Here is a 47,232-nt window from a genome sequence, read left to right as displayed (position 1 = left end):
CCCCCTGCCCTCTACGTTCGCGGACAGGCTCCTCCCTTCCCGGTTGGCGGATACCTTTTTGCCATCCCATCCCACCTCCCCCTGCCCCTCCTCCCTTCCCGTCATACGGGAAGGGAGGAGGGGATCAAAGCACCCCTTACTCATACAAAAGCAAGATGGGGAGGCAGGACGGGATGGTCCTGGGACCGTGGTAAAGTTATTCCCGCAATGGACTCCGCAACCATCTCCCGAATTCTTCCGCGCATTCTGCCCCGCGTGGAGAAGCCCGGCCGCTACACCGGCGGCGAACTGAACCAGGTTGTCAAGGATTGGAACGCCGTGCCGGTGCGGATCGCCCTGCTGTTCCCAGACATCTACGACATCGGCATGTCGAACCTCGGCCTGGCGGTGCTGTACGAGATCCTCAACGCGCGCCCCGACGCGCTGGCCGAACGGGCCTTTCTGCCGTGGCAGGATATGGAAGCGGCGATGCGCCGCGAAGGGATTCCGCTCTTCGCGCTCGAAAGCCGCCGGCCGCTGGCCGAATTCGACCTGGTGGGGATCACCCTCCCCTACGAATCGCTCTACACCAACGCCCTGCTGGCGCTGGACTTGGCGGGCATACCGCTGCGTGCGGCCGACCGCGGCGAGGATCATCCGCTGATCGTCGGCGGCGGGCATGCCGCATTCAACCCCGAACCGGTGGCGGAGTTCTTCGACGCCTTCGCCATCGGCGAAGGCGAGGAGCTGGCGCTCGACCTGGCGGATGTCCTGCGCCGGCGGAAGGAGGAAGGGGCCGGCCGGGGGGCGGCCCTGGAAAAGATCTCCCGGGTTTGGGGGATGTACGTTCCCGCGTTGTACGCTCCGGAATACCGCTCCGACGGAACCCTGATCCGTACGGCGCCGCAATCGGGGAAGGAGGATCTTCCCAATCCCGTCGTCAAACGGATCGTCCCGCGCCTGCCCCCCGCGCCGGTCCGGCCGATCGTCCCCTACCTGGAGACCGTTCACAACCGCTACGCGATCGAGATCATGCGCGGCTGCACGCGCGGCTGCCGCTTCTGCCAGGCCGGCCACGTCACCCGCCCGGTCCGCGAACGCTCCGCGGCCGACATCGTCGCCTCGATCGAAGCCGCGCTCGCCAACACCGGCTACGAGGAGGTGGCCCTGCTCTCGCTTTCCTCGTCGGACCATTCGCACATCACCGATCTGGTGCAGGCGCTCGGCGTGAAATTCGGCTCTTCGCGCCTGCGCATCTCGCTGCCTTCGCTGCGGATCGAGACCGTCTCGGTCGACCTGGTGGAGGCGCTGCGCTCCAGCCGCGGCGGCAACTTCACCCTTGCGCCCGAGGCGGCGACCGAATCGATGCGCGCCGTGCTCAACAAGCCGATATCCGCCCGCCAGTTGCTCGAGACGGTCGGCGAGATCTACCGCCGCAAGTGGACGACGGTCAAACTGTATTTTATGATCGGCCATCCGCGCGAGACGGCCGACGACGTGCGGGCGATCGCCGAGCTGGCCCGGGCCGTTCTGGCCGAGGGCCGGCGCCGCCTCGGGCGCCGGGCGGAAGTGCACGCCGGGGTGAGCACGCTCGTCCCCAAGCCGCACACCCCCTTCCAGTGGCTGGCGATGGACAGCCGGGAGCAGATCGCCGCCAAGCAGGACCTGCTGCGTCGCGAACTGCGCGGCCCGGGCATAAAGCTCGACCTCACCAAACCGGAGGTCACCCTGCTCGAAGCGCGGCTGTCACGCGGCGATCGGCGGATGGGCGAGGTGATCGCGCGGGCCTGGCGCGCCGGCGCGCGCTTCGACGCCTGGAGCGACCGCTTCCGACCCGTAGCGTGGGACGACGCCTTCCGGGAATCCGGAATCGACCCGGCGTTCTACACCCACCGCGAACGCGCGGCGGATGAGGTCTTCCCCTGGGACCATATCAGCGTCGGCATCCGAAAGGCATACCTGCGCCGGCAGTACGAAGACAGCCTGGCGGGGCGCACCCAGGGCGATTGCCGCCGGGAATGCTTCGGATGCGGGATCCTTTCCACCTTCCGCGAACTGCGCGAAGCGCTCCCCGCCGAGGAGCGGTTCTGTCCGATCGTGGATCGGCGATGACGCGGCTTCGCTACCGGATCCTCTTCGCCAAGACCGAAGCGATGCGCTGGACCGGCCATCTGGACCTGCAGCGCGCCTGGGAGCGGTTGCTGCGGCGCGCGGGCGTGCCCATCGCCTACTCCGAAGGCTTCCACCCGCATCCGAAGATCCAGATCGGCGCGGCGCTTCCGCTCGGCGTGACCGGGGAGAACGAACTCGTGGATATCGAGACCGACAGGGCGTGCGATCCGGATTCCAGCGCCGCGCGCCTCAACGGCCACGCGCCGCCGGGAATCCGGATTCTGCGAATCGAGGAGCGCGCGGAGGGATCGCCCGGACTGGAGAAGGTCATCCTGGCCGGCGAGTATGCCGCCGCGCCGCTGGAAGGCGCTTGGCCGGCGGATCTGCCGCGGCGGATCGCGGACCTCTTGGGAAGCTCCGAGCTTTCGCGCGAGCGGCGCGGGAAGAAGTACGACCTGCGGCCGCGGATCCTCTCACTTGGATTGGACGGGAACACGCTGCGGATGCGGCTGAGCCTTTTGCCGGAAGCGACGGGACGGCCGGACGAGGTGTTGGCGGCGCTGGGGGCGGATGACGTTGCAGCGGAGATCAAACGGGAAAGGCTGGTATTGCGCGAAACGACGCCCCTGCGAAATCCGCAAGTGGAATGATCGACTGCGGACCTCGGGCTGTGGCCTGTGTAATTCAGACCGTGGATCATAGTCAATCGGCCATCGGAAAATACAACCGGCCGGAAAGAAAAAATGACAGTCCGCCGAGGCGGGGAGGAGAGGCAATTGAGCAGACCCGGCTGGTTCCCGGGGCGCATCACCGGCCCGGCCCGCGCCGGAGCGGGCGGAGCAGCCAGCAACCAACGCGTTTTCGGCGCGCCCCGATGGAGCCGCTCAACATCTTCCGGCGGCCCGTCGAAGGGCGCCGGGGCCGGCCGCGGTCAGCACCCGTATCCCTTTGCGCGCCTACGGGGTTTATTCATATAATCCGCCTAGTGGCATGAAGGCCCTTCCGGCAAATTCGCCATACAACCCATCCGCTTTATTTAAAAGAAAGGACTCCCATGAAATCCTACGTTAAGTTCGGCCTCATCGCCGGGATCATCGGTTTTATCTTAACCCTTCCGCTCGCCGCCTTGGTGGGCATCTGCGCGCCGATGGTGGCCCTCGTGGCCGGCGCCGGCGCCGGATTCCTGGCCGTCTACACCGACAAAACCATCGTCCGCGCGGACGGGCCGAAATTCGGCGCGATGGCGGGCATCATCTCCGGCCTGTTCACCACGGCCGGGCAGATGATCGGCGGAATCGCCATCCTGCTCATCAACCAAGCCATGGGATCGCAAACACCTTTCGGAAGGGTCCCCGGTTTTTCGGCCGAGGCGGCCGAGCTTTTCGGGTATTACGCCGGCGGCTTGGGAGCGGGTTGTTGTTTCGGCGTCCTGGGACTGGCCCTCGGAGCCGGCGCCGGCGCGCTGGCCGGATTGCTGGCGGCGCCGAAGGCCGAACCCCCGCCTGCGCCCCTGCCGTAGCGGCGCCCGTTGATTTCAATTGCCGGATAGGACCACACGCCTGAAATTACCGTCGGCTGTGCTCGGATCCTGGATCGGCGCGGCCGCCGGCAGACTGTTCACGTTTTCGCTCCCGCTGACGGCTGGATCCGCGCCGGCGCGGCCATCCTCTGCGCCGGCGCGCGGGGTCCGGACGGCCTGCGGAATTTCGCCGTCGCCGATCCGGACGCCCTGTACGACTTGGCGTCGGACGCTTGGAGAATGTGGCATCAAACCACCCCGGCGAAACCTACGCCTCCGGGGAAAAGGGCGTGGTGATCCGCCACGCGCGCAGCCACGAGCCCGGGGCGGGTTGGACGGTCGATCCGCAACCGGCGTTTTCCCTGCCCGCCGATCCTTCGGCGCGGGACGCCGCATACAGCGAGACTCCCGGCGTGGTTTTCGATCCTGCGGCGCCGGCGGACCGGCGCTGCAAACTATATTACTCGGGCACCGGACGGATGCTTGATCTGGGTTTTCAGGATTACCAGATCGGGCTGGCCGTCTCCGCCGACGGGCGGTCGTTCACCCGGCTCGCGGAGTCCGAATCCCCCTACGGCCTGGCCGGATTGGTCCTGCGGGCCGAGGAGGCGCTGGCGGACCTTCCCGGATTCGCCGGCGGCATGGTCGCCGATCCGGAAGTGCAACTCGTCGGCGGGACGTACCACCTGTGGTTCTCCAGCTTCGCCTACGGCGCGGACCGGCGCAGCCCGGCCTTCGGCGTCGCGCACGCCGAATCTTCCGACGGCATCCACTAGATTCCCTCGCCGGGAAATCCCATCCCCGGCCTGCGCAACGCCGAGGGCGCCGGCGGCCAACAGCCGACGGCCGCGTGGAATCCGGCGCTTGAGCGGTTCGAAATATGGTTCACCGCGGATACGGACAAGGAACGCGCGGACATCCCCTCCGCGTTCAATCCGGCGCTCGGCGTTTGGATGGCGTGGTCCGCGGATGCGGTTTCCTGGACCGCGGATTTCAACGGACCGCGGGATGCGTACTGGAGGCCGGATTCACCAGACGAGGAATTCGGCCTCCTGACCGGGGCCGAGGCGGCGATCGCGCTAGGCGAGCGGCACCTTTTCTACACGGCCCGGAGCGGCCGCAACGTCCCGCAGGGCTTCCTCGTCCCGGTCCACGACAACCGCGGGTACGTTCCTGCGGTGCTGTGCCTGATGCATGCGGTGAAGAGCGCCGCCGAATGATCCCCGCGCGGGGCTGGCGGCCGGAAATGGTCGAATTCGGCCGCGCCCCCGCCGCCGATGAAACATACCCGATCCTAGCCTGTCTAAATAAAAACGAGCGTTACCCGACGCCGGTTCGGACGCCTCGCGCGGGACGCTCGCCTTGGAAAGGGACTTGGACGATGAAAAAAATGCCGATGCTGGCGGCTGCCGCGGCGGGCGCGCTGATGGTGCTCGCCGGTTGTTCCTCCTTCCCCGGCGGGACTCGCCTGGAATCCACGCGTTCCTGGAAATCGGATTTCACAAGCAAGACGGAAACAATCGAGGATACCCTCACCGTGGAACCGGGGATGGCCTTGCACACCCTGACCATCCGCAGCCTGGAGCTCAGCGCGGGCAGCTTACGTCTTTCGCTCGCCGCACCGGATGGGACGATCGTGTGGGAACAAACCTTCACCGCGCCCGCTTCCTTCCGCCACGAGGTGCGCCCGGAATACATGGAAGGGGAATGGCGCCTGCGGGGCGAATTGACCGGCGCGACCGGCAGGTACGATATCGCCTGGAGAGCGGCCAACACGCCCTAACCCCCTCCCGCAATCCGAGCATCTCCCCCGGCCTGCCTTTTCGATGCGGCCCGGCCGGCCATTATCCGCTGGCCGTCATTTCAATCGCCGGCCGGTTTCATCTGATAGAATCATCGGCATGCCCAACGATTCGGCTCAGGAAATCGTCGTCCGATTTTCCGCCCCCGTAAAAATCTCGGCGCTGCTCATCGCCGCCTCCTCCGCGGTCCTCTCCCTGCCCGTGGCGGTCCGGGCAATCCCCCAAGAAGCATTCGGGCCGTTGTTTGTTTTCCTTGCCTTCCCGGCCGGATTAGCCTACCTCGCCCTCGTCGTATTCGCCCGCCGTCTGCGCGTCACCGCCGACCGGATTGCGGCGGAAGGAGTCCCGAACCCGTTCTGGCCTTCCTTCGAATGCCGCTTCGCGGACATGACCGGGATTCAAAAAGAAGGCGGTTGGTCCTCGCTGGCGGTTTATAAATTCATGAAGACCAATCCCCTCCCGATTGCCAACCTGGAGTTATTGGATCGCGGCCCCGCCGAATTGCTGGAGGAGGTCCGCCAACGGGTCCCCGCGGAGAAGTTCATCGAGCCGGTTCCGTCCTCCCTGCGCAGCCGCTGGACGGTGCACCGCTGGAACGCCAGCGCCGCGATCCTGCTGGCGGCGGCCTGGATTTCCCTGCAATTGTTGGAAGCCGGTCCGCTAGTCTCCTTCGAACAGACCGGCTACGCCTTCCTGGATTCCCTGCTTCTGACCGCGGGGCTGATCCTGGGATTTGGGGATTTTCTGCTGCTGCAATTCATCAATCGGCATACGTAAAACCGCAGCGGGATCCGGGATTGCTCCGGTCTCCGCGGCCGGACACAGGCGGAGGGGAGCGGAGAATCATGAAACGACATCGATGTTTGCAGGTCGGGCTTCTTCTCGCGGCCGTCCCCGCCGCCGCGGCGGCGCTCGTCCTGCTTCTCTTGGGGCTGTACGCGGGAGCCGTGTACGCCCCGGACGCCGGCGAGATCAACGGCCGGCTGCTCTCGGGCGGCGAGCAGCGCAGATACATCCTGCATGTACCCGACACCTACGATCCCTCCGTCCCCGCTCCGCTGGTGATCAGCCTGCACGGCTTTGCCGAATGGCCCGCCCACCAGATGCAGATCAGCCGCTGGAACGATCTTTCGGACCGCGAGGGCTTCCTGGTGGTGTATCCCGCCGGTACCGGCTTCCCGCTCCGCTGGCGGATCCTGCGCGACCAAGCCGGAACGGAGGTCACGGCCGTCGACGTGGAGTTTATCTCCGCGCTGATCGACACGCTCTCGGCGGAATACAACCTCGATCCGGCGCGGATCTACGCCAACGGACTTTCCAACGGGGGAGGGATGTCGGAGGCGCTGGCATGCCTGCTTTCTGACAGGATCGCCGCGGTCGGCGGCGTCGCCGGCGCGTACGTGGTTCCGCCGGAGGAATGCCGTCCGGGGCGGGCCGTGCCGGTGATCGCCTTCCACGGCACGGCGGATCCGATCGTGCCCTTCGCCGGCGGGAAATCGGGCGGATCGCCTTACGCGTTTTCGCCGGTGGCGGACTGGGCGGCGGGCTGGGCGGCAAGGAACGGCTGCTTCGACGCGCCCGAATCCCTGCCGGCCGCCGGCGAGGTCAGCGGCATCCGCTACGGCGGGTGCCGCGGCGGGGCCGAAGTGATCTTCTACACCGTCGTCGGCGGCGGGCATACCTGGCCGGGCGGCGAGCCGCTGCCGGAATGGATCGCGGGGCGCACGACGCTGGACATCGACGCCACAGCCGTGATGTGGGAATTCTTCCTCCGCAATCCATTGACGACAGATTAATCCTTTCCAAAGCACGTTCCAAGCGCTGAATGGGGTACTGTCTGATCGCGCTTCCGCGTTCCGATCTACTGCTGATAGGTCTATTCGCCTACTCGCTGACCGCCCAGGAAATCTTCGGAAAGCTTTCGATCTTCGTATCTGCTCAGATTACCCCTCATCCGCCCTTCGGACACCTTGCCCGGAATTGCGCCGGGAACGGCTTCCCAGCCCCACAACAGCGGAAAAAAAATGTAATTATTCAAAGCCATCAATCTCGAGAGATGGGCTGGGAGAATGCCTCCCGTCACTGTCCCGCGCGGAGCGCGGGACAGTGACGGGAGGATGGGATGAGGGGAGAAAAATGGGGCGTGTTTTTCGGCGATTTTTCCAATCCTTACATCAGGCTGAGCAAATACAAACAGCCATTCTGAGGCTTTAATACAAGTCTTATTATTTATTAGACATTATGGGTATATATTATCCAATATACATGATGGATAGGTGAGCCTCTCTGTTCTGCCAATAAGCCACGACAGAAGCGCTCATCAAAGCCGAACCTTCCTTGCTAAAGGATGGCCGCTGTTCCACTAAAAGCCGGTAATGGATTCTATATGGTCGGTATGGTGGAACCGGAATTTAGAGGTTCTCGATGAAAAAACACAGCATCCCCCGCAGTGTTTTCATCCTGGCGCTTGGTTTGATCCTTGCCTGCGCCCCGCTGGATACGATCCGCGAAATCCTTGAATCGGGTTCGGTTCCGGTCATTGATCGCGGCGGCCTGGATCCCCTTCCTCCGCTGGAAGGCACCGAGTTGCCTTCCGGTCCGACATTGTACGTCGCCTTGTCGGGCAACGACGATAACGACTGCCTGACTGCGGCTGCGGCATGCCGGACGATCCCGGGCGCGATCGAAAAGGCGGAATGGCGGAGCGAGATCCGCATCTCCCCGGGGGCATACGACGGTTCCTTTACCATCCCCAAGGACCTCATTCTGGCCGGCCAACCCTCTTCCACCGCCAGGATTGTGAAACCGGCCTCCCCCTCACCCACAGCGCCGAACGTCATAGTCGCCGAGAACATCCGGGCCGAATTATTTAACCTTCAGATCGAAGGTCTGTCCGCGCCCTTGGAGCGGTCGACCGCCCACGGGCTTATGATAAATTCCGGCGGAACGGCACTGCTGGCGGGAGTTTCCATCCGTGGAAACCGGGGAACCGCCGTCTACAATCTGGGAACGCTGTATTTCAACGGCGGATCCGTGACCGGAAATGACACCGGCATCTTCAACTCCGGCACGGCGGACATCCGCGGAGTGGATATCCGCAACAATACCGGCGGCACGTTCGGGACCTACGGTTTTCTTAACCGGGGAGACGCCGCCCTTACGGATGTGGTTCTCCGCGACAACGCCGGAACCGGGGTTGAGCAGAGCGCAGGATCCCTGGTTCTGTCCGCAGGGTCCGTCGGGGGCAATCAGTGGGACGGTTTCCTGCTTGAAGCAGGGAACGCGGAAATCAACGGGACAGTCTTCGACGCCAACCATGAGACGGGCGTCGCAATCCGTAGCGGATCGGCGTCGTTGAACGCGGTCCGGATCGAGCGCAACGCGCGCGGATTGACGGTCGCCGGCGGCGATGTGGAGGCCGAGGATTCGTCGGTGCGGAATCACCCCAATCCGGGAATCGAGGTCTCCGCCGGGGGGCTTGCCCTGCGGGATGTGGAGGTCACGGGCAACCGCAACGGATTGGTCGTCCGCGGCAGCGGAAACGCCGCCGTCAACGGGGCCGTCTTCGAATCCAACGCCGGCGACGGCGTTTACCTGGAAGGCGGGCGGCTGACGATGAATAACAGCCGGGTGACAGGCAATCGGGCCGGCATGACAATCGACAGCGGCACGGCCACCGCCCAACGGGTCGCAGTTAACGGCAACACCTCCTACGGCGTACTCCTCCGGGAGGGGAGCCTGCGGCTGATGGACGCGCAGATCTTGGACAACGGCGATTTCGGATTCTGGCAGTACGGCGACCCGGCCGATTCCCTCCTGCCGGAGACGATTTTCGAACGGGTGGCGATCGCCCGAAACCGAAACGACGGAATCAACCTCCAGGAGGGAAGCCTGGAAGCGACCAACCTCACCGTCAGCAGCAACGCGGCCAACGGGATTACCGCCGCGTCCACGGCGGTTTCCCTGTCCTTCTCCACCGTGGTGTTCAATGAAGGCCAAGCGGGGATCTACGCCGGCGGAGGCGCGCGGATGACCTCCGCCAATAACATCGTCGTTTCCAACCGGTCCGTCCTGGGGGATTGCTACACCCATCCGACGGGGGAATTTAACCACCTCGGATTCGACCTTGCCTGCCGGCCCGACCTTGACAGCACAAGCCTCCGGCTGGGTCCGCTGACGGAGATCGGCGGAACGTTCGTGCATCCGCTGATGGCGGGAAGCCCGGCGATGGATGCGGCCGTAGGAGCCTGCCCGGCCGAAGATCAGCGCGGCGTCGCCCGGCCGGCGGGCGACGGATGCGACGTCGGCGCCTACGAATACGATCCGCTGGCGTCGGCCACTCCGTCCAGCGGAACCGCAACCGGAACATTGATCGTGACCGCCAACTGCCGCATCGGACCGGGAACGGCGTACGACATCTTCACCGTTCTGCAGGAGGGCTCGGTGGTTAACCTGGAAGGGCGGAACGATCGGATGCCAAGGTGGTGGTGGATCCTGGTTCCCGCCGGCGCTGCGCACTGCTGGCTTTCGGACGAAGTGCTGGCCGTCGAGGGCTCGGCGGCGGACCTGCCGGTGGTGGAAGCCCCGCCGCTGCCGGCGCCGGAACCATTCCAGCCGAACGCCTGATACGTCTTCATTGATCAGAATCAACCCCTGTGCACCGCTCCCCGCCGGTCAAACGCCCAACCCGGATGAGCCTGCCAACCGTAGCCGACCCCGGCAATCCTCCACATCCGGATTGATCCGGTGGATTCGGCGTGCGCCGGCCGGGCGGATGACGCGCTTTCGGCCGTGGCGCAAAGCCTCTTTCCGTTCACCGCATCCGTGGTCATGCGCCCGGGTGCCTGCCATCCCGGGGCCGCGCCGTAATGATCGGGAAAGATTTCCCATAGCCCTGCGAGAAAACCACCGCCCGCCTCCCCGTTGCGCACCCGCTTGCGGCGGCCATGCGTTTCGGAATCGCGGATACAATATTAAAAACCGCCGAAACCCTTGCGGGGCTTCCGCCATCGATTCGGCCGCCGGAATGGAAGCGCCGGGAAAGGCACCGCCGTGCAGATTGCGTTCGCCGGTTCGTTTTCGCAGGAAGAGTTCTTCGCCGCCGCCAAGTTCATCGAATCGCCGAAAACCGGAAGCCGGCCCGGGGCGCCCAGCCCCGCCTTTTTGTGGCTCGGATTCGGAATCGACTACCTGGCGCTTTTCCTGGCCTCCCTCGCCGGATACAAAATCCTTGGCGATTGGATCTACCTCGCCGTGGCGGCCATCGCGCTCCTGCCCGGATTGATCCTCACCCGCCAAGGCGTTCAATGGCTGAACCGCGCCCACGAAGCGTGGAATCAGAATCCCAGGGTGAAAAAACACCGTCGGGGAACGGCCTCCGAAGATTTTATCGAGACCGCCGTCGAGGGGGAAACGGTTCGTTCGGAGTGGTCCGGATACGGAGGCTTCGGGGAAAGCGGGGATTTGATTCTTCTGGTCCACGAATCCGGCCAGACGGTGCTTTTCCCAAAATCCCATTTCGCGTCCGAAGCGGATTGGTCGGAGTTCCGTTGCCTCGTGAAGCGGAAGCTTCCAGAGACGCACGCCCTCCCGCCGCGAAATCCCTGGAAAACGGCCAAGCAAATCCTGCCGGCCGCGGCGTTTCACCTTTTCCTCACCGGCTGTATGATCGGGTGGATCTTCCTGGACGCCTGATCCGGCCGCGCCCCGTTCCCGCGCGGCCGTCGATCGCGGCTGTCATTTCGGCGCACGGAGAAACCGCATGGAAATCGTTTCCTTGGACGTCCTCGGATACGACCGCCGGCCTGTGCCGGCCTCGATGATCGTCCACCCCGGGGAGACGGATCATCTAGGGATCATCCTCCCCGGATACCGGCACACGGTCGACATGCCGGACCTGCATTACGCCGGCCTGATCCTGCAGCAGCGCGGCGCGGACGTACTGCGGGTGGAGTACGCCTACCCGAAAACCGATTTCCGGCAGCGGCCGCAGGAGGAGCAGGCCAAATGGCTCGCCGCCGACGCGCGCGCCGCATGCGCCGCGGGGATGCGGCGACGCAAATATCAAAAGCTGACGGTGATCGGGAAATCCCTGGGGACTCTTGCGCTGGGACATTTGTTGGAGGATCCGGCCTTCGCGGCGGCCGCTTGCGTTTGGTCCACGCCGGTCCTGTCCAGCGAGTGGCTGTGCGCACAGATCCGCAAGTACCGCCCGCGGTCGCTGTTCATCATCGGCACCGCGGACGATTTCTACCAGCCGGCTGTGCTGGAGGATCTGGTCAACGCCACCCAGGGAGACACCCTGGTGCTGGAGAAGGTGCATCACGGATTGGAAATCACCGGAGACATCCCGGGGACGATGGAAGCATTAAGCAAGATCGTCGAGGCGATGCAAGGGTTCATAGAATGAGACGCCCCGCATGCTGGAACGAATCTGCCTGCAGCTGCCCGAAAGGCACCCGGATTTCCACGGGCGCCTGTTGAATTTTCTTGCTCCGCTCGGGAAGTCCGCTGAGCGCCGACTCGACCTACCGGCCTCCGATACTTCTTTCTTCCCGCTCCTTTCCATCGAATTCACCGCGCCCGCCGAAACCGTTCGGGCCGTTTTTTCGCTTTCGGGTGTCCGCCGGTCCGTTCCGATCGAAAACATCACCGGCGCCGAGAAAAAGAATCCCCGGCCCTACCGACACATTTCCGTGGAAGGGGTTTCCCAAAGATTATCCGAGCGCGGATGGAAAATCCTTCAAGCCGACCACATCGGCTTCAACCTGCCCTGGTTCGGACCGGATTTGCATCCCGGGATCCGGGAGTTGCGGGAGGCCCTTCGCGGGGAATGCCTGTATCACCGATACCCCAGCGGCGCACCATGGGATTTCATCCTTCCGGGGAATCCGGAGGAGACGGCCGGATGCGCGCCGATCGATTATTCCATCCTCCGCCGGCCGAAGTTCGAGCTGGTTTCCTTCGACGTCGCCTCCATCCCGCTCCTTCAAATCGACCTCTGCTTGAATGCCCCCTTCGGCGATTTCCGCCGACTCTTTCCGGAAGCCCTGTCGGATTCCGCGTTTTCCAATATTTGGCTTTACCTCAAGAAGCCGTACGGGGTCGATATCTGCCTGGTGATCAATGAGGAATTCTCCGGCGATTGGAGCCGGGTTTTCAAAGGATGCAGGCTGTGAGCGGGGGCTCGCCGCGTCCGGAGCGACACCAGCCCCGGCCATGGAGGTATCGCCCGCAAGGAAAGGAGCGACGGATGCCGATCGGACGGCGTGACCGCACCGTGGAAGGCGAAGCGACCGTGCCCGCTTCCATCGAGGAGGTTTGGCGCGCCTGGACGACGAAAGCGGGCGCGGAATCGTTTTTCGCCCCGCGCTGCGAAATCGACCTTCGTTCCGGGGGGAAATACGAGATGATTTTCGACCCGGAGGCCGCCCCCGGGAAACGGGGCTCCGAAGGGGCCGTCCTGCTCGCCGTGCAACCGCCGGCGATGCTGTCCTTCACCTGGAACGCGCCTCCCGAATTGCCGGAGATCCGCACGCAGCGGACGCACGTGACCGTCCGGCTGGAAAAGCTGGGGGCTTCCGAAACCCGCGTGACCCTGCGCCATGACGGCTGGGGCGAAGGCGACGGATGGGACGCCGCGTATGAACATTTCCAGCGGGCTTGGAAGCGGATCGTCCTCCCGCGCCTCCGGTACCGGTTCGAACACGGTCCGGTCGATTGGAGCAATCCGCCGAATCTTCCTCCGGCCCGCGGCGATTGATCCGGTCGGCGGAAAGCGGGGCGCCTGGCCCGCGGCGCGGCGGCGGAATCCGATCGGCCGATCGCTGATACAATCCTCCCGCGTCCGCCCCCGGGCGGGAAGGAGAATGCGGAATGAGAAAAGCCCTCGCAGTCTTGTTTCTCCTGGCGGTTTTCGCGGCGGCCTGCACGGCCCGGGATTCTTCCTCCGCCGGGTCGGGTTCGCAGCCCACCCGAACCAAGACACCGACCGTCACCCTCACCCCCACGCCCTCCCCGGCCGAGATCCTTGCCCAAGCCGGCGACGCGATGCTGGCGATGGACAGCGCCCGCTTCCTGCTGATCCGCGAGGGCGAGCCGGTCACACTCGATCCGGCTACCGGCATGACCTTCAGCGAAGCGGCCGGGGATTACCAAGCCCCGGACCGCGTGCGGGCGGACGTCAAAGTGATGCTGTTCGGCAACGTCCTGCAGATCGAGGTCTACTGGCTGCCGGAAGGAACCTACCTTTCGAATCCGCTGACCCGCCAGCTTGTCCCCGCCTCCGACGGTTTGGGCTTTGACGGGGCGTCAATCTTCCAGGCCGACGGCATGCCCGCGGTGCTGCGGACCGGGATCCAAAACCCACAGCGCGTCGGCACCGAGGACATCGAGGGAGTCGCGGCGATTCACATCCGCGGCGAGGCCGACGGCGCGGCCCTCGCCGCGCTGACGGCCGGCACCCTGCAAAGCGGAACGCTGTATCCGGTGGACGTGTGGGTGGACGCCGCGGCCTTCGTCCCGGCCCGCGTCCACGTCGCCGAGCCCGGCGGGAACGGCTGGCGGATCGATTTCTACGACATCGACGCGGAGATCGAAGTGCAACTGCCGTAAGTCCGCCCCTCATCCCGTCCTTCTCCCAGCTTACGCTGGGAGAAGGCGGCTGAATCCGTCCCATAATGCGGCGAGGCGAGGTCGGTTGAGGGAAAAGGCCACGCGCTCCCCGGCCCACCCATTGATCGGCCGGGGCGGGCTTTATGGAAATTGAATCTTCCACGCTTTTCTCAGCGATCTTTGTGTCTTTGCGGTAAAAGGATTCTTCGATTATGAAACGACCCGCATGGATCCTCGCCGCCGTGTGCCTGCCGGTGTTCCTTGGCGCGCTCGACCTGACGATCATCTCGGCCGTCCTGCCGGCGGTGGTGGCCGACCTCGAGGTGCCGCTGCAGACCGGCCTCGACGACGCCGCCTGGGCGGTGACCGGGTACCTGCTGGCCTACGCCGTCAGCATGACCTTCATGGGGCGCGTTTCGGATCTGTTGGGCCGGCGGCGCGTCTACCTGTTGTGCCTGATCGTCTTCTTCCTCGGCTCGTGGCTGGTTGCCGCGTCGCCTGGCGCGCCGGCGGAGTTGGCATACCGGATTGCGCGCGCGCTCGCCGGCGGGCGCCCCGACCGCAGCCTGATGGCTCTCTACGCGTTGATCTTTGGCCGCGTGGTGCAGGCCTTCGGCGCCGGCGCGATGGTGCCGGTGAGCATGGCGCTGGCGGCCGACCTCTTCCCTCCGCAGCGCCGCGCCCTGCCGCTCGGGGTGATCGGCGCGGTCGACACCGCCGGCTGGGTGCTGGGCCACCTCTACGGCGGGGTGATGGTGCAGTTTTTCGCCTGGCCGGTGCTGTTCTGGATCAACCTGCCGCTGATCGCGGTCCTCTTCGGATTGACCGTCTGGGCCTTCAAGGGGTTGCCCGCGGTCCGGGAGCGCGTCCCGATGGACTGGATCGGCGTGCTTTGGATCACGCTCACCCTCGCCGGATTGAACCTTGGCCTGGCCGCGGGGGACGCAAGCGCCGGCGCGGCGGCCGAGGCGGGCATCTCGCCCGTTCCGCTCGCGCTCGGCCTGCTGGCCTTCGCCGTTTTCATATGGCACGAACTGCGCGCGCCGCGGCCGCTGCTGGACCTGCGGTTGTTCCGCAACCGCAACGTCTCCGCCTCCGGCGCGCTCAACCTGCTGGTGGGATTCTGCCTGATGGCCGGGCTGGTCAGCGTGCCGCTGTTCATCAACCTGGCCGGCGCCGGCGGTGCCGGTCAGGGCGCGCTGGTCAGCGGCTACCTGCTTTCGGCGTTCACCATCCCGCTGGCGCTGGCCGCGATTCCCGGCGGCCTGCTGACCGCGCGGATCGGCTACCGGCTCACCACGCTGACCGGGATGTCGGCCGCCGCGCTCGGCTTCGGGCTGATGACGACCTGGCGGCCGGAGATGGCCGCCCAGGCGGTCGCGCTGTTCACCTCCGGCGCCATGCCGGATGCGGCCACTCTCGCCGGGACCCTGCACATGGCGGCCGGGCTCGCGCTGGCGGGAATCGGACTCGGTCTGACAATCGCGCCGGTCGGGACGGCGGTGATCAACGGCGCGGACGAATCCCAGCGCGGGATCGCCGCCGCGGCGGTGATCATCCTGCGGCTGATCGGGATGAGCCTGAGCGTCAGCCTGCTGACGACCTACGGCCTGCGGCGCACGGCGGAGATCAGCGCCGCGCTGCTGGAGGGCGTGCCGCTCACCGACCTGGCGCGGACCCTCGAAGCGGGCCTGCAGACGGTGACGCGGGTGACGGCCGAGATGGCCTGGATCGCGCTCTCGGTCGCCGCCGCGGGATTGATCCCGGCGCTGTTGCTGCGCCGAGGGGACGAATAAAACGACGGGGGGGGGGCGAACGCTCAGCAATCCGAATCACGGCTTCGCTTCACAAATTCCCGCACACGGTAAAAAATTTCCGCGCGCGCTTGCGTTCATTTCTTCGCCCTCTTCACCATGGTCCAGCGTTTCCTGGCCAACCCCGTGCCAGGCTCGGAATACTCTCAGTATGAATTTTTCCGGACCCACTATTTTCTTTTTCTCGGATTAACCATCGCCGTCGAGGCGCTTTGGTGCCGGATTGTGCTTCCCCTGCGCTTCCGCCAAGCTCTGCTGCTTTCCTTCACCGCGAACCTGGCATCCTACCTCGGCGGGGTGATCCTGTTCGGCTTCTGATCGGCGGCCGTTATCCCATCCTTCCCCTCCCTGCCCTCCCCCGCCTGATCACTCTATCGGCCATATGCCCTTCCTGCGGGAGGCCGCCGGGTAGCCATCCCATCCTTCCCCTCCCTACCCTCCCCCGCCTTCCCGTGATACGGGAAGGCGGGGGAGGAGATGGCCGTCATGGCTTTGTACAAAAGAAAAATAAGCGGAATAGACGGGGATATATAAAACAGTGCACCGTTGGGGCGCGCTCACCGCCGGCGGAGCGACGGCGCGGAACCGTTCCGAAAAATTGCGCTATACTCGAAGCGTCCTTTCCGCCCGGCCGGTCCGGCGGCCGGAGCGGCAAACGCCGCCCGTGCAATTCCCGGCCCGGCCCCCGTCTGTTCCTCGACTCGTTTGGGGAGGACGCTGATGAACAATCCATCGGACGGTATCGCTTCCAGGCTGCGGCGACGGCTCTACCCGCCGGCGGCGTATGCCCTGGCGGCCGCAGCCTGCCTGGGCTTCGCGCTGAGGTCATCCGCATCCGCGGATCCGCTTCCCGGCGGCGGGCGGTTCCCCATGGATGGCCGCTATCGCTACACCACCTTCGAGGCCAAAATGTCCGCCACCGCGGAGGCCAAAGCCTCGGCCACCGGCGCGGTCTTTGCCGCCGAAACCGCCGCCGCGTTATCCACCCAAACCGCGGAATTCGAAGCCACCCAGACCGCCAATGTGCCGGCCACCGCCACCGCCGGCGCCGAACAGACCGGCACTGCCGCCGCGGAATCCACCCGCAGGGCCGCCACCGCCGCCGCGCAGACGACCAAGACGGCGGCCGCCGGTGCGACCTCCACCGCCGCCGCGCAAGCCAACGCCACCGCCGGCTTCCGCGCCTCGGCCGCCGCCGCCGCGGAGGCCACCGCCTTCGCGATCCGGCAGGCGACCGAGTACGTCAGCCTGCCGGCGACCGCGACCGCCGGAGCGCAAGCGACCGTCGCCGCCGAGGAACAGGCCAGGCGGGACGCCGCCTGGCGGGATCTCCCGCGGATCTTCACCCTGAAATTTTTCGTCCTCCTGGCCTCGGCAATTCTGGTCGAACTGCTGATGGCGTTCTTTCTGGTTCGGGGCGTTTTCGACCGGATCGGCATCCGGTCCTCGAAAATCTTGCTCGCTGTGATCCCGGGCAACCTGGCCGCCGTCACCGCCGCCTGGTTCGGGATGTGGCTGTTGCAGACCGCCACTCCCCTCCCGTATGCCGTCGGCGTCCTGGCGGCGGAGACCTTTGAACTTTTTATCGAGGCGCTCTGGTTCCGGATCATCCTGCGCCTGCGGTTCCGCGAGGCGTTCCTGCTGTCGTTCAGCGCGAATCTGATGTCGTATGCCGCGGGGGTGGCATTGTTCGGATTCTAGAAAGAAAGCCGTTCGAGAAAGCCGCGCTCCCGATCGGCCATCCCATCCCTACCCTCACTACCCTCCCTCTCCTTCCCGTACAACGGAAAGGCGAGGGGGGAGTTTACTCCCAGGGAGAAGTACGTAGAAAAACATCAGGGAGGAGGCCGGGGTGGTTGAAAACCGATCAGGATAATCATTGCCGCAAGCGGACTTACTTTACCAAGCGATCCTTTCGGACAATCCGCCGGCAATAACTCTTTTGGGTCTTCTCCAAAACGTATGGGGCATCCCGAGGATAGGTGAATAATTCCCTCAGGCGAAAAAAGGGAAGAAACGCCGGGGGGCTTTTGGCCCGAGATAGCCGCTTGTCCTCCGGACTGCCCTCCTGGCGTAGAAATCCACCGATTTCGGCGTTTCACCCTTTTGCCGTACTCCGTCTGCGGAGTAGACAATATCAGCCACAAAGCGCACAAAGACAGCCCCAGGCAATCCTTTGTGCCCTTTGTGTTCTTTGTGGTGGCGCACCTATCCACCGGCGAAGAATCGGAGAACTCCTGCAAGAGGGTCATCTGGATCTATGTGGGCGGCAGGGAGGGTTCGGCGTCGCGGGAATGGGTGTCCGTCGAGCCGGCGATGCGGAGGCTGTCTTCGCGTCATGCCATAGAACATCGAAATACACCTCCCGGCGCGCGTCGGTCTTCTCCTTATGCCAAGGCGCTTTTCGTCCCCGGGAGGGGCAAAATCTGACATAAAGAATACGGCGAAGAACCACCTTTCTTATTGTCCGGGGTTTCCATCTTTTCCCGTACCCCTGATGGATGGAAAACAATTCCGCCCTCCGGATGGGTGAAAGCCCCGGATCGCAGTCACCGGCGCCGGAAAAAGAAACTGATAAAATCCTCCTTGGTAACATTCCGCTTCCGCCATGAAGTGCTGAAAAATGGTATATAGATGGCCGACAAGCATTATCTTGAGGACGCCTTCCGCGCGCCCGAAGAGATATTCAACCTAAGAACGGCCTGAGCGGAGAAAAGAATTCGTCAATTTTTGCATTAGGTCACCTTTTCATAAAAGGATAGCGTTCTCTATGGAATCTTTCCAAAGGGTCGACTTCACCCACCAAAGCGCCGCCGAATACGCAGGCATCGGCCTGGTCGGCACCTACTTGCTCGCCGCCCAGTGCGTGTGGCAAAAGCTGATGCCGCTCCGGATGGAGATCGGCACCCTGGTAGATTTCGGCTGCGGGGCGGGCAAATCCACCCGCGCCGCCTCCCGTTGCGTCCGCCCGCGGGGTACGGCCGTCGGCGTCGACATCTCGGCCGAGATGGTCGCCCAGGCGACAAAGGTCACGGCCGAATCGAAAGCCGCGCTGCCCGAAGTGGAGTTTGTCTATAAGCAGATCCAGTGCGAACACGGGCGCGAGGTCATCCCGCTCCCGGACGGCGCGGCCGACGCCGCGACGACGACGATGGTCCTGCAGGAGATGCAGACCGAGGAACAACTGCAGAACGCCGTCTCCGAGATCGGCCGGATCTCGAAAAAGGGCGGCTGGTTTGCCGCCGTATGCGACAACGACGCCATCGCCTGCGAGGAGTACACCGCTTTCACCTACGCCCCTTTTCCGGAAAACCGGACCCGGAGCGACAATTACGTCAAGAGCCGATCGACGGTCTCGAACATCGTCTGGGAGAAGGACCGCTTTTGGTCGCGCGAGATCCTCGCCCGCTGCATCGAACGGGCCGGCTTCCGGATCCGCTCGATCGACTATCCGCTGGCGGACCCGAAAACCCCGCCCTTCCCCGACGATCCCGCCATCCCGTGGAAGGACGAGCTGACTTTCTCCCCGCTGATGGTTTTCTGGAGCCGCAAGCTCGGATAAATAAAGATATGGAAGCAAAGATGCTATTTTTATGAATGGAGACCGCTGGAAGAAAATGGATCCTATTCGTTTCGGTTTCTACGCTGCGGAGTTCAATATAAGCACCATTCTCGTGTAAACAATTCGCATGTAAGGAGGAACCTCCATGGACGCACTGGAAGCCATCCGCAAACGCAGAACCATCCGCAAATACACCGGCGCGCCGATTCCCAAGCCGGACCTGGAGACGATCGTTGACGCGGGCCGCCTGGCGGCGACGGGCAGCAACAAACAGCCGTGGGATTTCGTCGTCGTCACGGACCGGGCGGCGGTCGCGGGCTTGAATACGGGAAAAGTCTGGATCGAACAGGCCGCGGCGGTGATCGCCGTGGTCATGGATCCGCAGCTCAGCCGCTGGTGGGTGGAGGACGGGGCGGCGGCCATCCAGAACATGCTCCTCGCCAGCACCGCGCTGGGGTACGGCGGCTGTTGGGTGGAAGGGGACATGCTCCCGCACGAGGAGGAATTCAAAGCCAAACTGGGGATCCCACCCGCGAAGCGGATCCTGGCGCTCGTGCCGATCGGGATCCCGGCCGAAACGCCGGTCAAGGAGAAGAAGCCGCTGGCGGAAGTGATCCATTGGGAAAAGTATTGACCACAAGGAGTCGGATGTGAAACGGATACTCTTCTCGGTCGGCATCAGCGCCGTTGAGGCGCTCGGGACCGTCACCCGGATGGTGGCGATTGCCGATGAGGTGCGCAAGCGTTCGCCGGAAACCGAAATCCTTTTCCGCGCGGCCGGAGTCGAGGCGGAGCACGTGTCCAAGCACGGCTACCGCTTCCGGCCGGGCTATAAACCGCCCATGTACGGCGTTCCCTTTTGGGTGTGGGGCATCCTGCAAACCCTGCAGGGCGAATGGAACGGCGAGGTGCCGCCGATCAAGGATATCGAAAGCGTCATCCGCATGAAGGGCATCTTCACCGGGTCGTACGTGGAAACCTCCTACCGCGAATGGGAGGAGCTCCTGCGAACCTTCCGACCGGACGTCGTCGTCAGCGACTTCGACTTCCTGGCGCCGGTGGCGGCGAGAGCCCACGGCATGCCGCTCTTCACCATCTTCAGTTCGACCGGCGATCCCTCCTACTACTGCGAACTCTTCTACGACAAACCCCGTCCGGACCGCCGCCTGCATCGCAGCTACAACCGCCTGCTGCGGCGCTTGAAGCTGCCGGAGGTCGCCAACGTCCTCGAGTTGTTCGGGGGATTCGATCATGCCCGGCGGCTGATTCCTTCCATCCCGGCCATGGAGGATGTGCCGGAAGACGCGCAAAACCGCTTCCTCGGCAGCCTGATCCCCGAGAAATTTTCGGGCCAATCCTGGGCCTGGGAGAAACGGCGGCCCTTGGTGTACGTGTACTTGAGCATCGGGCAGATATCCGCGCCGGCGGCCGAAAAAACCCTGGCGGCGGCGTTCGCCGAATCGGATTTCGACGTAGTCCTGGCGGGGGCCGGGCATCCGTATTTCGAAAAGCGGGGCGAATACCGGATCGGAAACGTGCGGTTCTTCCGGTTCCTCCCTTCCGATGAGGTCCTGAAACAGGCGGACATCGCCGTCCATCACGGCGGGCAGAACACGACCCTGCAATGCATCCAAGCCGGGGTTCCGGCGCTGATCTATCCGGGATTGCATTTCGAACGCTACTACAACGCCAAAAAGGCGTCCGCCATCGGCTGCGCCTACAACCTGAAGAACGAGGATTTCAATCCGAATTCGCTCCTGCGGCTGTGCCGGCAATTGCTGGAAAGGCGGCCGTTCCAAGCCAACCTCGAAACCTACGCCCGGGAGATCCGCCAACGGGGAGGGAGAAAAAAAGCCGCGGAAATCATATTGCAGGCGGCGTAAAGGTGGGATTATCATCGCCACACACGTCCTCCCGGGCGGGTGCGCCGGACCGGATTATTTACAGCGGACCGTCCGCCGCAAGTTGGAAAAGACCATTTCCCTAAGGAAGGAACCCCGATGAAGAAAAAAGGAGCGAAAACGCCCTCTCGCAGGGAATTCCTCAAAACTGCGCTCGCCACCGCGGGCGGTTTGGCGCTGACGCGCTGCGGCGGCCGGGAGCCGGCCACCCCGCTTCCGACCCGCCCGCCGCTCGACATCACTCCCAGCGCTTCGCCCGCGGTTCCGATCTATCCGGATCCGTCGCGCCCGATCGCCGAGCGGGTGGCCGACCTGGTCGACCGCATGACCGTCAACGAACTGATGATGCAAATGGGCACCGGAGCCCCGCCGATCGACCGGCTGGGCGTCGCCAAATACAACTGGTGGAGCGAAGCCGGGCATGGCATCGGCCGCGCCGGGCTTGCCACCGTGTTTCCGCAGGTGATCGGCATGGCCGCCACCTGGAACGCCGGCCTGATCCGCCGCACGGCCGAGATCATCTCCGACGAGGGCCGCGCCAAGCACCACGAATTCGTCCGCAACGGACAGTACATCCAGTACGGCGGCTTGAATTTCTACTGCCCCAACATCAACATCTTCCGCGATCCGCGTTGGGGTCGCGGCCAGGAAACCTACGGCGAGGACCCCTACCTGACCTCGCGCCTGGCGGTGAATTTTATCCGGGGGATGCAGGGCGACGATCCGAAATACCTCAAGACCGTCGCCACCCCCAAGCACTTCGCCGCCCACAGCGGGCCGGAGGAAGGCCGCTTCGGATTCGACGCCAAGGTCTCGCAACAGGACCTGCGGATGACGTACCTCCCCGCCTTCCAGGCCTGCGTCACGGAGGGCAAGGCGGCCTCGGTGATGAGCTCCTACAACAGCCTGAACGGGGAGCCCTGCAGCGCCAACCCGACCCTGCTGCAGGAGATCCTGCGCGAGGAGTGGGGCTTCGACGGATTCGTCGTCGCCGACTGCGGCGCGGTGGCTTTCCTGTTTTACTCCCACGGCGCGGCCGTTTCGCGGGAGGAAGCCGCCGCCCTGGCCGTCAGAAGCGGAGTGGACCTGGAGTGCGGATGCGTCCTTGGCATTCCATGCTTCTTCAACTACTTTAATCTGGCGGTCCAGCGCAACACCATCACCGTCGAGGACCTGCGCCGGGCGGTCCGGCGGCTCTTCACCGCGCGCTTTCGCCTGGGGATGTTCGATCCGCCGGAGCAGGTGCCCTACGCGCAGATCCCCTACAGCGTCGTGGATTCCGCCGAGCACCGCGAGGCGGCGCTCGAAATCGCCCGGCAGTCGCTCGTTCTCCTGAAGAACGAGGACGCCGCGCTGCCGCTGGACATGGACACCGTCTCCTCCATCGCCGTCATCGGCCCGAACGCCGACGACACCCGGGTCCTCAGCGGCAACTATCAGGGCACCCCCGCGGAGCCGGTGTCGGTCCTTGCGGGCATCCGCGCCCTGGCCCCCCAAGGGGTGGACGTCCGCTACGCGCTCGGCTGCAATATCAACGACGGAACGGATTCCGGAATCGACGTTGCGGTCCGGGCGGCAAAGGATTGCCAAGCGGCGGTGGTGGTGCTCGGACTCTCCCAGCTGATGGAAGGCGAAGCCGAACAGGCCGAGGGTCTGCCTCAGGGGCAGATCAGCCAGGGCGACCGCAAGACCCTGAACCTCCCGTCGATCCAGGAAAAACTTCTCAAGCGGGTTTTCGAAACCGGGACGCCCGTGATCCTGGTGCTGTTGAACGGCAGCGCGCTGGCCGTCACCTGGGCCGACGAGAACATCCCCGCCATCCTGGAAGCCTGGTACCCCGGCCAGGCCGGCGGCACCGCGGTGGCCGAGGCGCTCTTCGGCCTCACGAATCCGGGCGGACGCCTGCCGGTCACGTTCTACCGCTCCACCAAGGATCTGCCCCGCCTCGACGATTACAGCATGAAGAACCGCACCTACCGCTACTTCACCGGCCGGCCGCTTTACCCGTTCGGATACGGATTGAGCTACACGACCTTCGCGTACCGCAACCTGGACATCCGCCCGGCCGAGATCGCCCCGGGCGAATCCGTAGAGGTCGCGGTCGAAGTCGAGAATACCGGCGGCCGCGAGGGGGACGAAGTGGTCCAGGTCTATCTCAAAGACGAAGAAGCCTCGCAGACCGTGCCGCTGCTTCAGTTGCAGGGGTTTGCGCGGATCCGGCTGGCCCCCGGCGAAAAGCAAACCGTGACGTTCACGCTCAGCCGCGAGCAGATGCGGTTCGCGGACGAAAACGGCGATTGGATCCTCGAGCCCGGAAAATTCCGGGTGTGGGTCGGCGGCGGGCAACCCGAGTGGCGGGAGGGGATGCGGCCCGCGGCCGGTTTAGAAGGCGCCTTCACCGTCCGCGGGTAGGTGGATTCCCCTTCCGCAAACCCACGGCACCCCCTTCCGTAGATGAGTAATACCGGCCGCAAATCCGGCGGCCGCCGCGTTCACGCAGAGGAGTTCCATCTATGAGCATCCTGCGCGGTCTGTTCGGCCCCAGCAAAGACGAGATGTGGTCCCAACTCAGCCGGGAAATCGGCGCCGAGTACAACCCGGGCGGATTTTTCAAGGACAGCAAAGTCACCCTAACCCACCGCGATTGGCGGATCACGCTCGACACCTACACCGTCAGCACCGGAAAAACCCGCGTCACCTACACCCGCTTCCGCGCCCCGTTCGTCAATCCGGACGGGTTCCGCTTCAACATCTACCGCAAGAACATCTTCAGCGGGATCGCCAAACTGCTCGGCACCCAGGACATCGAAATCGGCGATTCGTATTTCGACGACGAGTTCATCATCCAATCCTCCTCGGAAGACCTTGTCTACCGCCTGCTCTCGAACCTCGAGATCCGCCAGATGATCCAAAAACAACCTTCGATCCACTTCGAGGTCAAAGACGACGAGGGCTGGTTCAAACAATCCTTCCCGGAGGGGGTGGACGAGCTGTATTTCCAGACCGTGGGCGTGATCACCGACAAACAGCGGCTGAAGGACCTGTTCGACCTGTTCGCCGCGGCGCTCGACCAGTTGTGCCGGATGGGCTCGGGGTACGAACGGGATCCGGGAGTGCGGCTGAGCTGAGCCACACCGGTCTGCGCTCCTCCCCCGCCCGGCCAAAGGCGGAAGGCGGAGGATTCAGACGGCGCCCCCGGAAAAACCAGGGTTGGTGTATGATCGGGGGAGGAGCCTCCGGGAGAAACGCATGCCTCGGATTTTTTTCCTGAAGCGCGGACGATAGTACTGGCGCGACCTGATCCTGTTCACGCTGTTCCTGCTCTTCCTCGTCTACCTGTTTGTCATCCCCGCGGTCGACGCGTACGCCGCTCTGCATCCGCAGCGCTTCCCCCTCGGCTCGGCCTCGCCGACGGATCTCGGGATGGGGTATGCGGACGCGGCCTTCGCCACGCAAGACGGCCTGACTCTCCGGGGCTGGTATATCCCTTCCGCCAACCGCGCGGCGGTGATCCTCGTTCACGCCTTTAACGGCAACCGCACCGGCACCCTCTACCACGCCCAACTCCTGGCCCGCCACGGGTACGGAGTCCTGCTCTATGATACGCGGGCGCAGGGGGAAAGCGAAGGCGGCCTGTACGCCTTCGGCTGGGATGCGCACCGCAACGTCTTGCCGCGCTCGATTACCTGCAGACCCGCCCCGACGTCGATCCGGAGCGGATCGGCGTCCTCGGCCTTTCGGCCGGGGCGCGGATCGCGCTGTATGCAGCGGCCGGCACCGGCCGGCTCTCGGCGGTGGTCGCCGAAGGATGCGGTTACCCGACCTTTGCGGATTGGTTCCAGGGCACCGATCCGACGGACAGGCTTTGGGCGCCGTCGATGTGGATGACGTACTTCTTCGCGCAAGCCGCCACCGGGATCTGGAATCCCGAACCGATGCGGGACGCGATGGCGCGGATTTCGCCCACGCCCGTGTTGCTGATCGCCGCCGGAAGGGACAAGCTTTTTAACCGGCAATATTTCGAGGCCGCACTCGAGCCGAAGGAAGCTTGGTTCCGCGAGGAAGACGGGCACATCGACGCGCTGTTCGCCCGCCCCGGGGAATACGAGGCGCGGGTGATCGGATTCTTGGACCGCTATCTCGCGCCGGATCCGGCGGAGGCACGGACCATTCAGCAGGGTGCTGTAAAAGCGGGGCCATCCAACGGGAGGACGGTGTTTCTCGAGGATGCCTTGCGGTCATTGGATCGTCATACCAAGCGAAGGCAGGGAGAACTCGGGATGACGATCCAAAGACGGCGTTTGGTGCCTTTTCCCCACCCCTCAAATTGCACTTAGGGAGATGGGAAAGTTGTGGTTATGAAAAATATTTACCATTTTTAATGAACCAATACAGGGTGTATCCGTTCAAGGCGACCACGCCGATCATCGTCGCGGCCGCGAGAACGGCGATGGCGACGGCGCCGGAATCGCCCCTATCGATTGCGGCGGTGATAAATCCAACCGCAGAGCAACTCATAGTCAGGCTGCCGGGCACATTCATTCCGTGAACGAGTATCGCCCAATACCGCGCCCATGGGCGCATTTCCAAGTATCCGCGGGTCAAGAAAGAATAGAAGGCGGCGAACCCCGCCGATCCCGCAATGATGAAAACCGTCATCGAGATATAGGAAGCTGGGCCATTGATCAGCTCGTAGATTAGGGCCGCGATTCCTCCGGCAACCCCCAGCAGGCTGAAGGCCACTCCCGATCCGTAGATCAGCAGGGCGTATACGGTCAAGCAACCCGGCCGGTCCGCGGAAAATGCGCCGGCCGCCTTTTCGTCGCCGGCAGCGGCGGCCATGGTCTTCACCGAAGCAAGGTCGACCCCGCATTCGCAGAACGAATTACTGCACTTGTTTTTTATTCCGCAAGACGGGCAAATTTTATAATATTCCATGGCATCCTCCCTGGTGTAGATTGTGTCATTGCCCGAAAAGAATGAAAATCAATCCCTTGCCGATACGGTGAATAGAAATATGTCATCACCCTCCTCTCTATCCCATTTTCAATTTCCATATCGATCCCGGCAGGATGATCCCGGAATTCCTCACACACACTCAACAACAATCCATTCACAAGGTAATGAGATGCCTTTTGCTGTCCGCACTCCCGTCTCATCGAATCCATACGCAACGAAGAAACGGTGTCTGGAATCGGCGGTCAAACGCCTTTCGCTGCGGATTGCACGCGCTTCGCCCACTGCGCCGCCCGTTCCGGTTCGCCTTCCGCCAGCGGCCCTTCGCTGGCGGTGACGATGAACCCTTCCGGCGCAAGAACCGGCGTTCCGCCCTTCTTCGCCAGCGCGTCGGCGATCGGCTTGGCGGCATATCCGAAGAGGCCCACCATGAACGTCAGGAACTTGTTGTCGAGCGCTTTAAGGTCCATCCGGGTGTCGAACGCGGCGACCCGGACGCCGTGCAGGCTGTTCTTGGGGAGCGATTTTATCCACTGCCTCAGGGCGGGCGTGGGACGGAAAGCCCGGGTCGGGGACCCGACGATCACCAGTTGCGCGCCGGCCAGCGCGTCCTTGCCGGCCTCGCCGGCCCGAACGACCGCGGCGGCCGGCGTGCAGGCCGCGCCCACCGACTGCGCCACTTTTTCCGTGTTGCCGAACACCGTATCGTAGACCACGACGGTTTTCATGGAAGAATCCTCCGAAAATATACATTGATGCATACGCAACCGGATTATAATCCGTTGCACCCCGGAGGACCGGCGCGCCGATGGCCTATCATTTTGCGCCCATGAACACCAAATACGCCCAAACCGTCGCCGGCTGGCATTACGACGGCGTCTATGCATTTTACGATTTCGCGCAGGGTCCCGAGGATCTGGCGGAATTGCTGGACCCCTGCAATTGGGAAAACCGATATTTCGCCGTCCTGAACGGGAACGGCCAGCTGACCGGCTTCTTCTGCTTCGACGTCCGCGGCGGGGCCGTGGAGCTGGGATTGGGGATGAGGCCGGAGGATACCGGCCAAAGGCTGGGGCGCGCCTTCGTGCAGGCGGGATTGGAATTCGCCCGCCGCCGCTTTCATCCGAAGCGTTTCCACCTGGAAGTGGCGGCCTTCAACCAAAGGGCGATCCGGCTTTACGAAAAGCTGGGCTTTCTAAAGGAAAAGACCCATCTTCAGCGAACCAACGGCGGCGAATTCGAATTCGTCCAAATGATTCGAAACGATACGACTCCGGAGATCCGGGACGGCAATTCGCATCGCGCTTCTGCGCCTACGCGCCCCCGCGCGAAGAATTGAATCTCTGCATTGCGGAGGCGCTGAGACGCGATGGCCCAAGGCAAAACATTGCAGCTTCACATCTCCGCACCTCGGTTTTTTTGCCGCCGTCCGTCAGCAAACGGAATACAATATTCTTTACATTGTCCGAACCCATAGGTTTCCCTCCGAATGCAGCCCTGGCAGAAATCCCTCGCCCATGATCCGATCCCGCCGCTGCACGCGCACGGGAACGAAGCCCTGCGGTTTTTCGTCCGGCGCGACCTTCTGGGAGAGGACGCCGGCCCCATCCAAGAATTGTGGCGGTTGCCGGACGCGGCGAAGATCCTCCGCAAGCAGCAAAGGGACGGCTCCTTTCCGGTTCCCGCCGCGCGGGTCAAGCATCCCGCCGTCAACTACCGCCTGGTCGAAACCTGGAGATATTTCCGAATCCTGGTGGAGATGTATGGGTTCACCCGCGAGGATCCGCAGGCCGAGCGCGCGGCGGAATTTTTGTTTTCCTGCCAGACCGCGGACGGCGACTTCCGCGGATTCCTGGCGGACCAATACGCCACGTATTACACCGGCGCCGTCCTTTCCCTGCTCGTCCAAGCGGGATACGGGAGCGATCCGCGCGCGGAAAAATGCTTCCGCTGGCTGCGCTCCATGCGGCAGGACGACGGCGGATGGACGATCCCGATTCTCACCCATCCCTTCAACGGCAAGCAGATGTACCGCCTAACCGGCAGCCACATGGACGTCGTCGAGCCCGACCGCACAAAACCCTTCTCCCACAACTGGACCGGCATGGTTCTGCGCGCGTTCGCCGTCCACCCGAAGTATCGTAGGACGCGGGAGGCGAAAGCCGCCGCGTCGCTGCTCGCGGACCGTTTCTTCCAGCCGGACGTCTACACCTCTTACCAGTCGGCGGAATACTGGATCCGCTTTGAATATCCCTTCTGGTGGAACAACCTCGTCGCGGCGCTGGATTCCGTCTCGCGCATCGGCTTGCCCGCCGACGATCCGCGGATCGCCAAGGCGTTGGATTGGCTCGTCCGTCATCAGGAAAGGGACGGACTGTGGCGGGTGACGTACGCCAAACCGCACGCGCGTGTGAAAGAGACCGCCAAGGTCCGCGGCGCCCGATGCTGGATCAGCCTGGCCGTTTGCCGCGTGCTTCGAAGGTATTACCAATAGACGAATGCGTTTTTCTATGCGCCTTTTGTGCCCCATGCGGCCATTTTGGCCACAAGAGGAACAAAAGAAAAAATACATTTGCTCAGCATGATGCAAGGATTGAAAAAAGTCGAAAAATCATCCAATTATTCCCCCCTCATCCCATCCTTCTCCCAGCCCATCCCTTAAGCTGGAGGGCTTTCAACAAATGCATATCTTCATCCGCAGATGTAGGGCTGGGAGAAGGCGCCCGAGGGGCGGATAAGGGGGGCTGAGCAGATACGAAAAAATAAAATTTTTCGTATCCGCTCAGCCCCCCCTTATCCGCCCATATCATTATTGATCGCGATGATGTAAATGGCATATTCCCCGCAGGAGGCATCGCCGCAGATGCCAGAAAACCAGATTTCGCCGTGGGTTAATCCGACGCCCTCGTAGGTGCAGCGGAGATCTTCATCCTTTTGATGCAGGACGGCGTTCCGGATTTTCGAATTGATAATCTGATCGTAATGCTGTACGAATTGATCCGCGCTCGAAATGGCCGTGCGGGTTTCCCCCAGATACGCTTGGATCGGATACTTGACCAATCCGGCCAGGTCCGAGCGCTTTTCGTTGGCGATGAAGTCCTTGATCATGTTAAGAAAATTCCGGATTTCATCGGCCGTCAATCCGGTGACTTCGGCGCACGCGTCGAAAATGTCCGTAGGGGTTCTAGCCACCCGCGTGCCTGTGGGCTTGCGCGTTCGCGAGGCGGTCGGAACGGATGCCTGCGGCTCGCCCGTCGATTCCACGGACGGGCCGCTCAGGGTGGCTGTAACGGGCGGCGACGCGGCTTCGGACGGCATGGCGGCGGACGGCGTTTGAGCGGTGGTGAAGATGCTGCACGAAAAGACCAACGCGGCGCCAAACGCGATCGCGAAAAAAAGGGGTTGACGGGGTTGGGGCGGATTCGGGGATGGAGAACTCCGTCGATCCGGCAAAGGCTTTTTCATTCGCGGCACCCTCCTTTGCAGATAAGCCTTCCGAATTGTATTCCTTTTTTTAGTTGATGAAAAGGAAGGGAAGGCGGCCTCGCAGCCTCGGCATCCAGGCGAGGCGTCTCGAAACCGCCCGCGGCTATCGGAAGCTCAACCGTTTTTTAGCTTGTCATAACATCCTTCGCCGGTCGTTCAACGCCGATGCCGCGGACGGCGGAGGACGGCAACGTGGCGAAAAATCACTTCTCGGCCTTTTTCCCGAGCTTCCGCGGCTTCTTTTTCCCCGACGCCAGTTCCGCTTTCTTCGCCCGCGGGAGTTTTTTAATCTCCGCCTCGCGCCGCCGCGCCGCGCGCTTGTCCTCCTGGCGCTCGAAATACATCAGCTTCACCGGGCGGCGGCTGCGGGTGTAGCGCCCGCCATGGCCCGTTTCGTGTTGGCGGATCCGGCGCGGCAGGTCGTTGGTCCATCCGGTGTAGAAGGACCCGTCGGCGCACCGCAGAACGTAGCAGCAAGGGATCCCCTTTGTTGGGGAAGAGGGCTTTTTCATCCGCGGACGGAGCCTCAGGGCAGACCGAGGAACAGCAGTAAAAAGACCGGCGCCACCAGAAATCGGACGAGCAAACCCACCACACTAACGCCCATCATCGGCAGGACGAAGAACAGGATCAGCAGGGCGTAGAAACCGTAGCGCTGCGCGGATTCGTATTTCACGGCTAATCCTTCCGGGAGCACCGCCCCGAGGATCTGCGCGCCGTCGAGCGGAGCGATCGGAATCAGGTTGAAAAAGGCCAGCAGCAAGTTCAAATAAACGAATAGGGTGAAGAAGTAAGCCGGTTCCGGCAACAAGGCATTGGTGGATGTCAGCGTCGGAGTCCACGAAAAGAAATACAACGGAACCGCCCCCAGCACAGCCAATCCGAAGTTGGCCGCCGGCCCGGTCAACGAGACGAGTCCCATTTTCAAGCGGCGGTTTTCCCCGAAGTAGGCCGGATTGACCGGCGTCGAGGCCCAGCCGATCCCGGCGAAGAGGAACAGCAAGGACCCCCAGGGATCCAGATGTTTGATCGGATTCAAGGTCAGGCGCCCGTGCAGGCGCGGGGTGGGATCCCCCAGGCGGGTGGCGGCAACGGCGTGCGCCAGCTCGTGGGCGGGGAACACGATCAGCAGGATCAGCGCGCGGCAGAGGAACTCGGCGATCGTCCGCGGGTACATGGCCGGATTATAACCCTCCCCCGCGCGAGACTTCGGCGAGGTAATTGCGCGAGCGCAGGGGGGATTCGAGCACGAACTGGATGGATCGGCGCAACAGCTCCTCCAATTCATCCAAGGTCTCCGGCCGCACCCGGAGTTTCAGCGCCGCGTCCAACGGCGAGCGTTGAACGTGGCGTAAAACCTTCAGCGCCGCGAGCGTCACCGGAAATCGCCCTTCCGCCCTCTCGGCGCAGCGCGGACAGACCGCGCCGCCCCGCGCCGGGGAGAAGAACTGGTCCTCGGCGCGGATCTGCTCGCCGCCGACGGTGCACAGCGATAGCTCGGGCCGGTACCCGCTGCATTCCAACAGCTTCAGATCGTAGCAGCGCAGGATCCAGGCCGGATCGCCCCCGCCGGAAAGCTCCTCCAGCGTGCGGACCGCAAGCCGGTAGGCGTCGGGATTATCCGACTCCTCGGGCGAAAGCCGGTCGAGCAGCTCCGCCGCATACGAAGCCGCCGCCGACCGCACCAGATCCTCGCGCAGCGCCGCATAGGCGTCGATGGTTTCGGCCTGGGTGACGATGTCGAAATCCCGCCCCCGGGCCAGGAACAACTTCGCGCGGTGGAACAGCTCCAGGTGGCCGGCCTTGCGCGAAGCGGGTTTGCGCACTCCCACCGCCCGCACGCGGATCTTGCCGCGCCCCGGCGTGAAGAGCGTGAGGATCCTATCGGCTTCGCCCCAGTTCCGCCGCCGCAGAACCAGCGCTTCGGTTTGATACGTCCGCTCGCGGGCCATGGCGATTCGATTATACCGGCAGCCATCCTGAGCAGGTCTTTCCGACAGCCGACAGCCCGAGGAATCGTCATCGTCTGAACGAGGTCATTCCGAGGCCCCTTCAGAGGCCGAGGAATCGGTTTCGCATGAAACCCAACCCGCTGACCGCCTTCCTCCGTCCAGGCGCCTCCGCTTCCTCGGAGTCTTCAGCCCCTCGGCATGACGCCTGTATCGGCCAAACCGCCCAGGTTGCGGACCTCCTCCCGACCGGCTAGAATGTGTCCGCCAAGCCCATGCTGACGATCGACATCTTCACTTTGTTTCCGGGCATCCTCGAGCCCGCCCTGCGCGAGAGCATCCTCGGACGCGCCGTCGCCCGCGGCTTGCTCGCGGTCCGCCTGCACAACATCCGCGACCACGCCGCCGACAAGCACCAGGTGACCGACGACGCCCCGTACGGCGGGGGCGGAGGGATGGTGATGAAGCCGGAGCCGATCTTCACCGCGGTGGAATCCGCGCTCGGTGCGCCGCCCAAGGCGCCGGTGATCCTGCTCACGCCCCAAGGCCGGCCGTTCACCCAGGAGAAGGCCTGGGCGCTCTCGGAAAGCGGCGGCTTCGCCCTGCTGTGCGGCCGCTACGAGGGCGTGGACGAGCGCGTGCGGGAGCATCTGGCGACGGAGGAACTCTCCATCGGCGATTACGTGCTTTCGGGCGGGGAACTGGCGGCGCTGGTGGTGGTGGAAACCGTCGCCCGGCTGCTGCCCGGCGCGCTCGGCGACCAGGAGGGCGCGCGCGACGACAGCCACGCGGGCGGATTGCTGGAATACCCGCACTACACCCGCCCGCCGGTGTTCCGCGGCTGGGCCGTCCCGGAGATTTTGCTTTCCGGGAATCACGCCGAGTTGGCGCGCTGGCGGCGCGAACAAGCGTTGTGGCGCACCTACCTGCGCCGTCCGGACTTGCTTTTCCGCGCCTCGCTGAGCGAGGAAGAGCGGCGCCGCGTCCGCGCCTGGCGGCTAGAAGAAGTAGATCCGGCGGAGGACTAGCCTCCCTTGCCGGTTGACGCGGCTCGTGCTAGAGTCCGGCATCCAAACCCATCGGGGGAAAACATCCTATGAAACGCAATCCGCGCTCCGCCCTTCGAACCCTGCTCGCGATTCTCCCGGCGCTGTTCGCCGCCGGTTGCTCCGGAAGTTCGCCGATTACGCCGGTGACCGCCTTTCCGACGGATTCCGACGCGCCGACCGCCACCTCTCCCTCCGCCCGCAGCCTCACCGTCTGCATGGGCGAGGAGCCGAAGAGCCTTTACCTTTACGGAAGCGGGGGGTTGGCGGCCCGAACCGTGTTCGAAGCGATCTACGACGGCCCGATCGATGCCCTCAATTACGCCTACGAACCGGTGATCCTCGAATCCTTGCCAACCCTCGAAAACCAAGGAGCCACTCTGCGGACGGTCGCGGTCAAACAAGGCGACAAAATCTACGACGACTACGGCGCCGCCGTCCTGTTGATCCCCGGAATCCGATACCGCCCCGCCGGATGCTACGACGCCTCTTGCGTGGCCTCCTACTCCGGCGGAACCGTGATGATGGACCAGCTTGAAGCGACCTTCCGCCTGTTGCCGGACCTGGTCTGGTCCGACGGCCAGCCCTTGACGGCGGACGACTCCATCTACTCCTTCGAGGTCTCTTCCTCCGCCGAAACCCCCTCCCCGCACGGGATGAGCCGGGCGATCGTCGGCACGCAATCCTACGAAGCCTTGGATGAACGGACCGTCCGCTGGACCGGCTTGCCGGGCAACATCGACCCGGCCTACTCCCGCCAGTTCTGGCCCCCCCTGCCGCGCCACGCCTGGGGCGGCATGACCCCCGCCGAATTGCTGACCGCGGAGGAATCCTCCCGGACGCCCATCGGCTGGGGGCCGTACGTCATCGAATCCTGGACCGCCGCGACCGAAATCGTCCTGCGCAAGAATCCGTTCTACTTCCGCGCCGCCGAAGGGCTCCCGCACTTCGACACCCTGCACCTCCGCTTCATCAACAACGAAGGCCGGATGGGCGTCTCGGCCCTGATCTCCGGCGAATGCGACGTCGTGGACCAGACCGTCCACCTGGACGACCAGCTTTCCGAAATCGTCGACCTGAAGAACCAGAACGCCCTGCAGGCTTCGTTCACCACCGGCACGGCCTGGGAGCACCTGGATTTCAACCTTCAGCCGATGTCGCCCTCGGTTCCCTCCTACTATCAGGACGTGCGCCTGCGCCAGGCGGTCGCGATGTGCCTGGACCGCCAGAAGGTTGTCGACAACGCCCTGATGGGACTCTCCTCCGTTCCGGACGCCTACCTTCCCGCCCAGCATCCGCTTCACAACAGCGATGTCGCCCAGTACGCGTTCGATCCGCAGAAAGCCGGCATCCTGCTGAACCAGATCGGCTGGGTCGACGCGGACGACGACCCCCGCACCCCGCGGACCGCGGCCGGCGTGTCCGGCGTGAAGGACGGAACGCCGCTGATCCTCAACGCCGCGATGATCTTCACCGAACTTCGGCAAAAGACGGTCGGGATCCTCGGCAACAGCCTGCTCGAATGCGGAATCGGATACGTCGCCACCTACGGCGAGGGCTCGATGTTCGTGGCCAACGCCGACGGCTTCCTGCTGGGACGGCTCTTCGAGGCCGCCCAATTCTCCTGGGTCGCGGGCGTCGAACCGCCCTGCGACCTGTACACCTCGGGGGAAATCCCGGACGTCGACAACGGATACCTGGGATCGAACCTGACCGGTTTTTCGAACGCCGAATACGACGGGGCCTGCGATCTGGCGCGGCGTTCGCTTCCGGGTTCGGCCGCGTACGTTCAGAACCACCTGCTGGCCCAGCGGATCTTCGCCGAGTATCTGCCCTCGATTCCGCTGTACCTGACGGTGAAGACGGCTATCGCGCGCCCCGACCTGACCGGGCTGGCGCTGGATCCCACCGCCGCCTCCGCCTTGTGGAATCTCGAAGCCTTCGACATTCCCTCGTAGCCTTTGCCGCACCGCCCTCGCGCCGCACGCCGCAGAGCCCGCGCGGAAATTTCTCCCGCGCGGGCTTTTTCTGCTTGACGCGCCTTTCCCTCTTCGGATATAGTAGGGAAAATTTTCATCCGTGAGGATTCCCCGGATTCCTGCGGAAGTCGGCATCCCTCTTCGCGCGAAAACAGGTGAGCGGTGGCAAACCGTCCGATCGGAAAAACCAGGGGCGCAGGGGACCGCGGCATTCCCGTCCCGCCTCGCCCTGCTCCGCGCGCATCGCTCCCACACCCGTCCGACAGGAGATTCCCCATGAGACGAACATCCCTTCTCCGCTTGGGAGGGCCGCTCGCGATTCTGCTCGCCCTCTCCGCCTGCGGCGGCGCTTCGGCGTCGAAAGACACCTACCGGATCGGCATCCTCGCCCAGCCTTCGCAGGGCAATGTCTGGGGAATCAACGCCCTGCCGACCTATTGGGATCTGGCCGTGCAGAGCCCCATGCGCCTGTCGCTCTTCGGGGTCAGCGACCAGCGTTTCCAATTGATTCCGCAGGTCGCCGCGGACTTCGCCTCGCCGCTCGCACAGGAGGGCGACGTCTGGGTCAGCACGGTCAAACTCCGCGAGGGAATCCGCTGGTCGGACGGCGAACCGCTGACCGCCGGCGACGTCGCATTCACCCTCAATACCTCGCTGCGGTTCGGCCTGACCGGCGGGAACTGGAGCGTCTGGGCGGACGGGGATTACCTGAAGTCGGTGGAAGCACCGGACGACCTCACCGTCAAATTGGTTTACTCCGCCAAACCGGGGATGGCCAGCCACGAATGGGGAACCCTGACGGCGACGATCGCCTGCGAGCATTACTGGGCACCCTTGGTGGAGGAAGCCGCCCAGGGGCTCGCGGATCCGGACCGGCCTGAGCGCGGGGTCGAGGATCCGGGCTGGGCCGCGTATCTCGCCCGGCGTTCCGAAGCCGCCGAGAAGCTCTTCGCCCTCGCCGACGAGGACGAGCCGCTGGCCGGCGCGTTCCTGTTCTCGCGCGAGGAAGCCGGCAGCTTCCTGGAGTTGAAGGCCAACAAGCAATACTTCTTTTCCGGCGTCGCCTTCGAGGGATACGAAAACGGCGCGTACCGCGAGTCCAAACCGAAAGGCTACACCTTCAGCGCCTACGGAACCCCCGAAGGGGCCCAGGCCTTCGCATACAAAAGCGGGCCGTTCGCGGCCAAGGCGCTGTATTCCGTTTACGGCGACCTGAACGCCGCGGTCCTGGCTCTGCAGAACGGCGAGATCGACATTCTCCTCAATCCGCAGGGCCTGCCGAAGGGGCTCGCGGAATCCGTCCAGGACGATCCGAACCTGGCCGTCGTCCAGAACGAATCCGTCGCCTTCCGCTTTCTGGGCTTTAACACCCGCCGCGAACCGATGGGCGACGCCGCGTTCCGCCAGGCCGTCGCCACGCTGATCGACCGCGAGTTTCTGACCGACACCATCCTGCAGGGCGTCGCCTATCCGGTCTATTCTTTCGTCCCCGAAGCCAACGCCGATTGGTACAAGCCGGACCTGCCGCGCTGGGGATTCACCCCCGACGGCGCGCCGATGACCCGCGCGGAACGGATGGACAAGGCGGTGGAGATCCTCGTCGCCGCCGGCTATTCCTGGAGCGACGGATCGATTCCGGTCTGGGATGCGGAAAGCGCCGCCGTCCGCGCTGCCGGAACCCTCGTCACCCCGGACGGGGATAAGATGGCGACGCTCGAACTGCTGTCGTTTTCCTACAGCGCCGATCCACTGCGGGCTACCTTCGCGCTCTGGATCGCCCAGTGGTTGAACGAGTTCGGGATCCCGATCCGCGTCCAACCGCTCGGATTCAACGCGCTCTTCAGCCGCACCATCCAACAGCAGGATTTCGACATGTTCCTGCTCGGCAACCAGGCCGGCCTCTTCCCCTCGTACCTGCGCAATTTCTGGCACAGCCGCGAGGCGGCCAAGGGCGGCTGGAACGCCGGCGGATACTCGAACCGCGCCTTCGACCAGCTTTCGGACCAGCTGCTCTCGTGCGGATCGTACACCGAATGCAAGCCGATCGCCGACCAGATTCAAGTGCTGATCGCCACCGCCGTTCCATGGATCCCGCTGTTCGACACCGGAATCTACGAAATCTACAACCGGCGGGTGGAATTCCCGTACACCCAAACCTACGGCGGATTGCAGTACCTCTACGGCCTGCCGTCGGTGGTTGCGCTTTCCTAGCCGCCGGACGCGGTCCGGAGGAAAAAAACGGCCCTGCGCCGGGCGGAGAATCGAGACAGGCATGCGGCGGTATGTCGCCCTGCGGCTCCTGCAGATCGTCTTCACTTATTTTCTGTTCCTGGTCCTGATCTACTTCCTGCTGGAATCGCTCCCCGGGAATTTCCTCGGCGCGTTTTTCGGGGAAAGTCGGCTTTCAGTCGCTCAGCTCGAGGCGCTGGAGGCGCAGTTAGGCCTCCAGGATCCGCCGCCGGTGAGGCTCGCCCGCTGGCTGGGGGGATTCCTGCGCGGCGACCTCGGCCTCTCCCTCAGCCAGTATCCACGCCCGGTGATCGAGATCCTCGCCGAACGGGCGCCGCGGACGCTCGCGCTGTTCCTTGCCGCTACCGCGCTTTCCTTCTTCCTCGGCTTTCATGCCGGGAAAATCCTCGCTTGGAGGAGGAACAGCCGGTTGGAAACCGCCGTCACCCTGGGGGGGATCACACTCTACACGGTCTTCACCCCCTGGTTCGCGCTGGGCCTCTTGTGGATTTTCGCCTGCGCCCTGCGGATCTTCCCGGCCGGAAAATTTTTAACCTGCGAAGTCTGGGGCGAATCCGCTCCCGACGCCGATTCGGTCTTCCTGCAGTTGCTGGTCCTGGCCGCGGCGGCGGCGCTTCTCTTCGCCACGGCCTTCCGCGCGGCCTCCCGCCTGGGACCGGCGCAACGGCGGAAGGCCCGGGTTCTCTCCGCCGCCGCGATCCTGCTCGCCGCCTGCGCCTATTGGATCCTCAACGGACAGGCCCGCTACGCGCTCGACATCCTCTATCATATGGTCCTGCCGGTGCTGACGCTGACTCTCATCTCCTTCGGCGGAACCATGCTGATCACCCGCAACAGCATGCTCGACACCCTGGGAGAGGATTACATCCTCGCCGCCCGGGCCAAAGGCCTGCCGGAGAACGAAATCCGCGACCGGCACGCCGCCCGCGGCGCGCTGCTGCCCGTCGTCACCACGCTCGTCTTCTCGCTGGCGTTTTCCGTGGCCGGCGGGGTGATCACCGAATCCGTTTTTTCCTGGGAGGGGATGGGCTTCACCCTGATGGAAGCCGTCACGCTGGCCGATATCCCGCTCGCGGCGGGCGCCATGGCGTTCACCGGGATGCTGGTTCTACTCGCCCACCTGGCGGCGGATATCCTGTACGCCTGGCTTGATCCGCGGATCCGGTACCGTTGAGGGGGCGGGAGAAACCCCAGGAGGGTCCTTGCGAGGAGGGCGGAAGGCGGTTTCCGATTAGGAACGGGAGTCTCTACTCAGCCAACCGTCTCCATGATTTCCTCGCCTCTTTCCCCGCCCCCTTTCCCCTCTCCTGGCTAATGCCAGGAGAGGGGAAAGGGGTGAAGGGTTAGGGACAAGGATGGAAAAGGGCAGGATTCCGTCCCTCTTAGTACGCTGGCTGAGTGGAGACGATCGGGAGTGCTTCGCCTGCCCTTTCGGGCAGGCATGCAAAGACAGGGAACCGGACGAGATTTGAGCGCATAGGATCATGATCGAAAAGTACGAGGTCCGCGAATCCAAGTCGCTTCTTGGCCTGCGCCTGCGCTCGGAAGGGCGCAGACTCCGCGAGGGTTTTGCCCGCCTCTCCGCCAACAAGCCCGGGATGGCCGGGTTGTGCGGGATCGGGTTCATCTGCCTGCTCGCGGCCCTGCATCCGGTGCTGATGCACACGGTCTGGGATCCGCAGGCGTACGATCCGCTGACTCCCGGCCGGCCCAATCCGCCGCCCAACCCGGCCCCGCCCTCGGCGGCTCACCTCCTCGGGACCGACCCCTACGGCAGCGACGTCCTCAGCCAGCTGATGCACGGCGCCGGATCGGCCCTGCTGCTCGGAACGGTGGCGGCCGCGGTGACGGTCGTGCTCGCGACAGGCGCCGGCGCGGCGGCGGCCTACTTCGGCGGCGCGCTCGACGCCGTGCTGATGCGCATCGCCGACCTGATCCTGATGACGCCCCTGGTGGTGATCCTGATCTTCCTTTCCGCTTTTTTCAAGCTCACCCTGCTTCAGCTCGCGGTGGGGATCGGGCTGTTCGCCGGGCTCGGCGGGACGGTGCTGGTGATCAAGGCCCAGGCGCTTTCGATTCAAACCCGGACTTACATCGAGGCGGCGCGCGCCCTGGGCGCCGGCGGCGGCCATATCCTCCGCCGCCACATCATCCCCCATCTGGCGCCGATTTCCTTTTTGTATATGATGTTCACCGTGACCGAGGCGGTCTTCGTCGAGGCGGTCCTCTCCTACTTCGGGCTGATCGATGTTAAGATCACCTGGGGGATGATGATCCACACGGCCGCCTCTTCCGGCTACCTCCTCCGTCCGGAGATCTGGTGGCTGGCGTTTCCGGCCGGGGCGTGCATCACGCTGTTGTGCTCTTCCTTTTACCTCGTCGGCCGCGCGCTGGAGGATGTCGTCCATCCCCGGCTGCGGGCCCGGTGAACGGCGATGGCGGACGATAACCTCTTGGCGGTGGAAAATCTGTCGGTGCGCTACGCCGTCCGGGGCGGGGAGGCGGCGGCGGTCGACGGCGTATCGTTCGCCCTGCGGCGCGGCGAAGTACTCGGCCTGGCCGGGGAATCCGGCTGCGGAAAAACCACCCTCGCGCTCAGCTTGCTGAAGTTGCTCCCGGAGAACGGCCGCATCAGCGGGGGAAGGGTGCTGTTCGACGGCGAGGACCTCGTCCCGCTTTCGGAGGAGGCGATCCGCCCCCTGCGCGGGCGCCGGATGGCGGTCATCTTCCAGGGCGCGATGAACTCGCTCCATCCCGTCTACAAAGTGACGGACCAGATCCGCGAGGCGTTGGAAGCCCACGACCGCTCCCTGTCGCGCGGTCAAATCCGCGCCCGCACGGCCGAACTCTTCCGCCTGGTCGGCCTGGACGAGGGGCTGGCGGACCGCTATCCGCACGAATACAGCGGCGGGATGCGCCAGCGGGCGGTGATCGCGCTGGCGCTGGCCTGCGATCCGGACCTGGTGATCGCCGACGAGCCGACCACCGCGCTCGACGTCATCGTCCAGGACGCCGTCCTGCGCGAATTGCAGTCCCTTCAGCGGCGGCTGGGGATGAGCATGATCTACATCTCCCACGACATCGCCGTCCTGGCGGAGGTCAGCCAACGCATCGCCGTGATGTATGCCGGGCGCTGGGCGGAATGGGGGGAGACGGCGGAGGTGTTCGACCGCCCGCGGCATCCTTACACCCATGCCCTGCTTTCCAGCGTTCCCAGCCTGCGCGGGCCCAAAGTCCGCATCGCCGCCCTGCCGGGCGAACCGCCCGACCTCCTCCATCCGCCTTCCGGGTGTCCCTTCCACCCCCGTTGCCCGCGCGCTCGGGAGATCTGCGCCCGGCGCGATCCGGAATGGCGGGATTTCGGCGGCGGGCATTTCGCCGCCTGTTGGGCGCCGCTGGGGGGCGAAGCATGAGCCCGAATCCGAACGGCGGACCGTTGTTGGAAGTCCGAAACCTGACCAAGGTTTTTCCCGTCGAGCGCGGGCTTTTCGCGCGCCGGAAATCCTTCGTGCATGCGGTCGACGGGATCTCGTTTGAAATCCGGCGCGGCGAAACGCTCGGCCTGGTGGGGGAATCCGGCTGCGGGAAGACCACCACCGCCCGGCTTCTCGTTCGGCTGCTCACTCCCGCCTCCGGAAGCATCCTGCTGGCCGACGAGAATGGAACGCAAACCGACCTAACCGCCTTGAAAGGCGGCCCGCAGGAGAAGCTCTTCCGCTCCCGGGTCCAGATCATCTTCCAGGATCCCTATGCCGCGCTCGATCCGCGGATGACGGTCTACGACGCCGTTGAAGAGCCGCTGGCGATCCACGGCTTTCCGCCGCCGCGCGAACGCCGCGCACGGGTGGAGCAGATGCTCGCCACCGTCGGCCTTCCCCCCGTCGAATCCTTCCTCGCCAGCCTGCCGCAGGAACTCTCCGGCGGACAGCGCCAGCGGGTGGCGATCGCGCGGGCGCTGGCGCTGTATCCGGCGCTGGTCGTGGCCGACGAACCCACCTCGATGATCGACGCCTCGGCCTGCGCCGGGATCATGAACCTGATGCTCGATCTGGCCCAGCGGATGAACATTTCCTACCTCTTCATCACCCACCACCTGGCCGTGGCCCGCTACATGGCGGACAGGCTGGCGGTGATGTACCTCGGCAAGTTCGTTGAGACCGGACCGACCGAGGAAGTCCTCGCCCGGCCGCTGCACCCCTACACCCAGGCCTTGATCTCGGCGGTGCCCGTACCGGATCCGCACGCGCGCCGCGAGCCGCCGCAGATCCTCGGCGGAGTGAAGGCCGCGGTGGATCCGCCGCCGGAGTGCCGCTTCCTGGCCCGCTGTCCGCGGGCCGCCGACGTCTGCCGCTCCCGCGCGCATCCGCCGCTCGAAGAGAAAAGCCCCGGCCACTTCGCGGCCTGCCACCTCGTTTAATCCACATGGAAGAATACTCCACCGCCGGTCAGGGGCGAAACCACGCACAATCAAGGATGTGAATCCGGCGACGCCCCGCCGCGCACGACACCCGGTCTTTCCGCCGATTTGCCGACCGAATGCGCGCATGGTACACTAACGCCTGCCAGCCCTACCGGCGGTTCCGCCCACGGAGGTTCTTATGGCGAGTGGCACACCGGTAAACCGCGATTGGGTGTACGTCCTCCAGGACGGCACGATCGTCATCGAGTGGGAGGAAGGAACCCTGCAGGATATCCAAACGGGGGATTTCCTCCGCGAAGGCGCCTTCGGTCACCCGGTGCAGGACAACGAACTCGAGCGCCTGCGCCTGATCGGGCGCATCGAACAGTTCGACGCCCGGATCGTCTACCTCCGCGCGCTTCCGGAATTCAAACGCAAGACGATCGAATAAACCCCCAGCCCGGCCGCGCGGCCTGCGCCGCGCAAAGGTCGGAGCGCCCCCGCAGGTGCCGCATGGACGTCGCCCGGGCGATCCGCGAAAAGCAGGCCATCCGTTCGTTTCTCCCCCGTCCAATTCCGGATCCTGTGGCGCGGCAAATTCTCCTCGCCGGACGGCGCGCCCAATCCGCCAAGAATTCCCAACCCTGGCATTTCATCGCCGTCCGCGAAAAATCCAAACTCGAACGGCTTTCGCAGACGGGGAAATTCGCCTCACACCTCGCCGGCGCCGCGCTGGGGGTGGTCATCGCCACGCCGGACCCCTCCCAAAAATTCACGATCGCCTTCGACGCCGGGCAGGCGGCGGCCTACATGCAGTTGGCCGCCTGGGAGCTCGGAGTCGGCTCCTGCCTGGCCAGCCTCTACGATCCCGAGGCGGCGCGCCGGATTCTCGGCATCCCGGTCGAATGGCATCCGCGCATCGGCGTTTCCTTCGGATACTTCGATCTGCAAAGCCAGCCTCCGTCCGGGGTTCAGCACCCCGGACGGAAAGCGTTCGACGAGATCGTCCATTGGGAGAAGTGGTAGCCAAGCCGGCCGGCCACCCGATCCAGAACCCATTTGCCGCGAAAATATAAAATCCGCCGCGAATTGCCGATAACGGAATCGACGGATTCGGTCTTTCGCAATTTCCAGCCGCTTTTTGGGGAACCGTCCCATCTTACCAACCCGGCGTAAAGAAAATCGGACGTCGGAACCCCCTTGAAAGATATACCCGCTCCGAAAAATTCGTATGAATTTCAGAAAGCCGAAGCCGTTGGCCAGCAAAAAGACCGCTGAACAAACTCGGCAACCGCAGTCTTTTGCACCGGGTTGACGGCGTCAATAGGCGGTCTTGCGGCTGTTAAAATCTTTTAAGCCCTCCGCTGACCGAGAGGGCGGCGTCATTAGGCTGACGCCTTGCAGTCGTTTGATCGTCAGGGGCTGTCGAAAAACAGCATTAAGTTATCTCCGGATCGTCATGCCCGCGCCTGCCCCTAGAAGCGGGGTGTTCGCAGCGGGAATCCAGCTATTGAAATCCTGGATTCCTGTTACCCCCGCGCGGGAATGACGAACTATCTCCGGCAGGGAATTTTTCACAAATACCATTGATTTACTTTATTGACAGCGCCTTCAGGATTTTCAACCATGGACGCCTGCTTCGAAAACCCCCGCTCCCTCCGGCGCGGGTCAGTCCGGGGATGGGCCGCGGCCGATCACCGGGGCCGCTTAACCACCTGCGCTTCCGCTCTTCGGCACCCAGTAAAAAAAAGGGCGGCGCCGACGGCGCCGCCCGGATCCGCGCTCCTGCGCTTCCGTCCTCTAGTTGGGTATGTACTCGATCACCTCGCGTTCGTTCAACAGCACGAGGTTGGCGATCCCGGCGATCGCGGATCCGATATTGGAGACCAGGATCGACATCACTTCCAGGATCGCGACGGTTTGCAGGGTCTGGCGCGACACGGGTTCCCGTCCGGATCCGACCAAGCGGATCCCATACACCAGTTCGAAGATCCCGAGCGCCAGCGGGAGGGCTCCGATCGGCGCACAGCAGATCAGAACGACAGAGAGCGCCATCCCGATGACAAATCCCGCGCCCATGCTGATGTTCAAGGCCGCGCTGATCAGCATCAGGATCCCGATGGTTTGGACCTTCTGCGGCTTGGCCTGCGGGACGGGTGACGGCAGTGCGGCATTCGGCGATTCCATGTCAAATCCTCCAAAATCAAATTAGTATGGTTCTCCGGTTGTTGGATTGCCCATCTACCATTTAGTACGGGGAAAGACGCCGATTGTTACCTCCGTCCCGGAATCGACCCACAAGCGGCCCGTTCGGCGGCTGAGGCGCGCGCCTGTCCGAGAAGGTGGAATTCCGCGCCCAGGGCATACACCATGGTGAAGGCCGTTCCCGCGCCGCAGACCAAAAATCCGGAAAGGGCCAGAAGCGCGAGCGGAAACCCGGCCAGGATTGCCGCGAGGTAGGCACCCGGCGCGGATCGAACGCGGGCGACGGCGCCGGTGAAGCGGACCGCCGGGCAAAAACGCTCGCCGTCCGCCAGGCGGCCGATCGCCGCCGCGGCGCCCAGCGCGCCCGCCAGAAGCAATCCCGCCGCCAGCAATTCCACGATCCACCAGTAGGCGGCGAAGGCGGCTTCTCCCGTTCCGCCGCCGCGCCAAATGACCGCCGCACCGGTCGCGCCCAACCCGATCCACAGGGCCGAGGGCAACCCGAAAACCAAAACCGCTCCCGCCACGGCCGCGCCGCCCGCCCAATCCCGCCTGAATTGGATGGACGGCACGGCGTCCGCCTCGCGGCGGATTGCGCGCCGGCAGATTTCCAGCGCCCATCCGGCCGCGAGAATCCATCCCGCCGGCGGGACGCACAGGCAAACCGCCGCCACAAGCACCTTGCGGAACCAGCGGCCGTCTTGAAAATAGAAAGTCAGGGAGCGTAAAAAATCCAAACCGCCCTCCGATTCGGAAAACGCCGGACAGGGATATTGTATCGAATATCGCCTTTCGGAAAAGCCCCGAGGTCTCGGAGAAAATCCGCCGGGGAAATTGGTCCGCTTGGCTTGACAATAAGGAGTGGATACCCTATTGTTAGCACCAGGCACCCACCTGCCCATGACACTGCGACTGCACAAAGTATCGAAACAAATCGACCGTCTGCGGGAAAGCGCCGTCGCGCGCGCCGAAAAGCTGCGGGCCGATCTGCCCAAAGTCCGGCGCGGACTCGATCTCGCCGCGCAGCGCGACGACCTCCCCCAAAAAGCGCGGGCCGTAGCGGAACACGGTTGGAACGGAGCGATGCCCGCCTGCGGCGAAGCGATCGCGTTCCGAAAGGGAGGGCCCGCCGCGCCCGCCGCGCTTGCGGTCGTCGCCGTCGACGGATCGCAGGTCTATCCGGACCGGCACTCGGCTTCGCTCTTTTACGCGATCAACATCGGCTACTTCATCCTGCGCTCCGATTGCGGCGAAACCGCCGCGGATTCCGAGCCGGCGGTCTTCTTCGAGGAGGATGCGCGGCTTCCGGACGGCAATCCGGTTTCCAACACGGTTCTCAACGCGCGCCGCACCGTGGAGGAGATGGCGGCGCTGGCGCGGCTCGCCGCCGCGGAGCAGGCCGCCGCCCCCGGCCGGCCGGTGTTCGCGCTGGCCGACGGCGGCTTCGCGCTGCGGATCGACGAGAAGGCCTTTCCGCCCGCGGAACGCCAAGCGCTGCAAAACCGCTTTTTTTCCACAATCGACGGCTTGGCGCGGGAGAAGATCCCCATCGCCGGGTATATCGCGCGCCCGGGCGGAAGCCCGGTGCTTTCGCTGATTGACCTGGCGCTGGATCCCTCGCCGAAGGCGGATTCCGGCCGCGGCCAGGGCGGACGTTCCCCCTTCCCGGGCCTCGACGACCGGGTGCTGTTTGAGGATCTTCTGGCTCCAGGCGAGCGCTCGGCGGTGTTCGAATTCGCCGCCTATTGGAACGATTTGTACCGGAACCGCGAACCGAACCAGAGTGCGCATTTCTTCTACCTCAACGTCGGGCGGCGCTACCCGGTGGTCGCCCGGGTGGAAATCCCCGAGTGGACGGCGAAGGAACCGGCGCTGGTGGACCGGGTGCATGCGGCCCTGGTCGAGCAAAGCGCCGTGACCCTCAACGACCCCTACCCCTACGCGCTGATCCGCGCCGACGAGGAAGCCTTCGTCTCGGGCGAAGAAAAGCACTACCTCGAGGAGCAGATGGCGGTGTCGCTGATCCGCGGCGGATTACGCGTGAGCCGGTCCGAGAAACTTTCCCACAAGGGAAGGGCGAGAAAACACTGAAGCCGGCCTCTCCCCGGCCTTCCCCTCACCCCGCCGAAAGTGCATCGGTTCCCCCTCTCCCAGCATAAGCTGGGAGAGGGGTTGGGGGTGAGGGAGCGAACGGGAGGGGTCTGAAGGAGAAATACTCACATGCCAAAAAAGAATCCCGCCCCCATCGGCCGCGTGCTGTCGGGCGGCGCCGCGGAATACCTGTGCGGCTGCGTGGAGGATCAATCCGCCGCCGTGCGGATCGGCGCCTTCCTGCGCGCGGAGGCGGGCGGTACGGAGTCGATCGGCGTGGTGGCCGACATCCGCATCGTCGACGACGCCTTCGCGCGCCAGCTGGTGGCCGGCGACGCGCAGGCGGCGTACATCAAGGAACAGCGCGACCGGCGGTTGACGCCGCTGGAGGTGCGGGTCCTGCAGGCCGGCTACCTTGCCAAGGGCGCCGCCGTCCAGCGCCTGCCGCCGCGCCCGCCCTCGGCGCTCGAAGCGGTCGTTCCCTGCGGCGGCGAAGAGGTGCGCGCCTTTCTGAAGGCCGCGGACGGCGGATGGAATTTTTCTTTCCTCTCGATCCTGATCGCGGCCGGGGCCTCGAACGAAGTGCTGGCGGCCTGCGTGCGCGCGGCGGCCGAAGCCCAGCCCGTCGATCCGCAGAAGCGTTTCCGGCTGGATGCCGCGCGCGAACTCACCCGGCTGCTGGCGGAGGATCTGGCACGGCTGTACCGGCTGCTGCCGCAGCTGGCGGGATGAATCCGCGCATCTACCGCAGAATATCATCCCGAGATCCCTTCCGGGGTCGAAGAATCGGCGAGGTAATGGGTCCGTTCATTATTTTCCATCCATGCAGTCCCGATCCCTCAGCCGCCGCAGCGGCTTCGGGATGACACCGATGAGCGCCGTCCGTCCTTCACCGATCCCTCGGCCCGAAGACCGAATCTGGGGATGACACCATAAGGGAGCCTTGCGATGCCCGACAACGAACTCGACCAAGCCCTCGCCCGCGCGCCGCTCTCGGCCGCACACCACCCGCTGGGAATCGTCGTCGGCGGCTCGCTCGCCGAGGGGTTGACCGTCAAACTCCATCCGCAAAGCGTGCTGGAGGATTTGGCGGTCGGCCGCTACGTCGTTTTACGCGGCCAGACGGGCAAGACCTTCTTCGGGATGGTGACCGACATCCGGCTGGAAAGCCTCAACCCGGCGCTCGCCGCCAACCCGCCCGCGGCAGAGGACGAGTTTTCCAAGCAGGCCTTCCTCGGGACGATGGCCTACGGGACGATGCACGTCTCGCCGATGCTGGTGCTTGAAGGGGGCGCGCGCGAAGTCCGGCCGATCAAGACCATCCCGGCCCATTTCTCGCGGGTCGACGAAGCCAGCGAGGCGGAAGTCAACCTGGTCTTCGGCGAGGAGGACAAACTCCACTTCCACATCGGCTCGCCGCTGGAAATGGAGGAGGCCAGGGTCAACCTGGATCTGGCGCGGCTGGTCGAGCGTTCCTCGGGGGTGTTCGGCAAGAGCGGCACCGGCAAATCCTTCATCACCCGCATCCTGCTGGCGGGCCTGATCCGCTCGCAGATCGCCTCGTGCCTG

45 protein-coding genes are annotated in these 47,232 nt (G+C 64.3%); 37 read left to right on the top strand and 8 right to left on the bottom strand.

What is annotated here, in order from left to right; all coding sequences use genetic code 11:
- Positions 1-207 precede the first annotated feature (207 nt).
- From JW929_11695 to JW929_11585, 23 genes are all read left to right on the top strand, one after another.
- Positions 208-2,091: a TIGR03960 family B12-binding radical SAM protein gene (locus tag JW929_11695; protein MBN1440063.1), complete on the top strand. Its 1,884-nt coding sequence runs from the start codon at positions 208-210 to the stop codon at positions 2,089-2,091.
- Entirely contained in the window at positions 2,088-2,741 is a 654-nt protein-coding gene (locus JW929_11690; GenBank protein MBN1440062.1) for a DUF2344 domain-containing protein, read from the top strand. The genes JW929_11695 and JW929_11690 overlap by 4 nt, the downstream gene beginning before the upstream one ends.
- A gap of 404 nt (positions 2,742-3,145) precedes the next feature.
- Positions 3,146-3,610, top strand: a complete 465-nt coding sequence (locus JW929_11685) for a hypothetical protein (GenBank protein MBN1440061.1) — start codon at positions 3,146-3,148, stop codon at positions 3,608-3,610.
- 242 nt (positions 3,611-3,852) lie between these two features.
- Positions 3,853-4,386: a hypothetical protein gene (locus JW929_11680; protein MBN1440060.1), complete on the top strand. Its 534-nt coding sequence runs from the start codon at positions 3,853-3,855 to the stop codon at positions 4,384-4,386.
- Between the two features lie 177 nt (positions 4,387-4,563).
- Entirely contained in the window at positions 4,564-4,830 is a 267-nt protein-coding gene (locus JW929_11675; protein MBN1440059.1) for a hypothetical protein, read from the top strand.
- Between the two features lie 161 nt (positions 4,831-4,991).
- Positions 4,992-5,393 carry a hypothetical protein gene (locus JW929_11670; GenBank protein ID MBN1440058.1) on the top strand — a complete coding sequence of 134 codons (402 nt, stop codon included), beginning with the start codon at positions 4,992-4,994 and terminating at the stop codon, positions 5,391-5,393.
- A gap of 118 nt (positions 5,394-5,511) precedes the next feature.
- A complete protein-coding gene (locus JW929_11665; GenBank protein MBN1440057.1) occupies positions 5,512-6,189 on the top strand; it encodes a hypothetical protein in 678 nt (225 codons plus the stop codon).
- A gap of 68 nt (positions 6,190-6,257) precedes the next feature.
- Positions 6,258-7,208 (top strand): hypothetical protein, encoded by a 951-nt coding sequence (locus JW929_11660; protein MBN1440056.1) that lies wholly within the window; start codon positions 6,258-6,260, stop codon positions 7,206-7,208.
- Positions 7,209-7,836: 628 nt separating this feature from the next.
- The gene (locus JW929_11655) at positions 7,837-10,038 is read left to right on the top strand and encodes a right-handed parallel beta-helix repeat-containing protein (GenBank protein MBN1440055.1); all 2,202 of its coding nucleotides are present in this window, start codon (positions 7,837-7,839) and stop codon (positions 10,036-10,038) included.
- Between the two features lie 426 nt (positions 10,039-10,464).
- On the top strand, positions 10,465-11,106 hold the full coding sequence (locus tag JW929_11650) for a YcxB family protein (GenBank protein MBN1440054.1): 642 nt from the start codon (positions 10,465-10,467) through the stop codon (positions 11,104-11,106).
- A gap of 67 nt (positions 11,107-11,173) precedes the next feature.
- Positions 11,174-11,821 (top strand): hypothetical protein, encoded by a 648-nt coding sequence (locus JW929_11645; protein ID MBN1440053.1) that lies wholly within the window; start codon positions 11,174-11,176, stop codon positions 11,819-11,821.
- Between the two features lie 10 nt (positions 11,822-11,831).
- The gene (locus JW929_11640; GenBank protein MBN1440052.1) at positions 11,832-12,590 is read left to right on the top strand and encodes a hypothetical protein; all 759 of its coding nucleotides are present in this window, start codon (positions 11,832-11,834) and stop codon (positions 12,588-12,590) included.
- Positions 12,591-12,664: 74 nt separating this feature from the next.
- Positions 12,665-13,174, top strand: a complete 510-nt coding sequence (locus JW929_11635; protein ID MBN1440051.1) for an SRPBCC domain-containing protein — start codon at positions 12,665-12,667, stop codon at positions 13,172-13,174.
- 113 nt (positions 13,175-13,287) lie between these two features.
- Positions 13,288-14,025: an LppX_LprAFG lipoprotein gene (locus tag JW929_11630; GenBank protein ID MBN1440050.1), complete on the top strand. Its 738-nt coding sequence runs from the start codon at positions 13,288-13,290 to the stop codon at positions 14,023-14,025.
- A gap of 212 nt (positions 14,026-14,237) precedes the next feature.
- Complete coding sequence (locus JW929_11625; protein ID MBN1440049.1) at positions 14,238-15,821, top strand: MFS transporter; 1,584 nt, start codon at positions 14,238-14,240, stop codon at positions 15,819-15,821.
- A 144-nt stretch (positions 15,822-15,965) separates the two neighbouring features.
- The gene (locus JW929_11620; protein ID MBN1440048.1) at positions 15,966-16,157 is read left to right on the top strand and encodes a hypothetical protein; all 192 of its coding nucleotides are present in this window, start codon (positions 15,966-15,968) and stop codon (positions 16,155-16,157) included.
- 402 nt (positions 16,158-16,559) lie between these two features.
- A complete protein-coding gene (locus JW929_11615) occupies positions 16,560-17,540 on the top strand; it encodes a hypothetical protein (protein ID MBN1440047.1) in 981 nt (326 codons plus the stop codon).
- 1,069 nt (positions 17,541-18,609) lie between these two features.
- Positions 18,610-19,401, top strand: a complete 792-nt coding sequence (locus tag JW929_11610) for a methyltransferase domain-containing protein (GenBank protein MBN1440046.1) — start codon at positions 18,610-18,612, stop codon at positions 19,399-19,401.
- 145 nt (positions 19,402-19,546) lie between these two features.
- Positions 19,547-20,035 (top strand): nitroreductase family protein, encoded by a 489-nt coding sequence (locus JW929_11605; protein MBN1440045.1) that lies wholly within the window; start codon positions 19,547-19,549, stop codon positions 20,033-20,035.
- Between the two features lie 16 nt (positions 20,036-20,051).
- Entirely contained in the window at positions 20,052-21,284 is a 1,233-nt protein-coding gene (locus JW929_11600) for a hypothetical protein (protein MBN1440044.1), read from the top strand.
- Between the two features lie 117 nt (positions 21,285-21,401).
- Positions 21,402-23,714, top strand: a complete 2,313-nt coding sequence (locus tag JW929_11595) for a glycoside hydrolase family 3 C-terminal domain-containing protein (protein MBN1440043.1) — start codon at positions 21,402-21,404, stop codon at positions 23,712-23,714.
- 101 nt (positions 23,715-23,815) lie between these two features.
- A complete protein-coding gene (locus JW929_11590; GenBank protein MBN1440042.1) occupies positions 23,816-24,430 on the top strand; it encodes a hypothetical protein in 615 nt (204 codons plus the stop codon).
- Between the two features lie 519 nt (positions 24,431-24,949).
- Entirely contained in the window at positions 24,950-25,639 is a 690-nt protein-coding gene (locus JW929_11585; GenBank protein MBN1440041.1) for a dienelactone hydrolase family protein, read from the top strand.
- A gap of 19 nt (positions 25,640-25,658) precedes the next feature.
- Here the strand turns inward: JW929_11585 and JW929_11580 are convergent, their stop codons facing one another.
- Both JW929_11580 and JW929_11575 read right to left on the bottom strand, forming a co-directional pair.
- Entirely contained in the window at positions 25,659-26,240 is a 582-nt protein-coding gene (locus JW929_11580; protein MBN1440040.1) for a hypothetical protein, read from the bottom strand.
- A gap of 263 nt (positions 26,241-26,503) precedes the next feature.
- Positions 26,504-26,986, bottom strand: a complete 483-nt coding sequence (locus JW929_11575; protein ID MBN1440039.1) for a flavodoxin family protein — start codon at positions 26,984-26,986, stop codon at positions 26,504-26,506.
- Positions 26,987-27,066: 80 nt separating this feature from the next.
- On the opposite strand from JW929_11575, the gene JW929_11570 reads away from it, so the two are divergent.
- Both JW929_11570 and JW929_11565 read left to right on the top strand, forming a co-directional pair.
- Positions 27,067-27,597 (top strand): GNAT family N-acetyltransferase, encoded by a 531-nt coding sequence (locus JW929_11570; protein MBN1440038.1) that lies wholly within the window; start codon positions 27,067-27,069, stop codon positions 27,595-27,597.
- A gap of 150 nt (positions 27,598-27,747) precedes the next feature.
- Positions 27,748-28,752, top strand: a complete 1,005-nt coding sequence (locus JW929_11565) for a terpene cyclase/mutase family protein (GenBank protein ID MBN1440037.1) — start codon at positions 27,748-27,750, stop codon at positions 28,750-28,752.
- A gap of 299 nt (positions 28,753-29,051) precedes the next feature.
- Here JW929_11565 and JW929_11560 read toward each other — a convergent pair whose 3' ends face one another.
- From JW929_11560 to recO, 4 genes are all read right to left on the bottom strand, one after another.
- On the bottom strand, positions 29,052-29,723 hold the full coding sequence (locus JW929_11560) for a hypothetical protein (protein ID MBN1440036.1): 672 nt from the start codon (positions 29,721-29,723) through the stop codon (positions 29,052-29,054).
- A 224-nt stretch (positions 29,724-29,947) separates the two neighbouring features.
- Positions 29,948-30,256, bottom strand: coding sequence for a GIY-YIG nuclease family protein (locus tag JW929_11555; protein ID MBN1440035.1), 309 nt, complete (start codon positions 30,254-30,256; stop codon positions 29,948-29,950).
- 14 nt (positions 30,257-30,270) lie between these two features.
- Positions 30,271-30,921, bottom strand: coding sequence for a site-2 protease family protein (locus JW929_11550; protein ID MBN1440034.1), 651 nt, complete (start codon positions 30,919-30,921; stop codon positions 30,271-30,273).
- Between the two features lie 7 nt (positions 30,922-30,928).
- Positions 30,929-31,696: a DNA repair protein RecO gene (recO, locus tag JW929_11545; GenBank protein MBN1440033.1), complete on the bottom strand. Its 768-nt coding sequence runs from the start codon at positions 31,694-31,696 to the stop codon at positions 30,929-30,931.
- Positions 31,697-31,971: 275 nt separating this feature from the next.
- Here recO and trmD point away from each other — a divergent pair, with 275 nt between their 5' ends.
- From trmD to JW929_11500, 9 genes are all read left to right on the top strand, one after another.
- Positions 31,972-32,721, top strand: a complete 750-nt coding sequence (gene trmD, locus JW929_11540; GenBank protein ID MBN1440032.1) for a tRNA (guanosine(37)-N1)-methyltransferase TrmD — start codon at positions 31,972-31,974, stop codon at positions 32,719-32,721.
- A gap of 68 nt (positions 32,722-32,789) precedes the next feature.
- A complete protein-coding gene (locus tag JW929_11535) occupies positions 32,790-34,697 on the top strand; it encodes a hypothetical protein (GenBank protein MBN1440031.1) in 1,908 nt (635 codons plus the stop codon).
- Positions 34,698-34,994: 297 nt separating this feature from the next.
- Positions 34,995-36,929, top strand: a complete 1,935-nt coding sequence (locus JW929_11530; GenBank protein MBN1440030.1) for an ABC transporter substrate-binding protein — start codon at positions 34,995-34,997, stop codon at positions 36,927-36,929.
- Positions 36,930-36,990: 61 nt separating this feature from the next.
- Entirely contained in the window at positions 36,991-38,142 is a 1,152-nt protein-coding gene (locus JW929_11525) for an ABC transporter permease (GenBank protein MBN1440029.1), read from the top strand.
- A 310-nt stretch (positions 38,143-38,452) separates the two neighbouring features.
- On the top strand, positions 38,453-39,397 hold the full coding sequence (locus tag JW929_11520) for an ABC transporter permease (GenBank protein ID MBN1440028.1): 945 nt from the start codon (positions 38,453-38,455) through the stop codon (positions 39,395-39,397).
- Between the two features lie 6 nt (positions 39,398-39,403).
- Positions 39,404-40,381: an ABC transporter ATP-binding protein gene (locus JW929_11515; protein ID MBN1440027.1), complete on the top strand. Its 978-nt coding sequence runs from the start codon at positions 39,404-39,406 to the stop codon at positions 40,379-40,381.
- Positions 40,378-41,385, top strand: coding sequence for an ABC transporter ATP-binding protein (locus JW929_11510; protein ID MBN1440026.1), 1,008 nt, complete (start codon positions 40,378-40,380; stop codon positions 41,383-41,385). The genes JW929_11515 and JW929_11510 overlap by 4 nt, the downstream gene beginning before the upstream one ends.
- 181 nt (positions 41,386-41,566) lie before the next feature.
- Complete coding sequence (locus JW929_11505; protein MBN1440025.1) at positions 41,567-41,818, top strand: hypothetical protein; 252 nt, start codon at positions 41,567-41,569, stop codon at positions 41,816-41,818.
- Positions 41,819-41,880: 62 nt separating this feature from the next.
- Complete coding sequence (locus tag JW929_11500) at positions 41,881-42,393, top strand: nitroreductase family protein (GenBank protein ID MBN1440024.1); 513 nt, start codon at positions 41,881-41,883, stop codon at positions 42,391-42,393.
- Positions 42,394-43,167: 774 nt separating this feature from the next.
- Here the strand turns inward: JW929_11500 and JW929_11495 are convergent.
- Both JW929_11495 and JW929_11490 read right to left on the bottom strand, forming a co-directional pair.
- The gene (locus tag JW929_11495) at positions 43,168-43,554 is read right to left on the bottom strand and encodes a hypothetical protein (GenBank protein ID MBN1440023.1); all 387 of its coding nucleotides are present in this window, start codon (positions 43,552-43,554) and stop codon (positions 43,168-43,170) included.
- Between the two features lie 86 nt (positions 43,555-43,640).
- Positions 43,641-44,309, bottom strand: coding sequence for a DUF4013 domain-containing protein (locus JW929_11490; protein ID MBN1440022.1), 669 nt, complete (start codon positions 44,307-44,309; stop codon positions 43,641-43,643).
- A 163-nt stretch (positions 44,310-44,472) separates the two neighbouring features.
- Between JW929_11490 and JW929_11485 the strand changes: the two genes are divergently transcribed.
- The 3 genes from JW929_11485 to JW929_11475 form a co-directional block, all read left to right on the top strand.
- Positions 44,473-45,663: a DNA double-strand break repair nuclease NurA gene (locus JW929_11485; protein MBN1440021.1), complete on the top strand. Its 1,191-nt coding sequence runs from the start codon at positions 44,473-44,475 to the stop codon at positions 45,661-45,663.
- Positions 45,664-45,792: 129 nt separating this feature from the next.
- Positions 45,793-46,395, top strand: a complete 603-nt coding sequence (locus JW929_11480) for a hypothetical protein (protein MBN1440020.1) — start codon at positions 45,793-45,795, stop codon at positions 46,393-46,395.
- A gap of 216 nt (positions 46,396-46,611) precedes the next feature.
- Positions 46,612-47,232: DUF87 domain-containing protein (locus JW929_11475; protein ID MBN1440019.1), on the top strand; the 621-nt coding region annotated here is incomplete at its 3' end.

This window comes from Anaerolineales bacterium, from assembly GCA_016928575.1.
Lineage (GTDB): Bacteria > Chloroflexota > Anaerolineae > Anaerolineales > RBG-16-64-43 > JAFGKK01.
This window is presented reverse-complemented; position numbering and strand designations above follow the sequence as displayed.

Excerpts from the sequence above, each read along its gene's own strand:
- JW929_11675 (MBN1440059.1), top strand. The coding sequence starts at position 4,564 with ATGGCGTGGTCCGCGGATGCGGTTTCCTGGACCGCGGATTTCAACGGA.
- JW929_11590 (MBN1440042.1), top strand. The coding sequence starts at position 23,816 with ATGAGCATCCTGCGCGGTCTGTTCGGCCCCAGCAAAGACGAGATGTGG.
- JW929_11665 (MBN1440057.1), top strand. The coding sequence starts at position 5,512 with ATGCCCAACGATTCGGCTCAGGAAATCGTCGTCCGATTTTCCGCCCCC.
- JW929_11630 (MBN1440050.1), top strand. The coding sequence starts at position 13,288 with ATGAGAAAAGCCCTCGCAGTCTTGTTTCTCCTGGCGGTTTTCGCGGCG.
- JW929_11685 (MBN1440061.1), top strand. The coding sequence starts at position 3,146 with ATGAAATCCTACGTTAAGTTCGGCCTCATCGCCGGGATCATCGGTTTT.
- recO (MBN1440033.1), bottom strand. The coding sequence starts at position 31,696 with ATGGCCCGCGAGCGGACGTATCAAACCGAAGCGCTGGTTCTGCGGCGG.
- JW929_11610 (MBN1440046.1), top strand. The coding sequence starts at position 18,610 with ATGGAATCTTTCCAAAGGGTCGACTTCACCCACCAAAGCGCCGCCGAA.
- JW929_11645 (MBN1440053.1), top strand. The coding sequence starts at position 11,174 with ATGGAAATCGTTTCCTTGGACGTCCTCGGATACGACCGCCGGCCTGTG.
- JW929_11655 (MBN1440055.1), top strand. The coding sequence starts at position 7,837 with ATGAAAAAACACAGCATCCCCCGCAGTGTTTTCATCCTGGCGCTTGGT.
- JW929_11580 (MBN1440040.1), bottom strand. The coding sequence starts at position 26,240 with ATGGAATATTATAAAATTTGCCCGTCTTGCGGAATAAAAAACAAGTGC.
- JW929_11515 (MBN1440027.1), top strand. The coding sequence starts at position 39,404 with ATGGCGGACGATAACCTCTTGGCGGTGGAAAATCTGTCGGTGCGCTAC.
- JW929_11510 (MBN1440026.1), top strand. The coding sequence starts at position 40,378 with ATGAGCCCGAATCCGAACGGCGGACCGTTGTTGGAAGTCCGAAACCTG.
- JW929_11535 (MBN1440031.1), top strand. The coding sequence starts at position 32,790 with ATGAAACGCAATCCGCGCTCCGCCCTTCGAACCCTGCTCGCGATTCTC.
- JW929_11690 (MBN1440062.1), top strand. The coding sequence starts at position 2,088 with ATGACGCGGCTTCGCTACCGGATCCTCTTCGCCAAGACCGAAGCGATG.
- JW929_11520 (MBN1440028.1), top strand. The coding sequence starts at position 38,453 with ATGATCGAAAAGTACGAGGTCCGCGAATCCAAGTCGCTTCTTGGCCTG.
- JW929_11640 (MBN1440052.1), top strand. The coding sequence starts at position 11,832 with ATGCTGGAACGAATCTGCCTGCAGCTGCCCGAAAGGCACCCGGATTTC.
- JW929_11480 (MBN1440020.1), top strand. The coding sequence starts at position 45,793 with ATGCCAAAAAAGAATCCCGCCCCCATCGGCCGCGTGCTGTCGGGCGGC.
- JW929_11595 (MBN1440043.1), top strand. The coding sequence starts at position 21,402 with ATGAAGAAAAAAGGAGCGAAAACGCCCTCTCGCAGGGAATTCCTCAAA.
- JW929_11555 (MBN1440035.1), bottom strand. The coding sequence starts at position 30,256 with ATGAAAAAGCCCTCTTCCCCAACAAAGGGGATCCCTTGCTGCTACGTT.
- JW929_11560 (MBN1440036.1), bottom strand. The coding sequence starts at position 29,723 with ATGAAAAAGCCTTTGCCGGATCGACGGAGTTCTCCATCCCCGAATCCG.
- JW929_11525 (MBN1440029.1), top strand. The coding sequence starts at position 36,991 with ATGCGGCGGTATGTCGCCCTGCGGCTCCTGCAGATCGTCTTCACTTAT.
- JW929_11530 (MBN1440030.1), top strand. The coding sequence starts at position 34,995 with ATGAGACGAACATCCCTTCTCCGCTTGGGAGGGCCGCTCGCGATTCTG.
- JW929_11495 (MBN1440023.1), bottom strand. The coding sequence starts at position 43,554 with ATGGAATCGCCGAATGCCGCACTGCCGTCACCCGTCCCGCAGGCCAAG.
- JW929_11575 (MBN1440039.1), bottom strand. The coding sequence starts at position 26,986 with ATGAAAACCGTCGTGGTCTACGATACGGTGTTCGGCAACACGGAAAAA.
- JW929_11605 (MBN1440045.1), top strand. The coding sequence starts at position 19,547 with ATGGACGCACTGGAAGCCATCCGCAAACGCAGAACCATCCGCAAATAC.
- JW929_11565 (MBN1440037.1), top strand. The coding sequence starts at position 27,748 with ATGCAGCCCTGGCAGAAATCCCTCGCCCATGATCCGATCCCGCCGCTG.
- JW929_11670 (MBN1440058.1), top strand. The coding sequence starts at position 4,992 with ATGAAAAAAATGCCGATGCTGGCGGCTGCCGCGGCGGGCGCGCTGATG.
- JW929_11505 (MBN1440025.1), top strand. The coding sequence starts at position 41,567 with ATGGCGAGTGGCACACCGGTAAACCGCGATTGGGTGTACGTCCTCCAG.
- JW929_11485 (MBN1440021.1), top strand. The coding sequence starts at position 44,473 with ATGACACTGCGACTGCACAAAGTATCGAAACAAATCGACCGTCTGCGG.
- JW929_11660 (MBN1440056.1), top strand. The coding sequence starts at position 6,258 with ATGAAACGACATCGATGTTTGCAGGTCGGGCTTCTTCTCGCGGCCGTC.
- JW929_11615 (MBN1440047.1), top strand. The coding sequence starts at position 16,560 with ATGAACAATCCATCGGACGGTATCGCTTCCAGGCTGCGGCGACGGCTC.
- JW929_11695 (MBN1440063.1), top strand. The coding sequence starts at position 208 with ATGGACTCCGCAACCATCTCCCGAATTCTTCCGCGCATTCTGCCCCGC.
- JW929_11635 (MBN1440051.1), top strand. The coding sequence starts at position 12,665 with ATGCCGATCGGACGGCGTGACCGCACCGTGGAAGGCGAAGCGACCGTG.
- JW929_11550 (MBN1440034.1), bottom strand. The coding sequence starts at position 30,921 with ATGTACCCGCGGACGATCGCCGAGTTCCTCTGCCGCGCGCTGATCCTG.
- JW929_11500 (MBN1440024.1), top strand. The coding sequence starts at position 41,881 with ATGGACGTCGCCCGGGCGATCCGCGAAAAGCAGGCCATCCGTTCGTTT.
- JW929_11570 (MBN1440038.1), top strand. The coding sequence starts at position 27,067 with ATGGCCTATCATTTTGCGCCCATGAACACCAAATACGCCCAAACCGTC.
- JW929_11625 (MBN1440049.1), top strand. The coding sequence starts at position 14,238 with ATGAAACGACCCGCATGGATCCTCGCCGCCGTGTGCCTGCCGGTGTTC.